Here is a 57671-nt window from a genome sequence, read left to right as displayed (position 1 = left end):
ACAGAGTTCCTTTAAGGCTTGTAAGTACCTTTTTGGCATAACTGTAAAGCCTCCTTCTCCTTGTACCAACTCAAAAATAACTGCTGCTATTTGTGATGGTTGTACAAATTGATAAAAAAAATCATGTAATTTCTGAATTTGAAGGTCTATATATTCATCTTCTGTCAACCCTTTACCATATCTAAAATAGTAGGGATATTCTAATCGATAGATTTCTTGTGCATAAGGACCACAATCCGTTTTATTTTTTGACTTTGCCGTTAGCGACATCGCCATCATTGTACGTCCATGAAACGCTCCTGTGAAGCAAATAATTCCAGAACGTTTTGTAGCCATGCGAGCAATTTTGACAGCATTTTCTACAGATTCTGCTCCAGAATTGGTAAGCATTACTTTAGTTTGCTCACCATGTGGTAAAATTGCTACTAATTTCTCTGCCAAATCCATGTAGGATTCATACATGGAAACATTAAAACAGCCGTGAATAAATTGAGCTGCTTGCTCTTGAATGGCTTTTACCACAGAATCCGGGCAATGTCCTGCATTAAGAACGCCAATACCGCCAGCAAAATCGATTAATTCTCTACCGTTTACATCCCATATTTTTGCCTTTTTAGCTTTTACCGCAGTTGAAGGATTAAAAATACCTAAAGCGTTAGGAATTAATTGTTTTCTTCTTTCTAATAAGGATGCTGTTTTATCAATATAATTTGTTGTTTGTGTCATTTTCATATAATCTAAATGTTATTCAATACCACCTATACACATGTACTTAATTTCTAAATAATCATCGATTCCGTATTTGGAACCCTCACGACCTATGCCACTTTCTTTAATACCCCCAAATGGGGCGACTGCTGTAGATATCATTCCTGTATTAATACCTACCATTCCGTATTCTAGCTGTTCTGCCAATTTTATAACGCGGTTTATATCTTGCCCATAGAAATAAGAAGCTAAACCAAATGGTGTGTCATTTGCCATTTTAACAACTTCTTCATCTGTTTTAAATCTAAATAAAGTGGCAACAGGCCCAAATATTTCTTCATTGGCAATATCCATTCTATAATCTACATCTCCCAAAATCATTGTTTTACAGAAATTTTCATTCTCTAAACCTTCATCACTTTGCCAAATCATTTTAGCACCTTTTTGAAGTGCATTGTCTACCAAACGTGTTACTTTTTGAGTTGCTTTGTTATTAATAAGCGGACCTATAATGGTACTATCATCCATACCATTCCCTATTTTAAGGTGCTTTACTTTTTCAGAAAACTTAATTGCAAATTGCTCATAAATTGCCTCTTGAATATATATTCTGTTGGTACAAACACAGGTTTGACCTGCATTTCTAAATTTTGAAGCAATGGCTCCATCGACGGCATTATCAATATTAGCGTCGTCTAAAACTATAAATGGTGCATTTCCACCCAACTCTAATGATATTTTCTTAACCGTATCAGCACACTGTTTCATCAATAATTTTCCGACAGGAGTTGAACCTGTAAAAGATAATTTCCTAACTAATGAATTTGCGCATAATTCATTGCCAATTTCGACAGGGTTGGATGTTGTTATAATATTAATAACTCCTTTTGGAAATCCTGCAAGCTCAGCTAATTTTGCTAAAGCCAAAGCACTATATGGAGTATCTTCTGCAGGTTTAACAACCACAGTACAGCCTGCAGCCAAGGCTGGAGCTATTTTTCTGGTAATCATAGCCATAGGAAAATTCCAAGGGGTTATTGCAGCAACCACACCAATAGGTTCTTTAGTTACCCAAATACGTTTATCACGTCCGTGACCAGGTATTATATCACCATAAACACGTTTTGCTTCTTCAGCAAACCACTCAATAAAAGATGCTCCATAAACAATTTCACCACGAGCTTCAGAAATTGGTTTACCTTGTTCTAATGTAAGAATGGTCGCTAATTCTTCTTTGTTATCTATGATTAAATCAAACCATGTTTTTAAGATGTTTGAGCGTTCTGAGGCTGTATAAGATTTCCATACTGAAAAGGCATTTTGGGCTGCATTTATAGCAGATTTAGTTTCTGCTTTCCCCATATCAGGAACTGTCCCTATAACAGATTGATCATAGGGGTTAAAAATGGTGTGTGTTGATTGATTTAAAGCATCAACCCACTGCCCATCAATAAATGCTTTTTGTAAAAAAAGCGATATGTTTTTATTCTTTTTCAATCTTTTAAATATTATTTGAATTAATTATTTTTTGTAAGATGTTTTCAACTGCCATATAACCAGTGTGAACTGCTCCATTCATAAATCCTTGATACGCTCTAGAGCAATGTTCGCCTGCAAAAAAAATGTTGCCTTCTGGTTCTGCCTCTACGCCTCCAAAAGAGGTCCATTGCCCTACTTCGTAGGTTGTATAACTTCCATAAGAAAAAGGAAACATACTCCAATTAAACCCAGTCTTTACGCCATTGTGCGCTTTTGAAAAACCTGGAAAAACTTCATCCAGAGTATTCATATAGGTTTCAATATCTTTATTTTTAGCGTTCAAGCCTTTTTTTCCTCCTAATAAAAGGGTGTAACCACCTGCTTCACTATTATAATTTTGACATTGTGAATTGTCCCATCCTGTTTGAAAAACATCGTTCATTACATATCCAGAAAAACCTTGTTCTCGCCAAAGGCGTTTATTCATTCCAATAAATAGTTTCGAACCAGAACCTAATCTAAGTTCGTTAATTGCTTTTCTCTTAACAGGGGAAATTGGAATTTGCAGAGAGACTTCTTTTAGTTTTGTAAACGGAATTGCCATAATAACAAAATCTGCAATAATGGACTCTCCGTTTGAAAAATCTAAAACATATTTTTCATTTTGTAATGAAACCTCTTTTAAATAATATTCCAAATGAATTTGACCCTTTAATAGCTCTGTAAGTTTATCTGTAATAGTTTGTGTTCCTCCTTTTACCTTGAATCTCTCGTCGCTACCATCAAAATGTAAATATGAATCCATAAGAAACGTAAGCATATTTAAGGCGGATTGATTTTCAATATCTACGCTCATCTCACTGGTATATGCAGCATCAAACAAATCATAAAACCAACCTGAAACTCCTAAATTCTTTAAATAATCAGCAATTGACATTTGGTCAAACCTTTTTTCGTCTTCATTTGCAGTGGAAAAATGAATGTTGTCTGAAAGTTTGTTGATATCGTTTAAAATTTGCTCAGAAATAGGTTCGAATGCCTTAATTAAATCTTTTTCTGTACTATTTTTACCATTTATATGTGCAGAACGATTAATCAACTTATTTTCTTCATGATTCATCGTATCATATAATTCTATATCTAAATCTCTACAAAGCGCAAGCATTTCATAATGGCTGCTATCAATAAATTCACCTCCCATATCGGTAGTTAATCCTTGCGCCATAACATTTTTCACAGTAAGTATTCTTCCACTTGTTCGTATAGAGGCTTCATATATTTGTGCATCAATTCCATATTTTTTTAATCTATATGCAGCACTAAGCCCTGCAATACCTCCTCCAATTATTACAATATTTTTGTTCTTTTCTTCATTAATTAAAGAAGAGTAACAAGAAGTTGTTAAGCCAAGTAATGCAGCTGCCTGAGCTGATTTCTTAAAAAAGGTTCTACGCGATAAGCCAATCTCTACGTTTTCTATCTTAGCAATTTCTAAAGATTTTGCAAATGCATTTCCTAACAGACTTAATCCAAAAGTTCTTGTTCTCATAACTAATTAAAAAATTAATATCCCGGATTTTGTTCAATACTTCCCTCAGAAGCTGTTATTTCTCTTAAAGGAATTGGTAGGATAGCCTTATAGGGTTCTATAGCTAAGCGTTCTTCAATTTTACCAGTACGAGCTAAATTAAAATAATAGTGCCCTTCAAAATTAAACTCAGCACGTATTTCATCTAAAATAATGTTAATAAACTCATCATTATTGGTTGGGTTTACAGCAAGCAGGCCACGTTGCATTCTAAAGTTGTTTAAATCTGCGAGTCCATTGGTTAAACCTTTGGCTTCTGCAATTATTAAATGTATTTCTGCAAAACGAAGTATAAATGCTGGATTATCTTTTGTTTTTTCACCTCTGTATTTTTGTGTTCTTCCACTTCCGTCTGAGGTAATACTTTCATCATTATCATCTGTTGAATAATTGAGCATACCAGCTCTTAAATCATCCGGATTATTAGTAAAATAGGCGTTAAGCTCAGAACCAGATAAATATATAGTTTCAGTTCTTAAAGCATCATCTCTGGAATACGTATAAGAATTATAATTACTGTTATTTTGTGAATCGAAAACCAATTCAAAAATGCTTTCTGATGTTTGCCTGTTATTAAAAATAGATGCGTAATCTGCTATAGGTAATAAACCATAAGCACCATCATTAATTACTTCATTTGCATGTGTTATAGCTAATGGATATTTTTTATCATACAGATAAACTCTTGCTAATAAACCATTAATTGTTGCTTTATTTATAAATGCAACATCTCTACTTTCATCATTTATTTTACTTAAAGCAGTATTTAGTTCTGTTTCTATAAACTCATAGTTTTGAGCTACCGATGCTCTGTTTGGAATATCTGTTATAGCCGGAACCGAGTTTATTATTGGTATTCCATATTTGGAAGCATTATCCCAATGTTCACCAAAATACCTTAACAAATCAAAATGTGCCATAGCTCGAATGGTAATGGCTTGAGCTTCTATATGATTTTTTTGAGAAGCGTCGAGATCCGAAATATTTGACAATGCTTCTAGCAGTCTATTTGAATTGGCAATGGTATTATAAATCCCAATCCATATTCCTTCTATTATTGTATTTGAAGGTGTTACATTTTGTTCCCCTATTTCATCTAAATTAGGATCATCAAAACCTCCTGTTGTTGCATTTTTAGACATTCCTTCAGAAAGTAACAAGTATTCGCCTCCATAATAGGCCGTCTGGCGCATCGTACTATAAATACCGATAAGCGCATTATTTGCACTTGATGCATTATTTATGGCATTTGAAGCATCAATATCATTTGGAGAAGTTTCATCCAACACATCACTACAGGATATAAAAAATGTAGTAATGGATATAAATAGTATAATTTTAACTAAGTATTTCATCTGTTTATATTTATTTTTTTAATGATAACAAGACATCCATCGTTATTTTTTCAATTATAAACCTCTGGTTATAAATTCATTGATTTGATTTTTTTGTTTTTGTTATTTATAGAGTTTAAAACCCTATATTTAGCCCTATTAGGAATGTTCTGGCTTGTGGGTAGGCTCCATAATCGACTCCTGCGGTTCTTGCATCGGAACCTCCCGTAGAACTTACTTCCGGATCAAAACCTTTGTATTTTGAAAATAAGTAAAGATTTTGACCTTCTAAATACAATCTCAAATCGTCAACAAATTCAATCTTTTTAAAAGTATACCCTAGGGTTGCGTTTTGAATTCTAATAAAGCTTCCATTTTCTAGAAATTGAGTAGAGCCTTCGTAAAAATTGGCATTGATAAAAGAAGCTCTTGGATATTCGGCTTGATCACCAGGCTGTCTCCATCTATCAAGAACATTTGTTGAATTATTTGCATAAACAGATGATAAACCTCCATCATTACCATAGCCTAAGTTTTCGTAGGTAGGACGTATTAAATTGTAAACCTCGTTTCCATAAGAAAAGCGTACAAAAAGGGAAAAGTCAAAATTCTTCCAGTTTACGGTATTAGTGATTCCTCCAAAGCCTTTAGGTAAAGCACTACCTATTATTTGTGCATCATCACCGTCAATTTCTCCATTTCCATCCAAATCTTGATACATAGGATCACCAGTTTGTGTATCTACACCCAAATACTTTAAACCCCAAAAGGATCCTACAGGTTGCCCAACTTGTAATACATGTGTAGGAGCTAAATCATTATAAGCGTTTAATAGAACATTATCTGTATTTAATTTTTTGATAGTGTTTTTTACATTTGTATAGTTAAAATTTATGTTCCATTTAAAATCTACGGTATTTATAGCGTTATACGAAATATTAAATTCGAATCCTTTATTTTCAATTTCACCACCATTCCTTGTTACAGTAGCAAATCCATTAGTTCCTGGAATAACATCTTCACTTAAAATATCTGTTTTATTCGATTTAAATATCTCAAAACTACCATTCAATTTATTAGAAAATAAGCCAAAATCGATACCTACATTAAGTGTTTTATTGCTTTGCCAAGTAAGATTAGGGTCTGCAATATTTCTAAGATTAATACCCGCTTGTCCGTTATAATTAGATGATCTGTAAAAATTTACATTTTGAAAATCTCCAATTTCCTGATCTCCTGTAAGTCCATAACTAAGTCTAAATTTCAAGTCATTGAACATGCCTTCTTTTGGAAAAAAATCTTCTTGAAAAACTCTCCATGCAAAAGAGGCTGATGGGAAATAACCAAATCGTTTGTCTTTTGCAAATCTTGAAGAACCATCTGCTCTAATTGTACCCGTCAATAGATACCTTCCTTTAAATCCATAATTTAACCTTCCAAAATATGAAAGCAATGAAAAAGAAGTTCCTGTTGATGTAGCTCCAATAATATTAGCTGCTCCCGAAATATTTTCAATACCTCCTGTAGGAAACCCTTGGCCAACTATTCTAGACTGGGTAGAAGATGTTTTTTGCAGCGAAGTACCCAGCAAAATATTTAGATCACTTTCTCCAAATGTTTTTGAGTAGTTAAAAGTGTTCTCGGTCAGTAATGTAGTTCCTGTAAAATTTCCTTCCAGTGCTTCTCCACTAACAGCTTCTGCATCAGCAGTAAGAGGGGATAAGAATTGGTTGTCCTTAAGTTGGTTATAATCTGCCGACAGAGTAGTTTTAAATATTAGCTCTGGAGTGATTTTATAACTTGCAAAAGCACTACCCAAAAAACGGTAGGATTTTGTAAAAGCTCTAATTTCTTTTGCAGATTTAACAGGATTGTCAGATAACCAACTTGCTTGATAATCTTCAAAAGATGCATAACTACCATCTGCATTATAAACAGGCATTAAAGGAGATGCACCTAGCGCATTAGTAATAATACCTGTATATGTATTATCATTAAAACTTCTTCTGTTATTAGAAAAAGAAGTAGATATACTAGACCCTATGTTAAATTTATCATTTACCTTATGATCCAAATTAAGTCTAAAATTATATCTTTTATAAAAACTTTCAATTACAATCCCTTCTTGATTAAAATAGCTGCCGCTTATAAAATATTTTGTTTTTTCACTCCCCCCTTTGGTCGAAAATTCATAATTATTAATCATGGCTGTTCTTAATACTTCATCTAACCAAACGGTATCAGTACCATCTAGATTAAAATTTTCTAAAGAATCTGTAAGTATAGAAGGATCAAAACCAGCACCAAAAATAGAATTGTCTTGATTATATGCATTCAAATCATTTGCTCTGCCTTCTTCAATAAGTTCGACAAATTGGTTTGAGTTTAAAAACTCTATTTTTCGTGCTACTTTTTGAAAGCCCGTATAGGTATTGAAATTAAAAGATGTTTTACCATCTTTACCTCTTTTAGTGGTTATAAGGATAACACCATTAGCAGCTCTAGCTCCATAAATGGATGAGGCAGACGCGTCTTTTAAAATTTCTATGCTTTCAATGTCATTGGGGTTAATATCTGAAACCGAAGAAATATTTTGCCCTTTACCAACAATATTTCTGTCCGTATCAAACGATGTTGACAAAGCCGAATTGCTTTCGCTTACCAACGGGATTCCATCAACCACATACAAAGGATTACTATTACCTCTTACACTTACCAGCAAACCTGCACCAGGTGTACCAGAAGGTGTTGTTACATTAAGCCCAGATACTTTACCTTGAATACTACTGGATAGATTTGCATTAGGTTTGTCCTTAAAATCTTTGTTCTTGATAGAAGAAATAGCCCCTGTTATCTGGCTTTTTTTCTGAGTTCCATAGCCAACCAGAACAACATCATCAAGTTGTTGAGAGTCTTCCTGCATCTCCATATTTATAATGCTATTTGTTCCCACCGTGGCTTCTTTGGTTATGAAACCAATATAGCTGAATACTAAAACATCTTCAGCATTTGCTGTAATTTCATAATTACCATCAAAGTCGGTAACAACTCCATTTGTGGTTTCTTTAATGATAACATTTACTCCTGCAAGTAATTCATTACTTCCAAAGGCTCGGACTGTCCCTTTTACGTTCTGTCCAAAACTCACAAAACTAACCATGCAAAATACGCCTGTTAAAAGAATGAGTTTAAAAATAATTTTTATCATAAATTTAAGTTTACTAAATTAAATTACGTTTTTGAATATTTATTCTATTGCAATATCTATTTGTCAAACGGTTCTAAAAAGGTGTCAAATGTATTTTTTTAAAACACTCAAATAATTAATAATCAATATTTTAATGAATTAAATTTTGGTCATCTTTTAGTCATGACCTTTTTATTTTCTTAAAAACTTACCTAATAGCTTAATAATACACAAAAAATTGAATATTTTAGCATTATATACAATAAATCAAAACAATTATGCATATTTTATCGTATTTACTGTATAATTGAAATATTTTACAAAGTACATCAATAACATTATGTCAGATAATCTTGATTTTGAAATATTAAAGCTTCTTCAGGAAGATGGAAGAATGTCTTTTACAAATATAGCTTCTAAGCTAAAAATAGCTGTAAGTACAGTACGAAACAGGTATGTAGCCTTAATAGGGAATGATACTTTAAAAATTATAGGGAGAGTTAATCCAGAAGCAATTGGCTTTAATGCGTATACAAGTGTATTGATAAGCGTTAAACCAAAAACATTATTGCATGAGGTTAGCGAAAAACTTATTGATATCCCAGAGGTAAGCTTTTTAGCGATAACTTCAGGTGAATTTGACTTAGAATTAAATGTGCAATGTAGAGATATGAATCATTTAATGGAACTGTTAAAAACTAAAATACATACTATTGAAGGCGTTTTTGATACGAAAACTAATATGTATCTTAAAGTACTTAAAATAGCACAACCAAATTTGGATCTAGCCAAAAACCAATAATACTCATTTCATGTGTTTATATTTGTTGTTTTTAATAGGATCGCGATATCCATATAATAATTTTACTTGGTTATCAAGCTTTAATTATGGCTGTTTTCATGGTTTTTATAAGATTTATGATAATAAGCAGAACTTTTGTTATCTTGGTTCATGAGTAAATTAACAATCTGTTATAAAAAAATTATATGGGGTTTTTGCATATTAAAAGAGCTATAGAACATGATGAAAGGATACTTTCTTATCTATCTTTAAGAACCTCCAGGTTAGAATGGCAGTCCTTTACCAGATCTCATTTTAATTATATATCAAATTATATAAACAGTTTTATTACTGAAAAAGTAATTGAAGATCCTCGATTGGTTTTAGAATCTCTTATTATAGGAAAAGATTTTTATTATTCTTTATCTGAAAAATACGAATTTAGAACTATTGAAGATTTTACAGATTTTTTAATAACGCACAAAAATAAATTACCTTTTTCATGGATTAGCGGAAAAACGATACAAAGTTATTGGAATAATGGTGAACCAAAACAATTGAAGCTAAATGTATTACTTGTTTTCTTAAATATTTCTCAAAAAGAATGGGATAATTGGAAATATGGAACACCACAAATCACCGTTGACCAAGTAGGAGTGGAAAACACAGGTCTCCCATCTGAATATAATGTTCTGAAAAACTCATCTTACCACAACATTTTAAGTAAATATTATACAGGTAGTTATCATTTGTATTATGTTAACACAAATAATAATAACAAAATAGTAAAGGCTCCTTTTATTATTAAAGAAGAGGATGGCGCTATTATTGCCGAAACTTGTACAGAGGGGCATAGATACAGGAGTTTCCCTGCCAAAATAATTCAACGAAATATTTATTTTTTATGCAAAAATTTAGATTGGGATGAATTTGAAACCCATTTAATTAATATAGGCTTAGAAACTAAACCAGAAATTTTGTTTGGTGTGTCTATAGCATTAACTGTTAAAGAAGGTTTGCCTGTTGGGATAAAAAATGTTTTTGTAAAACAAAGTGCTGACATCAATATTTTAAAAGAAGTTGAAGAAAAAACAATAGATTTAAATCAAAACGAAAGCGATGAAGAAGAGTCGGTCGTACTAAACTATTTCAAGCAACAGCAAAACTCTATTCATTACGCAAATCATTGCCGTAGTTTTGAAGATTTAAAGAATTTTGTTAATAATAAGGACAACTAATTTCTATCTATGTCCCATTAAAACTAGTTCAATTTTTAGTATTGGCTCTAGTTTATAATAGATAATAGCATTGATAATTTTATCGAAACTCAGTATATCCCATCCCCACCCAGAAGTAAGGATGTCAAAAATTATAAACCTATACCAGGATTTAGTTAATAATCTGTAAACTTTTTTAGGACGAGCCAAAAGTCCTTCCCGAAGGGAAGGATTTTAGGATGAAATAAACATATTTAAATCAATTAAATATATGTTTTCACAACTATCAACGCTATTATAAACCAGAGCCTTAGTATTCTGTACAAATAGAATCTTAATCCAAACTTTGGATTTTGCGTTAGAAAAGAAAAAAAGAAATCTTGCTGATAAAATCTATCTCGATCACAAATCATTTTGTAACTTTAAGTAGAATTAACTTGTACTTATGCCATTCACCTTAGAAGAATTTAAAATTTTATCTGAAAAAACACTTCTTTTCCTCTTTATTTTAAAAAAAGACGGAACAATAATCTCTTGCAATAGCAGATGTAACATACTATTTCCTTTTTGCAAAAATGAAATTAAAGGAAAATACATTACTGATTTTATATTAGACGAAAATGTTGAAGTTTTTAAACGATTAGTTTTCTGTTTATCTAATGAAAATCATATAAAAAGTGAGTCTTTTAGTTTTCCTGTTGCAAAAGAAGGTATAATATCCCTTAAATTTGATTTTACGCTGTATAACAATCTAATTTACGCTACAGGAATAGATACCACAGAAGAGCATAAAGAACATAAATCGCTACTTACTATTTCAAAATTAACCAAGACAGGTGCTTGGCATTTTAATCCTAAAAACAATGAGATTTACTGGTCTAAGGGTTGTTATAAAATAAAAGAATCTGACACTGATACTGCTTTAACCAATAATACTAATTTCTACCCTAAAGAGTCCAGAACAAGAGTAGAAAATTATCTTAAAAAGATTATTGACGAAAAAAAAGCACACGAATGTACCGAGAAAATTATTACTGATAAAGGAAATGAAAAATGGGTAAAAATTATCGGAAAACCAGTTCTATACAAAAATGAAGTAATCCAGGTATATGGTACTATTACAGATATTACAGACCGGCATAACTATATTCAAAAATTAAAATATAGTGAAGAAACCAAACACTTAGCTTTAAAAGGGATACAATCGGGTCTGTTTGATTATCATGTAAAAAAGAATGAGGTATTTTACAGTTCTGATTTTAAAAAAATGCTGGGATTACCCCTGGATCAAGATTTTGTTCCCGAAAAAGAGTTTATCAAGATGATACACCCCGATGACCAAGAAAAAATGCTTAAGAGAAGATTGGATAATTTTAAAGAAAAAGGCAACTATTATTACAATTATTATCGGGTCAAACACCTTAACGATGGTTATAGGCATTATGAAGTATATGGATTCAAAAGAAAAAATTCTAAAGGAGAGGTTACCAGAATGATTGGTAATCTTATAGATGTAAATCAAAAAAAGAAAAATGAAAAAACCATATCCCAAAACAAAAACCGATTACAAGCAATGGTTAATAATGGATTTGCATATATGGTTTTGTTAGATACCAAGGGTAGAATCTTAATGACAGACGAAAAATCTATAGAAATCATAAAACAAGATTTTAATGTGGATCCTACCAAAGTAGCTTGCAGGTTTATAGATGTTACCCCTCTTAATTTTAAAAATTCTTTTGCTCATGAGTTTAATGAGGCATTAAAAGGAAACATTGTAAAAAAAGAAATTGAACGAATTACCCATAAAGGTGATTTACAGTGGCTTGAAGCCAAATACACCCCTATTTTTAATCAAAACAAAAAAACAAACTCGGTTCTGGTTAGTTTTCATGATATTACAGAACAAAAATTAGCAGAAATAGCTATTAAAGAATCCCGCATCAAAGAACAAGAGTTAAACAACCTAAAAACCAATATATTATCCAACTTTAGCCACGAAATAAGAACTCCTTTAAACGGAATAATGACGATAAGTAAACTGTTGCTGGAGGAAGAAAAAACGGAAGACAGAAAAAAACTTATTGAGTATTTAGAAGAAAGCAAAGAAAGACTACTGGACACCATTAACAGTTTATCTAATTTTAGTGAAATAGAAGCGATAAAAAGCAATTTAAACATACAAGAATACGATATTAATTATACAGTAGAAACCTCGTATAGAGAACATAAACACATGGCTCAGGCAAAAGATCTTACTTACGAATTAGAGCTAGACCCAACCTCTCCGCAAGTAAAAATCGACCAAACTTTATTTAAGTCGGCATTAAACAATATAATCCACAATGCCATTAAATACACCAATAAAGGAGGCATAATAATTAAGATAAAAACAAAAAAATCAAAAAATAATGTTTATATTTCGGTTACTGATACTGGAATTGGGGTAGATAAAGACAATTTTAAGAAAATATTTGACCCTTTTGTACAAGAAAGTATTGGTTTAAGCCGAAAATATGAAGGTACCGGTATTGGTCTAAGTTTATCTAAAAGATATATTGAGATACTGGATGGACAGATAAAAATAAAAAGCAAAATAGGTAAAGGCACTAAATTTAATATTATAATTCCGAAATGCCTATGAAAATCCTCTACGTAGAAGATAATAAAATAAATGCAATGGTAATGGATAAAATGCTATCCAAAAATAATTCTGATGTTATCATTGCAGAAAATGGCTCACAAGCTCTTAAAATTGTAAAGCAAGAAAGCCTGGATCTTATTCTTGTGGATATAAATTTAGGGCTTAATCAAATGGATGGCTGTGAGTTACTTCAAAGGTTTCGCAAACTAGATATACTTAAAAATATTCCTGTTTTTGCTGTAACCGCTTATGCCATGCCTGGTGATGAACAACGATTTATAAATGTTGGCTTTGATAATTATTTTTCTAAACCCGTAAATTTTGAACAACTTTTATCGGTAATCTCCAAAATAGGATCCTCTCTAAATAAAAAAGAAACTATTTGATTTTTTTTAGAAAAAAAACACACACTACATTCTTATCTAATTTGATTAAATCTAATACTTAGCTCTTTTTCCAAATCTCTAATGATTTTCACTTCAGATTTTGTCACTAGGGCCAAGGATATTCCTTTTTTTCCCGCTCTTGCTGTTCTTCCGCTTCTATGCGTATAATACTCTATTTGATCCGGCAATTGATAATGTAACACAAAAGCCAAATTAGCCACATCAATACCTCTTGCCGCAACATCTGTAGACACCAATAATTGTAATGTTTTATTTCTAAAAGCTCTCATTACCTTATCCCGATCTTTTTGAGTCATTTCCCCTTCAAGCAAGCCTACTTCAAAGTTTTTAGCTTTTAACTGCTTATAAAGTGTTCTTGCAGCAGCTTTAGTTTTTGTAAAAACAATACCCCTTCCATCTTTCTGTGTCTTTAAAAAATAAATTAAAGTATCTAATTTGTTCGCCTCATCCCCAACAACAAATTGATGTTCAATACCTTTATTAACAGCATCATCTTTATCTACAGTAACCTTTACCGCATTATTACTTACATAAGAGTTTATGATCTCGTTTAAAGAGGCTGGCATTGTTGCAGAAAAAAGCCAGATATTTCTGTCTCCTTTAGTTTTTGCCAAAATAGTGGTTAGATCTTTTTTAAACCCCATACTCAACATTTCGTCAGCCTCATCCATTACTATAGTTTTAATTTTAGAAATATCTATTGCTTTACGGCTCATTAAATCAATTAATCTACCCGGGGTTGCCACAATAATATGTGTAGGTTTCTTAAGTCTTGATAGCTGTATTTCTATTTTCTCTCCACCATACACAGATTCTGTAAAAATTTTATCTGTGTATTTTGTATATTTAAAAAGTTGTTTTGCTATTTGCTGTCCAAGTTCTCTTGTCGGAGCCAAAATCAAAGCCTGCGTATGTTTCTTTGAAGGATCTATCTGAGATAATATAGGAATCCCAAAAGCTGCCGTCTTTCCTGTTCCTGTTTGTGCCTTGCCAATAAAATCAGTTTGACTATTTATCAATACCGGAATTGCTTGTTCCTGTATTTTTGTAGGCACACTAATTCCCATTTCTTTAAGACCTTTATCAAGGTCTTTGGACACTCCCAATTCTAAAAAAGTCATACATCTCTTATTTAAGTTGCAAAAGTAAACGAATATCTATTCATAATTCAACTTAATTAAAAAATAACCTGCAAGATCAATAAATAATTTTAACAAGTAATACTCATAAAGTAATCAAAAAACTGTTTTTTAAGAGATAATCCTTTTTTATGAGAATGAGATTTGTTCATACAAAAACCACCTGAGCAATTAAAATCTGCTCCCTCATCTAATGTTATTACATCCAGCAAACTAACCTCATGGCCATGTTCATGATCAAAATGATCCTTACTTGTATCAATATCAAAAGTGTAAGAAAAAACCTCCTTTCCAAAAAGCATAGCATCTTGTTTTACAAAAGGATTAGAATTTGACGATAATATGTTTTCCTGCTCAAGAATAAATGAATCAATAAAATTACCGGACTGTGAATATCCCATATTAATAACCAATAAAAAAGCCGCAGAAATAGTGTTAAGTAAAAGTTTATTCATATAGTTAAATTAAATGATTACAGGGTAATTTTTATTAGTACTCTTAAGATACTATTCATAAGAAAAAAAAGTGTTTTCACACAAATACATCTCAAAATACATCGGCAAAATACATATATATTCGTTAAAAAACAATTTTTGTTAAAATTTTAACATTTAAAAAGTAAGGGAATACCGTTAAACAAGAAAAAAAGCTAGTAAATACTCTAAAACAAAATAAGATTATCTGAGGGATGATCTGGCAAATTTAATTTTGTTTCTAAATGATTGTTCAATTTATTTATAAAGTGCTTAGAAAGTAAAGGGGATTCTAATTCAATATTTTGGTGTATAAAAAAATGTATCTTGTTTATCCCTTGCTTTTTCCATTCTGCAAGTCTTTTTGTCCAATCCTCTAACCTATCATAATCCGACTCATGGTTTGCCCCTACATACCTTATAAATGCCTCATCATTTGTAAGTCGCATGTGTAAAAGATCTCTTCTGCCAGCAGTATCTGTTATAATATTGGTTATATTATTATTTTCCAGAAGATTATATAACTCATTTGCAACTACAGGATCATTAAACCAATCGGTATGTCTAAATTCTATAGCCAAACGTATCTCTCTTGGCCATTTTTCTATAAATCTTACAACTCTGTCAAAATCTTTGGGACTAAAATTACTATGCATTTGCAAGAATATAGTACCCAGTTTTTCTTTTAGGTGCACTACATGAGACAAGTACGTATCTACATAAGGCTGCACATCTTCATTTAATCTTTTTAAATGCGATATGTTTTGTACAAGCTTAGGAAAAAACTTAAATCCATACGGAGTTTTATCATACCACTTCTTAAATTGATCTTCAGAAAAAATCCTGTAAAACGTTGCATTAAGCTCTATACAATTAAACTGTTTTGAATAATACCCTAATTCGTCCTTGGTTCCCTTTGGGTAAAAACCTTTTAAATCTTGTTTATTCCACTTGGCACACCCTACATATACAGATAATTTTTCTGTAGATGTTTTTTTTAAAACCCTGGTTGTTTCCCTATTGTCCACAGGCAATATAAAATCTATAGAACCAGGGTCTTGTACTCTTCCAAATTTCATATCCAAATAATAAAGGTTAATAAATTAAGAATAAGTGTAACAAAAATAAAGTTAGACTGACTAATTTTATGAAAACATTATAAAAAATTATAAAAATGAACGCTTTAAAATCTATTTTGGTAGCTATTGTATTAGCTATTTCATCATCTTTTTACGCTCAAACTGCTGACGAAATAATTAATAATTACTTCGAGAACACAGGAGGTAAAGAAAATTGGGAAAAATTAGAAGGTATTACAATGAAAGGTGTAATGAAAATGCAAGGTATGGAAATACCTTTTGAACAGGTTATGATGAAAGATGGTCGCCAGGCTACTACTATTGATTTACAAGGCAATAAAATGGTTTGGGCTGCTTATGACGGAGAAACTTCATGGTCCAGAAATCAAATGACAATGGAAGCTGAAAAAAGTGACAATGAAGCTACCGAGAACATGAAAAAACAAATTAAAGACTGGCCTTCTCCCTTTTTAAATTACAAAGAAAAAGGCTATACAGTGGAGTTAGTAGGAAACGAAACTGTAGATGGAACTAATACTTTTAAAGTAAAAGTAACCAAAGACCCTATAACTGTTAATGGAGAATCTCTACCTAATATCTCTCATTACTATTTTGATACAGAAAACTTCGTGCCAATTATTGTTGAAGAAGAAATTCAGGATGGACCAATGAAAGGACAGAAAATAAAAATGTCTATTAGTGACTACCAAGAGGTTGAAGGTTTATACTTCCCTTTTTCGCAAAGTAGTGAATTTCAAAGTATGGACTTTAAAGAATTTGACCTAAATCCGGAAGTTGAAAAAACATTATTTTCCTTCCCTGAAGGAAAATAAATACAAATTATAACGTCCCCAAACTAAAAAATTGGGGATTTTTTTATTCGTATCTGAACTGTAAATTTTGATAGTTCAGGACATACAATACAAATTCATCAAACAAATAACCAATAATTTATGAGCAACAAATTTATAATTGCAGGTTTGACTATACTCTTTTCCATACATCTGCAAGCACAAGAAGTGGTTCTAAAAGGCAAAGAATTATTTGGAAACCTTGAAGCTCGACAAATCGGCCCTGCATTAATGAGCGGTCGAATTATCGATCTGGAAAACCACCCTACCAATAACAAAATTATTTATACCGGTACTGCCGGAGGTGGTGTTTGGAAGTCTTCAAATGGAGGTGCTAGTTTCAATTCTGTTTTTGACGATTATGCACAATCCATTGGTGTAGTTAAAATAGATCCCAATGATCCCGATAATACTGTTTGGGTAGGAACTGGTGAGATATGGACCAGAAATAGCGTCTCTATAGGAGATGGCTTATACAAATCAACAGACGGAGGTGCAAACTGGAAAAAAATGGGATTTGAAAATTCTGAACGAATTAGCAGTATCCAAATAAACCCAAAAAACTCTAATGAAATTTATGTGGGAGTTTTAGGGGCTTTATGGGGAGATAGTGAGGACAGAGGAGTTTATAAAACTACAGATGGTGGTAAAACATGGAATAAGATACTGTATCTTAATAACAAAACAGGAGCCAACGATCTTATAATGGATCCTAAAGACCCAAATGTATTATATGCTGCTATGTGGGAGTTTAGAAGAACCGCATGGGGTTTTAATTCTGGTGGTCCCAATAGCGCCCTGTACAAGTCTGTAGATGCAGGAAAAACATGGAACAAAATTCATAATGGTTTTCCCAAAGGAGATTTAGGAAGGTTTGCTATAGCAGTGGCTCCATCCAACCCAAATATAGTATATGCTGTAGTAGAAAGCAAAGAAGATAAAGGCTTGTACCGCTCTGATGACGCCGGAGCCAACTGGAAACTATTGAATGGAGATTTTGGTCTGGTAGTTAGACCTTTTTATTTTTCCAGAATTGTAGTAGATCCCAAAAATCCGGATATTTTGGTTAAAGGAGGTCTATTTGGATCTATATCCCGAGATGGTGGAAAAACATTTAAAAATCTGGGAAACATGCATGCCGACATTCATGATATTGTTTTTGATATAAACAACTCAGACATTATGTATGTAGGAACAGACGGGGGTATCTATAGAAGTTGGGATGGCGGATCCACTATGGATATGGTAGATAATTTACCTATTTCTCAATTTTATCATATTAGTGTAGATAATCAAGAGCCTTATAATATTTATGGAGGACTACAAGATAATGGCTCTTGGTGGGGCCCTTCTTCTTCTCCCGGAGGGATAGAAGCACGAGATTGGAAACCTGTTGGTCATGGAGATGGTTTTAGAGTACTCAAACACCCTACAAAAAACATCATATATTCTGAAATGCAAGGAGCGCAAAATGTATGGCGATATGATGTAGATAAAAACTATACCAAAAACATACAGCCACTTGCTATAAAAGGTGAAGCAGATTTACGTTTTAATTGGAATGCCCCAATGGCAGTTAGTAATCATCAACCAGATCGATTTTATATGGGAAGCCAATTTCTTCATGTAAGTGACGATATGGGAGATAACTGGAAAAAAATATCTCCGGATCTTACTACTAATGACCCTGCCAAACAAGATAAAGAATCCGGAGGTATTTCTGTAGATAAATCTGGGGCAGAAACACATACTACCATTTTTACTATTGCAGAATCCCCTCTGGATCAAAAAATAATTTGGGTAGGAACAGATGATGGTAATGTACAGGTTACTCAGGATGGAGGAACTACCTGGACGAATACAGTTGCCAATATACAAGGACTGCCAAAAAACACCTGGGTATACCATATTGAAGCAAGTTCCCACAACAAAGCTACTGCGTATGCTGTTTTTGATGGTCATACCTCTGGAGACATGAATACTTATGTATATAAAACTTCAGATTTTGGAAAAACATGGAAATCTCTTGTAACAGATGATATTAAAGGGTTTGCCAGAAATATACAAGAGGATTATGTAAACGAAGATTTATTATATCTTGGTACAGAATTTGGGTTGTTTATTACTATAGATAGCGGTAAAAACTGGTCGCACTTTACTAATAAAATGCCTGCTGCTGCTGTTCATTTTATTGATTTACAAAAAAAAACAAATGATTTGGTATTAGGAACTCATGGTAGAGGAATTATCATAATTGACGACATATCTCCGCTAAGACAAATAAATCAGGAAATGCTTGTTAAAGATGTTCACTTTTTTAACAGTAAACCCTCTGTTATTAAAGAAGAAAGTGGATTTGGAGGAGGAAGCACCGAGCTTCAATTCGTAGGAAGCAACCCTAATTCGTCTGCCAAAATTATTTATTACCTTAAAAAAAGGCATACTTTCGGAAAAATGACTCTTTCTATAAAGGATCAGGAAAATAATGAAATAGCAAGCCTTGTACCTAGCAAATCTAAAGGTATAAATATTGTAGATTGGAATTACAGAAAAAAAGCACCTAAAGTAGCCGCAGGAAAAACTTTTACTTTTGGTGGCTTTACTGCCCCAAGAGTTTCTGCAGGAAACTATAAAATAGTTCTTACAAAAGGTAATAAAGAATATGAAAGTACAATTATAGTACAAAATGATCCTGGTTCTTTAATAACAAAAGAAGACAGAACCCTACATAGTAAAACAACCCAAGAATTGTTTAATACGATGGAAGATCTTGCATACCTTGTCTATAAAATCGATCAAAATATCAATAAGGCTGAAGAAGTATTAAAAAAAGATCCGGCATCTCAAAAAATCACTTCTTCTTTAATTAAAGAATTAAATACCTTAAAAGAAACATTAGTAGTAACTACAGGAGATAATTATGTAGCAGAAGCAGAACCCGAATTACGAGAAAAATTAGCAAAGCTTTATGGTGAAGTAGCTAATCAATTCGAAAAACCTTCTGTTGCTCAAATAGAAAACAAAGAAGTCTTTGAAACAAAATTGAATGATGCGAGTGTAGCATACGAAAAAATAAACAACAAGCACATTTCTAAATTCAATAAATACTTAGAAAAAATAAAGGATACTCCTACAGAGGTTTTAAGCAAAGAAGATTTTATAAACAAATAAAAACAATCTCAAGTTTTACAGAGGTTGCCTTAAAAAAAATAAGGCAACCTCTTTGTATATAAACCAATCTACATATAGATAATACCATTTTAACTTAGTATTAAATTAACGTAGCCAAAAAACAAAAACGTTACATTCATACCATAAAATACATTCTATATTTACAGTAAACATATTGTTTATAAGTCGTTTAAAACTCTAATTACCTTTTTGGTTTTTGAGCACTACAATTAATTATTTTTAGTAAATCTTCATAATTATGGAAAACAGGGAATCAAAATTATTGGCAATTCGACCACAATTATTAAATGTAAGAGTTTCTGAAAACATGTCTGATGACGAACAGTTTCAGAATAAAACGATCCGGCCAATCGTAAAATTACAAGGAAATTTATTAATTGAAGTTTTTAAAAACTATATAAAAAAAAGAAAAAACACCTTTTATGAATTGTCTTTAGAAAAACGTTTTGACTTTATTGAGAATGCTATCCAAAAAGACATGAAATTCAGAAACAGTTTAAAAGGGATTATTATTGGTCAATTTACAGTAGAAGAGTATTTAATCTATATCAAAAATTCTTCTGCATTAAATAAGCGAATGATGAGTATTGTTAAAGAACGTTTGCAAGATAATATACAGTTATTAGAATATAAAGTAGCTTAACCCTTCTTTGTGTTTTAAAAATGACTAGTCCTAAAAAACTGCTACATTTTTTTAGGACTAGTTAATTACCAGATCATTTATGGTACCATTTAATTCTTAAATGAAATTACATTCAAATTCTGGTTTTTATACCAAATTAATTATGAAATGTCATATAAAAAACGAAATTGCTTTTTTGTTTTATAACGCTGTGATTGATTTGCATAGCAGTAGCTATGGAAATCACGAACAAAAAATAAAACAGAAAATAAATGAGTTTGGATGCGACATTTTATAGTTAAACTCGTATCCGTCTTTATTTTTTCAAATATCCTAATACATTCTTTTCAATCCGTTTTTCGATATCAGACACATCTCCTTTTTCAAAGGAAACACCAGTTATATTTTCATACAACTCAATATAGCGTTCAGAAACAGATTGTATATATTCCTCTGTCATATCAGGGATTTGTTGTCCTTCTTTGCCCTGAAAACCATTACTAATAAGCCATTGTCTGACAAATTCTTTAGACAACTGCTTTTGGGATTCTCCATTTTGTTGTCTTTCTTCGTATCCTTTGGCATAAAAATAGCGAGAAGAGTCTGGAGTATGTATCTCGTCTATTAATACAATCTTCCCTTCTTTGGTTTTTCCAAACTCATATTTGGTATCTACCAGTATCAACCCCCGTTTTGCTGCAATCTCTGTTCCTCGCTGAAAAAGTTTACGGGTATAATCTTCCAGAACCAAATAGTCCTCTTCAGAAACTATTCCTTTTAATAAAATATCTTCTCTGGAAATATCTTCATCATGCTCCCCGTTATCTGCTTTTGTAGATGGTGTAATAATTGGTTCAGGAAATTTATCATTTTCTTGCAACCCATCTGGCATAGACACCCCACAAAGCATACGTTTCCCTAATTTATATTCTCTTGCAGCATGCCCCGATAAATATCCTCTGATAACCATTTCAACCTTAAATGGTGTACAAAGATGACCTACTGCTACATTAGGATCTGGTGTGGCAATCAACCAATTTGGAACCAAATCTTCTGTTTCCTTCATCATTTTAGTAGCTATTTGATTAAGTATTTGTCCTTTAAAAGGGATACCTTTTGGCATTACTACATCAAATGCAGATAAACGATCTGTAGCAATCATTACCAAAAGATCATCATTTATATTATATACCTCTCTTACTTTTCCTTTGTATACAGATTTTTGATTAGGAAAATTAAAGTTTGTATCTACTATCGTGTTCATTACTTAATTTATGAGTGTTTTTAGTTTATGAGTTATATAGTATATGAGTAGTATATGTTTTTATTTGCGATTATTTAAACAAATTTTATGCTCTTAATCTCAAAACTTAAAACATTAACAAGCTCAATTACTTATTTCTCAACGAATTTTATCCGTTTCTGTTTTCAATATCTTTATATGCTGCGATTACTTTTTTTACCAATCTATGCCGTATTACATCTTTATCGTCCAGATAAATCATACCTATTCCCTGAATATTTTTTAATACCAGTAATGCTTCTTTTAATCCAGATGTAATCCTTCTTGGCAGATCAATTTGCCCGGGATCCCCAGTAATAACAAATTTTGCATTTTTCCCCATACGGGTCAAAAACATTTTCATCTGTGCATGTGTTGTATTCTGTGCTTCGTCCAAAATCACAAATGCATTATCCAAGGTTCTCCCCCTCATAAATGCCATAGGGGCAATTTGTATAACTCCTTTCTCGATAAGGCTTTCTAATTTTTCATTAGGGATCATATCTCGTAACGCATCATACAAAGGTTGCATATAAGGATCTAATTTTTCTTTAAGATCCCCTGGCAGGAACCCCAGATTTTCTCCGGCTTCTACAGCGGGCCGCGTAAGTATTATACGTCTGACTTGTTTTTCTTTCAAAGCTCTTACGGCTAATGCAACCCCGGTATATGTTTTTCCTGTTCCTGCGGGACCAATAGCAAAAACCATATCATTTTTATTACAAGACTCCACCAGTTTGCGTTGATTGGCAGTTTGAGCCTTGATCAACTTACCTCCTACCCCATGAACCAGTGTTTCGCCACTATTAGCCGAAGTTTCATAATCTTCTTTACTTTCGCTGGTAAGTACTCGCTCAATCACGTTCTCATCTATATGATTATATTTAACAAAATGTTCAATTAGCATATTCATGCGTTTATCAAACTCTTCGAGCATGTCTTCATCACCGTAAACCTGCATCTTACTGCCTCTTGCTACAATCTTTAACTTAGGGAAGTGTTTTTTTAATAGTTGAATATTGCTATTCTGTAGTCCGAAAAACTCTCTCGGATTTATATCTGTAAGTTCAATAATAAGTTCGTTCAAAAGCTATCCGTATTTTAGTATGATTTTTTTTAAGGATTGACTAAGTTTGCTAAAGTTATTTAGGTTTTGTAGGGAAAACAAAATAAAAATGAAAAACATATTGAAAAACAAACTTATCTCTTTTAAAATTAAGAGTATTAAAGAATGTAAACCTATAAGTTTTACTACCGTTTTTGAGTCCAAATAAAAACTTTAAGTAACTTCATAACAAATTTACATATTTTTAAGTGCTTACAACCAAAAGATATTAACAATTCGTATTTATGCCAATAATTACCTTAACTACTGATTTTGGGATCAAAGATCATTTTGTATCTGCGGTCAAAGGGGCCATTTATACAGAATTACCTGATGCAAAAATTGTGGATATATCGCATGAAATATCGCCTTTTCATATAACCGAGGCAGCATATATCATTCAAAATGCATATAAAAGTTTTCCTAAAGGAAGTATTCATATTGTAGGTATTGACAGTGAACTAAACCCGGAAAACAAACACATTGCTGTGCATCTTGACGATCACTATTTTATTTGTGCCAATAACGGATTAATAAGTTTGATAACCTCTGAATTTAATCCAGACAAGGTTGTTGAAATAAATATCCATGACGCTATTGTATCCAATTTTCCGGTATTAGACGTTTTTGTAACGGTTGCTTGTCATATTGCACGGGGAGGCACACTTGAGGTTATTGGAAAAAACACTCAAGAAGTTAAAACCATAAAAGGTATTACCCCTATCGTAAACCTAGGAGACAAACAAATCGTTGGGAGTATTATATATATAGACAATTACGGCAATTTGATTACCAATATTACCCGTAAATTATTTGAAGAAGTAGGAAAAGGACGTAAATTTAAAATCAAGGCTCGTACTGCTATTTTTGAAAATGTATATCATAAATACAGCGATGCTATTAATTTTGATATAGAAAAAAATAAACGGGAAGAAGACGGTAAAAAATTAGCTATTTTTAATTCTTGTGGATATTTAGAATTAGCTATCTATAAAAGTAATCCCAAAACTGTAGGTGGGGCTTCTAACCTGTTTGGCTTATATTATCGGGATACCGTTAGTGTTAGTTTTGAATAGTTTTATACCGTGTAAAAATAAGAAAAATGATTAAACGAATAGTAAAAATGGGATTTGTTCCTGATCAAATTGATGCTTTTTTAGAAAATTTTGAAAACAATAAAGATAAGATCAGAAATTTTGATGGCTGTAGTCATTTAGAATTATGGAGAGATATAAACCATTCAAATCAGTTTTTTACATATAGTTACTGGAAATCTGAAGAACACCTCAATAACTACAGAAACTCTTCGTTATTCAAAAGTGTTTGGAAAAACACCAAAAATAAATTTAATCAGAAACCAGAAGCATGGAGTATATCCGAAGTTTAACTTTTTTATAACATATAGCTTCCTTCATTTTCCTGATAACTGAAACTTCTAATTTAAATCAACTATGTTTGCATTAATCCAAAAAGAAATTAACACCTTTTTCTCCTCTTCCGTAGGGTATCTTGTTATTGCTGTTTTTTTGGTTCTTAACAGTCTGTTTTTATGGATTTTTAAAGGTCAGTTTAATATATTGGATAGTGGTTTTGCAGATCTTTCCCCCTTTTTTCAGATTGCCCCCTGGATATTATTGTTTTTGGTTCCTGCAGTAACCATGAGAAGCTTTTCTGAAGAAAAAAAACAAGGTACGCTCGAGGTATTGTTTACCAAACCAATTAAAACCTGGCAATTGACATTAGGAAAATATACAGGTAGTTTATGTTTAATTAGCATAGCTTTAATTCCCAGCTTACTTTATGTGCTTACAATATACCAACTTGGCAACCCTATCGGGAATATTGATATTGGTAGTATTACCGGATCTTATATTGCCTTATTTTTACTCTCATCCCTGTATACTGCAATAGGCATATTTTGCTCTTCGCTCACCAACAATCAAATTGTTGCTTTTATTAGTGCATTATTTCTATGCTTTATCTTTTACTTTGGTTTTAGCAGCCTTGCCAATTACCATATACTGGCAGCCGTTTCAGGTTTTGTAGAACAACTTGGGGGGCAAATGCATTATGAACGCATTAGTCAGGGTGTTATAGACACCAGAGATGTTATTTATTTTTTAAGTTATATATTGCTTTTCTTATTCTTCGCTATTATTTCGCTCAAAAAAGGAACTATAAAACAAAAAATAAAACCTCTTATCTTTATTTTGGGGGCAACTATCTTTATTTTTTTATCTGGAAATTCATTATATAAACGTTTTGATCTAACACAAGATAGTCGTTATACCCTTTCAAAAGCTACAAAAAATCTAGTCATTGAAGCAAAAGCCCCTGTAGTTATAGACATATTGCTCGAAGGGGATTTTCCTTCAGAATTTAAACGTTTGCAAATAGAAACCAAACAGTTATTAGAAGAGTTTAACGCCTTAAACCCAAACATCCAATATATTTTTACTAATCCATTAAAAGAAGAAGCTTTACGCTCACAAACTATAATGGAATTGCAAAAATTTGGTCTTACACCTATGGAAGTAAGTGTAAAAGAAAACGGAAAAACAGAGATAGAAACTGTAGTTCCCTGGGCTATTTTAAGTTATCAAAATAACAGTGTTAAAATCCCGCTTATAAAAAATACTATTGGAGCAACTTCTGAAGAACGTGTACAAAATTCTATACAACAGCTAGAATATGCTTTTGCAGACGGATTAACTAAACTTTTACATCCTAAAAAGCATAAAATTGCAGTGTTAAAAGGTAACGGACAATTACCCGATATCAAAATTGCAGATTTTATAAAAACCCTACAGAATTACTACTTTGTAGGAGCATTTACTTTGGATTCTGTTGCTAAAAATCCTGAAAAAACATTAGTGGATTTACAAAAGTTTGATATGATAATCAATGCTAAACCTACTGAGGCTTTTTCAGAAAAAGAAAAATATGTTTTAGACCAGTTTATAATGAATGGTGGTAAATCTCTTTGGCTTTTAGAATCTGTAGCGATGGAAATTGATAGCCTTATGAATCCCGAAGGGGCTTCTGTTGCCATAATGCAGGATTTAAGATTAGGAGATGTATTATTTTCTTACGGAGCAAGAGTTAACCCTGTTTTGATTAACGATTTGTACTCTGCCCCACTGGTATTGGCTTCTGGACAAGAAAATGAAACCCAATTTACTCCATACCCCTGGTTTTATGGGTCATTAACCAAAAGCACCAGTAACCATCCTATTGTAAAAAATATAGAATCTGTAAAATTTGAGTTTTCAAACCAAATTGATACCTTAAAAAACAGTATCAAAAAAACAATATTGTTAACCAGTTCTGATAAGTCTAAGACAGAAGGAGTTCCCAAAGAAATACGATTAGATAATATTATAAGAAGAAAACCAGATATAAGCAGCTATATCCAGGGGCCTCAAAATCTGGCTGTATTATTGGAAGGAAATTTTAAGTCTGCCTATAAAAGCCGAATAAAGCCTTTTAAAATAAAAAGTGACAAAGAAAATAGTAGCACTACAAAAATGGTTATTGTTGGAGATGGCGATATTATAAAAAACCAAACCCGAAAAGGACAACCAGTAGAACTGGGGTTTGATCCATCCATGAACCTGAAATACGGAAATAAAGAATTTTTATTAAATGTAGTTAATTATTTGTTAGACGACTCTGGTCTTATCGAAACACGAAGTAAAGAAATTAAAATAGCATTTTTAAATATAGAAAAAACCGTTGCAAACAGATCGATATGGCAAACTATTAATATTTTAGTGCCATTATTAATTTTATTCTGCTTTGGAGTTATATTCTCTTTTGTAAGAAGAAAAAAGTACCAAAAAAAATCTTAAAATTCTATTCTCTATCTTTGATAAATAAATAGCCCTGAATTTAAAACTATAAACCATCGAGTCTGAAACTCTAAATATTGTTCTTAAAACAGAAAATCTTTCTATTGGTTACCGAACCAAAAAGAAAATGAATGTTATTGCAACAGATATTAATCTTAAATTACATCAAGGTGAACTTATAGGGTTAGTAGGTGCTAACGGAATAGGAAAATCCACCTTGTTACGCACCTTATCCAGAGTACAACCTGCCCTGCATGGCAAAATCTTATTATCAGATCAGGATATTCAATCTTTTAAATCAATCGAACTGGCTTCGCAATTAAGTATCGTGCTAACAGAGCAAATTGCTTCAAAAAACCTAACCGTTCAAGAATTAGTAGCACTGGGCAGGCAACCATATACCAATTGGGTGGGAACAATAGCTGAAACAGATATAGAAAAAATACGAAAGGCAATCAAAATTACCCACATCACAGATTTAGTAAACAAAAGATGTTTTGAACTAAGTGACGGGCAAATGCAAAAGGTATTGATTGCCAGAGCAATAGCACAAGACACTCCTTTTATAATGCTGGATGAACCCACCACACATTTGGATATTTATCATAAAGCATATATTTTAAAACTATTAAAACGTCTTGCCTTCGAAACAAAAAAAACAATACTTTTTTCTACGCACGAAATAGATTTTGCAATACAACTATGCGATAAAATGATAGTTATGAATCGTGACGGGTTTGAGTTTGGAAGACCAAAAGAGTTAATACAATGTCGTGCATTCTCTTCTCTTTTCCCAGAAGATTTAATTCTTTTTGATACACAAACCGGTAGTTATAAGGTAAGAGGTTAAATACTTTTACTTTTTTACTATCAAAAAAAGGATATCTTTCTTCCTTTATTAACTCTTTAACGATTAAATGTACCTTTAATGGTTAAACAGTATCTATTCTATGGTATCTAACATACACCATTTAAACTAAAAACTATACTTTTATTCAGAATTTAAAAACCTATACAATTTTGAACAAAATTTTGAAACTTAAATCAATTTTAACCTTATTTATTATCACAGCCATTACATTTAGCTGTAGCTCTGATGATAATACAGACATTCAAGGTCCAAGTACCGAGACTACTTATGAATTAATCGTTAATACAACCAATGCTGGTAATATCGTTGAGCGTGATTTAAAAATCACTACTGCTGAGCTTAACTCAAAAGTTAAAGTAAATGTTACTTTTACTTCTGAGCAATCGATGAGACGATTATATATTGCTAAAAGTGAAAATGGAGGCACCTACGAACCTTTTGCATTTACAAACCAACAAGTAGATAAAAAAAAGGACGGATCTGTTGACCTTGTAGGGGATGACAAAAAAACATTTACTTTTAATATAGACTTTGACACTCCAAAAACTGTAGATGGTACTATAACTTATATTCTTTGGGCCACCACAGGAAGAGGAGATTTTAGAGATGTTAGCAAAAGAAATGCTATTGGTGAATTTGATTTTGGAACCATCACAATTACAGCAGGTAATGGAGCCGTAGGTGATGGATTAAAATCTTACACACAAACCATCCTTAATGCACCATTAGGAGATGGATCTTCTGGCACGTTTATGTCTGTTTTTGATGGAGAGATTTATAAAATTAATGAAGGAGAAGAATTAGCTGCTTTATGGGATTTTGGATATTACTACGGAGATACTAATAAAGCTTCTCTAGCATCTACATCAAATTACCCAAGCCTTTTTAACCATGATAATGATATAAACACCCCTCTTGTTGCAGTATCAACTTTAACCGGTGTTGCCCAGGAAGAGTTAAATAACTTCTACATAGCAAAAACTACAGAGATTGATTTTGATGCTATAACCAAAAGAGCCGATCTTGATGCAATTGTTAAGCCTGACACAGAGGTTGTGACCAAATTAATAGTTGGAGATATCCTAATATTTGTAGATGATTACGGTAATAAAGGAATGATAAAAATTACCGAAATAGTTCCTGGGATTGGAACTAGCGGTAAAATTACATTTGATATAAAAGTACAAACATCACAAATATTTAAACCATAATTTAATGATTATATTATAGTTAATCATTAACTACCAATTAATATAAGAAGCTATCTCTAAAAGGATAGCTTCTTTTTGTTTATGAGTCAATTTAGAATCTTTATCTTTGAATAAACGAAAGAGTACATGTCAGAATACACACCGATCATCATTGCTATACTAACAATGATAATTTCAATTATCGCTGGTTTTTTTATAGGTAAATATGTAATATCATTACAATATAAAAGCGAAAAAAGCACTGCCGATGAAAGAGTCAATCAATTATTAGTACAATTTAATGAACATAAAAACACCTCAGAAAAACAGTTATCTGAAATAACTAAAGAACGGGAAGAGATTCGTAGAGAAAAAGATTTTCTTAGTACAGAACTTACCCGTCGTAATTCTGAATATGAAAACTTACTGATAAAAAATCAAGAGCAAAAAAGTGAAGTCGAAAAACTTCAAGAAAAATTCACTAAAGAATTTGAAAACCTTGCCAATAAAATTCTCGAAGAAAAATCTAATAAATTTACAGAGCAGAATAAAGAAAACATCAAAAATATTCTGAGTCCTTTACAAGAAAAAATCAATACGTTCGAAAATAGAATTGAACAAACCCATAAAGAAAGTATCGATTACCATGCCGCTTTGCGCCAACAAATAATTGGTCTTAAAGATCTTAATGAACAAATGAGCAAAGAGACAACCAATCTAACCAAAGCATTAAAAGGAGATAGTAAAATGCAAGGTAATTGGGGAGAATTAGTACTGGAACGTGTGCTGGAAAAATCCGGGCTAGAAAAAGACCGGGAGTATTTTATGCAGCAAAGTTTTACAAAAGAAGATGGGCAAAGAGTTATGCCCGATGTCGTAATTTATCTGCCAGATAATAAAAAAATGATTATTGATTCTAAAGTAACGCTTACCGCTTATGAACGATATGTAAATGAAGAAGATAATGCTTTACAGGCAGTCCACCTTAAAGAGCATATTACCTCTTTAAAACGCCATGTTGACCAATTGTCCGAGAAAAATTATCAGGACTTATATGATATTGATTCCCCTGATTTTATATTAATGTTTGTGCCTATTGAACCTGCATTTGCAATTGCCATAAACCAGGACAATAAATTATATAATCAAGCATTTGAAAAAAACATAGTAATTGTTACCCCTTCTACCCTACTGGCTACTTTACGTACCATTGATACTATGTGGAACAACGAGAAACAACAACGTAATGCTATCGAGATTGCCCGACAAGCAGGAGCTTTGTACGATAAATTTGAAGGATTGGTTAAAGATCTTATGGGAGTTGGCAAAAAAATAGATGAAGCAAAAAAAGATTATTCGGCTGCAATGAATAAATTAGTAGAAGGTAAAGGAAACTTAATTACCAGCGTAGAAAAACTAAAAAAAATGGGAGCTAAAGCTAAAAAATCTTTACCCGAAGCTATTATTAACAGAGCAACAGACGAAAACGAATAAATCGTACTTTTATAAGAATTAAAAACCTGTAACTATGACATCTAATTTTCCAGAAATATTACTTAGGGTATTGGGGACTCTTTTTTATATCCTGCCAATTTTGCTTTTTATTATCCTTGCTATCTATTATATGGGTAAAACACAATCTTCAAAAGAAGGAACTTTAATTCTTATTGGTAATATATTAATCTTAATTGTTGCTATCCTACATCAATTTTTATATTTATTTATCGATGATCTTGGTATTGATTTATATACCATAATTAATGTTGGTATAAATACTATTTCCTTTATAGGATCTGTTTTATTCTTAATAGGCGTATATATTATGGTTCAAAAAATAATTAAACCCTGAAAAAAAACCTTAAAATTAAGAAACAAAAAATATGAAAAAAATACTTGCAATACTTATTATAGCAATCATATTAATTTTTGCAGGCTGGTATGCTTTTATCTATTATGCATCTTACAGCGAAGGAACAAGGAGTGGAGAGCTTATAAAATTCAGCCACAAAGGAGTCGCTATCAAAACCTGGGAAGGAGAAATAAGTCAAGGCATCTCTGGGGCACAAATATTTAGTTTTTCGGTAGAAGATAATAAAAAGGATATTATCCAAAAATTAGAAGAATTTCAAGGTCGATATGTAAAATTAAAATACAAAGAACGATTTGCTAAAATTTCATGGCTTGGCGACACAAAATACTTTGTTATAGATGTAATAGAAGAAGACTCTCCCCATTTCAGAAATAAATAAAATACTATTTTAGTACCAATACAAAAAAATAAATCACTTGAAACCCATAGTTTTAGCAAAAAGATCAAACTCTTTTTGATGGTCAAAGCCATAATCAATTATTTGTAATTCCTGCATAGGCCAGAATCCAAAAAATCAAAAGATGGATTGCCCATTAAGTGTAAGGGAACAAACATTGCCAAAACATTTATAGAAACTAAAGTAACTGTAATAAAATTGCAGGGTTTTGACCTGTTACTTGAAAATAAACTAATATTGTGAAAAAATATAAAAGCACTAAAGATTCCAGAGTGATCATTTCGCAACTTATGCTTCCTTCTCACTCTAATTTTAGCGGAAAAATACACGGAGGATATATTTTATCTTTAATGGATCAAATAGCATTTGCCTGTGCTTCTAAACATTCTGAAGCATATTGTGTAACCGCAAGTGTGGATAGAGTAGATTTTTTAAAACCAATTGAGGTTGGTGAGCTTGTTACCCTAAAAGCATCTGTTAATTATGTAGGAAACACCTCGATGGTAGTTGGAGTTCGGGTAGAATCTGAAAACATACAAAATGGAAAGATGAAACATTGCAACTCCAGCTATTTTACAATGGTTGCCAAAAATAATAAAGGAGAAAGTATTTCTATACCCGGTTTAATCTTAGAAAATAAAACTGCGATAAGACGCTTTGTAAGAAGTATAACCAGAAAAGAGGATGCTACTCTAAAACGTAATCGTTTTAAAGAATCAGAATTTGAACCAGAACCCCACTTTGAGACCCTAAAAGAATACAATGTAAAAATTAATCTATAATTAATTTTAGCTATTTAATTATATTAGTAATAAATAAATAAAATAATGTTATGAAAAACTCGTATAGAATAATTTTATTGCTTCTCATTACTATACTAAGCATAAGTTGTAGTAGCAGCGATGATAACTCAGAACCTGCTCCTACCAATCCTAATCCTAATAAAATCACAACATATAATGCCGATGTAAAATCAATAATAGACAATCAATGTATAAGTTGCCATACAATACCTCTTGCAGAAGGTGCTCCTTTTGCTATGCGCAATTATGCAGAAACAATTAATGGAGTAAACAGAGACCTTGTACTTAGAGTAAAATCCAATGGGCAAAATGTAATGCCTCCTGCCGGCAGATTACCACAAGCAACTATAGATATTATTTTGGATTGGGAAGCAGATGGTTTTAAAGAAAATTAATATAATAATACCTTAAAATAAAGAAGCTGAATGTATTATTCAGCTTCTTCGTAACTACAACATAATATATCAATACTTAATTTACGGTAGCAATAGGAGCAGTATACCCTCCTTTGCTTACAGATCCATCTGTACCTGTACTGTTACCTCTAAGTAATAATATTCCTGCAACGTGTGGCGACGCCATAGAAGTACCGGAAATTCTATTATATCCCCCGTTTAACCATGTAGACCACACATTAGTACCTGGTGCCCATCGATCCACACTTCTACCATAACAAGAACTATACGCTGGACCATCTGTATTTGTCATATTACCAACATTCCAGGAGTTAGCAGTTTGTAATCGTTGTGGAGAATAATACTGTGTGTTATCATTGTTGTTACCTGCTGCCATTGCACCATAGGTAGTTCTTTCTAAGTTTCTAAAAGCGTTATCTGTTGCAACATCAGTATGACGGTTTTCATATCCTATACTATAGTTCCATGTATCGCCATTGCTTGCATTAGCTGCTACATAATCTACACCTCCAAGAATAGATGCATCACTTCCTCTTCCGTCAGCATCTAAAACCCTAACAGATACTACCGTTGCCCCATAAGCAACTCCTATTACCCCAGAGCCATTATTTTTTGCAGCAACAGTTCCTGCCACATGCGTACCATGACCATTTTGATCTTGCCATGATCCACCAACAAAACTTCTGCTACGGTTAGTATCTATATTCAAATCACTATGAGGAGAAACCCCACTATCAATAATCCAGCAAGTTCTTCCGCTACCATCTGCTCTACCTACCCGGTTGATACCCCAAGGCAAAAAGTCTCCACTAGGCAACCAAGAATCATTGGTCACTGCTTTATTATGTACAGTTGCAGGAAGTTGATCTACAGGCTCTCCCATTTCTATATTCAATTTTCTAATATAGTTAGGCTGTATATATGCCACATCAGGATCATTTTTAAGCATTTCTACTTGCTTTTCAGATAAGCCTTTTACATGAAAACCTTGTATTGCATTACTATACACTTGTTTTACATTATCTTCTTGTATTGCATATTTAGATAATGTTTGTTGTGATTTTGCTTTTATTCCAGCATTTTTTCCTTGTAAAGACTTATTTTCATTATAAACAACAATATATTCTCCAGGTATTGCTTGGTCTGCTCCGATTGTTTGTGCAGTCTCTACTGGTTCTATAGTATTTTCAAAATCTGTAACTTGGTCGTTATCTTTTTCACAGCTATAGAAGAGCATAGAAAAAACAGTAATAATACTTAATATTCTAAGTTGAGTTTTCATTAAAATTTGATTTTTGTGTTAAACGTTTTATTTAAATTGAAATTAAAAAGTTGAGCTCTCATTAAAATTTACATTTCAAATGTAGAAATTAATCCAAATAATCAAATACGGTAAAAACATAACATACAACAACTTACACCATATAAATAAGCTCAAAAAAGAAGAACAAAAGAGATATTAAAGATAAATGCAACATTGTTGCTTTATTAAAAATCAATACGTTATAAAAAAATTATAATCTTGTATGTAAAGAAACATTACGTGTTAAATCATTAGTTTTAAAACATCAAAAAAACATTAAATTTTAACTAACTTTAACTTTATTAAACATTAATTTAACTTAAAATTAAAGCAGAATGTGTTTCAAATCACTTAGAAGCATCAAATATTTCAGAATATCAGAGTATAAATCACCCTTCAAAAAAGATACTTAGTTGAAATATTCAAAGTTTTTTGTGAAAAACTTTGAATATTTTATCATTTCTAAATTCTTTTTTTGCTATAAATCAAAAATATCCAGAAAACAAAAAAGACCGGATTCTTGTTTTTTAATTTAGAATCCAGTTTTTTTTACTTACAATTAATTAATAACCAGGAGTCCTAACTCACGAGGTATGTTTCTGAAAATATTATATTTTGTTTTTGGGGCAAACCCCGGGCATTTACTCAATGAGAAATTAAAAACCAGACCTATTTAAGTACACTTTATGTTTCAAATATAAATCATAAAATTGATCGCCTTCAAAATCTTCTATAAACAAGATGCCCTCTCCTGTCTTTTTGATCTCGGGACCTCGCTTTTGAAAACTTGTTAAATAAAGACACTGGTTTTTTAATCGCTTTTTAATATTTATCGAATTAGCTTTGTATATGATTCATAAAAAACTCTATAGATATCTCTTCCAGCGTATTTGTAGTTGTATCATCCGAAGCTGGCAAACCCGAATTATTAGACAATATGATTAAAGCCTTTTCTTCTAAAGGTTCTATTATAATAAGCGAATAAAAACCACCAGTGGTTCCATTATGAGAAATAATTTCATGACCATTATTAGTAGTAGTGTTCCATGCCCTTCCTATACCATTAGTTTCAGAATGTTTAAAAGTCAGGGTTCTGTTTATCCTGAACACTTCTTCTAACCTGTTATCTCTGTTATAAAAGTGGATATGCGCCCGGGCATATTTTTCCATATCTTTGAGTGAAGAGTATATCCCTCCAGAGCTTTGCCATTGGTTCCATCTCCAGTAAAAACCTTTTCTTCCATCACTAAGATAGGCTCCCATTTTTTTGTCATCAGCATTAGAAATTTCATTTAACTCCATTGCAGAGGCATACATCTCTAAAGGCTGAAAAATATTTTTTTGCATAACATTGGCAAATGAAAGACCCGTTTGCTCTGTAATAATTAATTGTAATATAGCATACCCTAAGTTCGAGTATTCATAAACTGTTCCCGGAGCTCTTGTAAGTATAATTTGATTCCAATATTCTGTTAGCTTTTGTTTATCATAATTGCCCACAGGGTTAGAAAAGTGAGAGTAATTCAAATAATCGGCAGGAAAATTGGGTAATCCCGACGTATGATTAAGCAAATCCTCAACTGTGATTTCACGTTCTTTATAAGAAATCTGAGAAAATGTAGCTGGAAGCAAGGTACTTACAGCAGTATGAACTGTAATCCCTTTTTCTAGAAGTAGTTGAGTTACCATTGCTGCTGTAAAGGTTTTGGAGATAGATCCTATTTCATATAAACTATTCTCGGTTGGAGTAATTTTGGAACCTCTTTTTGTTTCTCCATAATTATAAAAGATAGTTTGATCTCCATTAATTACTGCAACACTAAGCCCAATTTTACTTTCTTGTTTGATATAAGGGGTAAATGCTTCTTTTGCAGCCAAATCTATTTTAAACTTAAATATATTTTCCTCCTCCAAGGTACATGAACTAATGGCTAATGTGATTGTAACTAACGTAAAAAGTATTTTTTTCATCTATTTGTTTTTTGACAAAAAAAAGGAACAAATAGTAAGGGACAAATTGAGATTGACCAACGGCAATCAATTCTTGACAGACGGTTTTACCATTCATCAATCCATATCCTCCTTTGATAAATTATCGTACCAAGAGTTATTGTAAATAGCTATTTTAGCACCCCGCATAAATTGTATGTATGTATAAAACCCTAGAGATTTTAAAACACAGTATAGCATGGCTAATAATACTAGTTATAATTAATTCTTTACCTTGGTTCTGGCAGGGGTTTGAGAGTACTAACGGGACCTTTTTGATCCCTTCTTTGTACGGAACGGCTTTTAATATTTTTGTGGTATATTTCAATGCTTTATATCTCTATAATATAAAAAAGGCCTCCCCTGTTTGGTATTGGTTAATGGTATTTGTTCTTATTATGGTCACCAGTATAATAGAAGGAGGTTTTGACTATTACTATGCAAAGAAAATAGAGTTATTAGATACTATTTTTGAACAAGCAAAAAAGTATCAAAAAGAAGAAGGAGGGTTACTTGGGTCGAAGATAAAAATAGAGCTCTATGTCTATATTTATCAGTATTTCCTTAATAATTTTCTGGTACATTTGGTATTTTGGTTTTTATCTTTTTCATATATCCTTCCGATGCAAAACATGAAAAATGATAGATTAAAAAAAGAATTGGAGAAGGAAAAACTGCGTGCCGAAATAAAAATTTTGAAAGCACAAATCAACCCGCATTCTTTGTTTAATGGTATTAATAGTATTTATTATCTTATTGATAAAGATAAAGAAAAAGCAAAAGATGTACTTGTTCGTTTTTCAGAACTGTTGCGTTATCAGATTTATGAATGCTCTGTAGATAAAATTTCTCTTGCAAAAGAGGTTCTTTTTTTAGAAAACTACTTTGATCTTGAAAAAACACGAAAAAAAGCTGATTTAGAAATAGAGTTTACCTATAATATACATGAGACAGAACATCTAAAGATAGCACCTATTTTATTTATCGCATTTGTAGAAAATGCATTCAAATATGTAAGCAGTTATCCCGAAAAAAAGAAAAATATAATCAAGTGTGAGATTCAGATCCACGATAAAAAACTTCTTTTTACTATAGTCAACTCTGTAGATGAAGATATTAAAAAAGAAATATGCCCTTCAAAAAATGGAGTTGGTATCCGTAATGTAAAAGAAAGATTAGCGCTATTATATCCCGAAAGGCACAGTCTAGATATAACTCATCAATTCAAAACATTTACAGTAACATTAATAATTAATCTAGATGAATAAAATACGTTGCTTAATAATAGACGATGAAGCGTTGGCTAGAGAAGGATTAAAGAATTATGTAGCTCAAATAGAGTTTTTAAAGCTTATAGGGGTTTGTAAAAACGCATTACAGGCTCAAAATATAATAAACGAACAGCCTATTGACTTAGTTTTTTTGGATATAGAAATGCCAAAACTCACAGGAATCACTTTTTTAAGAACCATAAAAAATGCACCTTATGTAATATTTACAACGGCATATTCTCAATATGCTTTAGAAAGTTTTGAATTTGACGTGATTGACTATTTATTAAAACCAATTTCCTTAGAACGGTTTCTACAAGCTGTAAACAAAGCGTTTCGCATTATCAACAAAACAGCCGAAACCTCTGAGGATAGTTACTTTTTTATAAAAGATGGACATACCCTGGTCAAAGTTTTTATTACTGAAATTTTATTTATAGAAGCAGCTCAAAATTATGTAAATATTGTAACTGTATCCAATAAGTATATGGCACTAATCCAGTTAAAATCTATTCTGGAGCTGGTACCAGAAGAACAGTTCGTTCAAATACACCGAAGTTGTGTGGTAGCTATCCCAAAGATAGATGTAATAGATGGTAATCAAATTATAATTCAAGAGCACAAATTGCAAATTAGCAGAAGGTTAAAGAATGATGTGCTCAATAAAATCCTGGATGATAGGATTATTTAAAAAGATCTATTTTGAAGTAATTTGAGATAAAAAAAGAACATTTTATTACGATAAATTCAAATTGTAAATGGTATTTAGTTGAAATATTCATGATAATTTCTCAAAAGCTCTTTGTTTCTTTCAGAGAAACCTTCTTTTAGAGCTATTTTAAAAAAATCACAGTAAAAAAGAGGGTGTCTAACTTTTCAGGCACCCTCTTGATTTTATAACTGATTATTTGTTGTTGTTTTAAAACTTAAAAATCAGCCTATTTTGTTTTTTCAATCTTTGTAACGAATATTAAAACGTTATAACAATAAGATTTTAAACTATTTACTTAAATACATTTTACGCCTCGAATACAAATCATAAAATTGATCGTCTTTAAGATCATCTATAAATAATATACTCTCTCCCGTACTTTTCATTTCGGGCCCTAGTTTTTTATTTACATTAGGAAACTTATTAAATGAAAATACCGGTTGTTTAATCGCATACCCTTCTAAGTAAGGATTAAAATCAAAATCCGTAACTTTTTTATCCCCCAACATAACTTTGGTTGCATAATTTACATAAGGTTCTCCATAGGCTTTTGCTATAAAAGGGACTGTTCTGGACGCTCTTGGATTTGCTTCAATAATATACACCATATCATCTTTGATAGCAAATTGAATATTTATTAAACCAACCGTATTTAATGCCAGAGCTATCTTATGGGTATGATCTTTGATTTGTTGCATTACAAACTCGCCCAAATTAAAGGGGGGTAATGTGGCATTAGAATCTCCCGAGTGAATCCCACAAGGTTCTATATGCTCCATAATACCAATTATATGCACATTTTCCCCATCACATATCGCATCTGCCTCTGCTTCTATAGCACCATCCAGATAGTGATCCAATAATAGTTTATTATTAGGTATTTTACGAAGTAAATCAACAACATGTTCTTCTAATTCTTGTTTATTGATAACAATCTTCATTCCCTGTCCTCCCAATACATAAGATGGTCTTACCAAAATAGGAAAATCCAAACGATCCGCTACTTCCAGTGCTTCCTCTGCTGTTTCGGCTATATCAAATTCTGGATAAGGAATATTATTTTCTTTTAGCAGTTGAGAAAAATGCCCTCTATCCTCTGCCAAATCCAAAGATTTGTAACTTGTCCCGATTATTTTTATTCCATATCGATCCAGTTTTTCTGCAAGTTTTAATGCCGTTTGACCACCAAGCTGAACAATTACCCCTTCAGGTTTTTCATGCCTGATAATGTCATAGATATGCTCCCAAAATACAGGTTCAAAATATAATTTGTCTGCTATATCAAAATCTGTAGAAACTGTTTCCGGATTACAATTAATCATTATTGTTTCGTATCCACACTCTGCAGATGCTAATACCCCATGTACACAACAATAATCAAATTCGATTCCCTGACCAATTCTGTTTGGCCCGGAACCTAAAACAACTATTTTCTTTTTATCACTAACAATACTTTCATTAGAAACATACTTTTTTCCTTCAGGTGTTTCGATTTCTGCTTCAAAAGTAGAGTAAAAATAAGGTGTTTGTGCTTTAAATTCTGCAGCACAAGTATCTACTAGTTTATAAACCCTGTTTATACCAAATTCATCCCTTTTATTGTATACTTCACTTTCATAACATCCTACCATGTGAGCTATCTGTCTGTCGGCAAAACCTTTTTGTTTTGCTTCTAAAATCAATTCTTTGGTGAGGGATTGTATAGTATAGGTAGAAATTTCTTTTTCAAGATTGTACAGCTCCTCATATTGTTTAAGAAACCACATATCAATTTTAGTGATTTCGTGTATTCTTCGTAAAGGAATCCCGATCTGGATAGCATCATAAATCACAAATACCCTGTCCCAGCTGGCGTAGGTTAATTTTTCTATAATCTGGTCATAATTCTTTTCTCCTTTTCCGTCTGCACCAAGTCCATTTCTTTTTATTTCTAAAGATTGTGTCGCTTTGTGCAATGCTTCTTGAAATGATCTGCCAATAGCCATAACTTCTCCCACAGATTTCATTTGAAGCCCCAATGTACGATCTGATCCTTCAAATTTATCAAAATTCCATCTTGGGATTTTTACGATAACATAATCCAAAGTAGGTTCAAATAATGCAGATGTTGATTTAGTAATCTGGTTATCCAGCTCATCCAAATTATACCCTATCGCCAATTTTGCTGCTATTTTAGCAATTGGATATCCTGTTGCTTTGGATGCCAAAGCAGAGGAGCGAGAAACCCTTGGGTTTATTTCGATAGCAATAATATCTTCTTTTTCGTCCGGGCTTACTGCAAATTGCACATTACACCCTCCGGCAAAATCACCAATACTACGCATCATGTGTATTGCCATATCCCGCATTCGCTGAAAAGTTTTATCACTTAAGGTCATTGCAGGTGCTACTGTAATAGAATCTCCGGTATGAATCCCCATAGGGTCCATATTTTCAATAGTACAAATAATAACAACATTATCATTATTATCGCGCAATAGCTCTAGTTCATACTCTTTCCATCCTATAAGAGCTTTATCGATCATTACTTCATGAATTGGAGAAATCTCAAGTCCACGAGTAAGCAACTCATCAAAATCTTCTTCTTTATATACAATAGATGCTCCTGCACCTCCAAGGGTGTAAGAAGCTCTGATCACCAAAGGAAAACCAAAATCCTGAGCAATCTCTTTTCCTTTCAGGTAAGAGTTTGCAGTAGCTTGAGGAGCCATAGGAATGCCTATTTTAAGCATCAGCTCTCTAAATTGCTCTCTGTCTTCAGTAATATTTATAGCATCTATATCTACCCCTATAATATCTACTCCAAAATCTTTCCAGATACCTTTTTCGTCTGCTTCTATACAAAGGTTAAGAGCTGTTTGTCCTCCCATTGTAGGCAAAACTGCATCAATCTGAGGATGTTTTTTTAATATTTCTATTATTGATTTTGTGTTTAACGGCTTAAGGTATACATGATCTGCCATAGAAGGATCTGTCATGATCGTTGCAGGGTTCGAATTAATCAGAATTGTTTCAATCCCATCTTCTCTAAGAGACCGTAATGCTTGTGTTCCAGAATAATCAAACTCACAAGCTTGTCCAATAACTATAGGTCCTGACCCTATTATAAGTATACTCTTTAGTTTTTCTTGTTTAGGCATGTAATAACAATATTGCTTTTTTCTTAAATTTTATGTATTAGATATAAAAAAAGGCGCTACCTATAAAGTAACACCTTTAATATTTTAAAGCACTTTACCATTAATGCTTATGTCTTAATTCTGAAGAAACAGATAGCTTCTTTCTTCCTTTTGCTCTTCTGCGAGCTAATACCTTTCTACCATTTGCAGAAGCCATGCGCTCTCTGAAACCGTGTTTGTTTTTTCTCTTTCTCTTCGATGGTTGAAACGTTCTTTTCATTGCTATCTATCTTTATAAATCTTCTTGAAATATCTAAATTTAATCTTAATGGGTATCTGCCCCAAAAACTGCGTGCAAATATACGAAGAGTTTTTACTTTGACAAATCTAATTATCAAAATATTTTTATTTGTTTTTATTACCTTTGCGCCAAGTTAATAATTAAACTTTTTCAATGTACAATAAAAATATAAAATTAGTAATTGCTGCAATCGTTATTGGTGTGGCTATATGGCAAATAATTGAAGGATATATAGGTAATGGAGTTATGCTTGTTTTATTGGCCGCAATTTTCGTTTTTTTATATTTCAAAAATGAACTTATACTACTTGCTTTCTTGAAATTAAGGAAACAAGATTTTGAAGGTGCCAAAAAATGGCTGGATAAAATAAAAAACCCGGAAAGTGCTTTAACTATAAAACAACAAGGATATCTCAACTATCTTCTGGGTATTATGCTTTCACAAACTAATATAACGCAAGCAGAAAAACATTTAAAAAAAGCTATAAAATTAGGTTTGTCTATGAATCAGGATCTTGCGGTTGCCAAACTTAATCTTGCAGGTATAGCTATGACCAAAAGACGAAAAAGAGAAGCTCAAATATTACTAACAGAAGCAAAAAAACTAGACAAACACAATATGCTGAAAGATCAAATAACTATGATGAAACAGCAAATGAAAAAAATTTAGGCATACTAATTGTGCAATAAGATACGTTTAATGTATATTGTAATGGTATAATATTTTGTGCAATTTGACTATATTATATATGAAATTTGTGTGCAAAAAATATTTTTTTAAAGACTTTATATTACATTAGCTACCGTAATCTATTTATATTATAATGAAGAAATTATTAGTTCTGGGGATTTTGTTTTTTTATTTTAGCAATTCCTTTGCCCAAGAAGAAAGAAAAATACCTTTTTCGGTCGCTATCTCATCCCACATTGTTAAGTATAATCAAAAAATAGATGTGGCCTATCAAGATAAAGATCTGGAACGGGCTGAGTTCTTATTTGATTCTTTGGTTACCAATCACCTTAATGGTACATATATGGATAATTTTAATGTTTATCCATTAAAAGGAGAATCTGTCTCGTTAGAAGAATTTGATAAACCCGTATTTTTAATTACTTCTGCTTCGTGGTGTGTTCCTGGTGTAGGAGAAATTCCGGCTCTTAATGATTTGGTAGACAGGTTTCACGATCAGATAGATTTTGTAGTATTGTTTTGGGATACAAAAGAAAACCTAAAAGAAAAAACAAAAGAGTATACTCAAAACATAAAGTTAGTATACATTGATGAAAAGACAAATCAGGATTCTTATATTATAAACAAATTAAAGCATGCCTTAGGTTTTCCCATGATGTATTTTATGGATAAAAATAAAAAGATTTTGGATATACGAAAAATAGTTGTGCACCACTCTAGTGAAACACTAAGCAATTCGTATAATATCCATTTCAATTCTTTATCCAAAGGCGTCTCTCTTTTAATTGCCGATCTGGATTTGAATTCTGAAACGGATACAACAGAGAGTGTTATAAAACAAAATGAAGAAGATCACCGTAATGAAGAAGAACGAAACATTGATGAAGAATATGAGATATATAAAAAAGAAAGGGATTCGTTAAATAACATTAAAAGAAAGGGTAACTAAAAAACACATCCTTTTCTTATTTACTTACCAAATATCATTTTTATCGCAACTATAAACAAAACACCTCCAAATATTTTTTTTAAAAGAGCCTGATTTATAGATATAGCAAGTTTACTACCCAAATACCCCCCTATAACAAATGTTATAGCTATAATAATAGCATATTTCCAGTTTACATATCCTTCCTGATAGTAATTATAAGCTGCCAATAGAGTTACAGGAACTGCCAAAACAGCCAAACTTGTTCCTTGGGCTTCATGCTGAGAAAAATTTACCCATAAAATCAACAGAGGAATCATTATTACACTCCCTCCTATCCCCATGGTTCCGCTAAAAAAACCTGCTAATAGTCCTATTAAGATTAATGATATAAGTATAGAAGTATTCATAAAATCACTTTAAAAAAGTTGCTAACTTAATCAAAAATCCATTAAAAAACATCCAAAAGCTTTATTGTCCTGTTCCTGATGTATAATATCCTTCTCGGGGGATTTGTATTAAGTACCCTTTGCCTGTAGAGTTGCTTAAATGCGCTTCTCTAAGCCATGGATTATGTAATTTTAATATTTTATAGTTTATAGCATATTGCTTTGCAAACTCATTAAAATCAGAGATCGGTTGATCTACCAGTATATTAAAGGTAGGGATATGCTTATATAAATCTTCATTATTAAAATTAAACCCGTATTGCTTTGGGTTACTCAAAATTTCTTTTACTGCAACTATTCTAAACACATATCTTCCTGTTTCTTCTCCCAACAAGAGATCATAATACGACTTTGCTTCCTGTTTGTCCAGTTGTCTGTTTATACCGGCTACACCTGCATTATAAGCTGCAGCTGCCAGAGTCCATGACCCTAACCGCTCTTTAGCATTTTTTAAATATTCGCAAGCCACTAATGTAGATTTTTCGATATGATATCTTTCATCCACATTTTGATTTACTTCTAATCCATATTCTTTGGCAGTACCTTTTAATATCTGCCAAAAACCGGTTGCATTTGCAGGCGACACTGCCTGGGTCAAACCGCTTTCTATAACTGCAAGATATTTAAAATCTTCAGGGACACCTTGTTCTTTGAGGATAGGCTCTATAATAGGAAAATATTTATTTGCCCTTTTAAAAAGCAATAACCCATTAGATTGCCAATAAGTATTTACCAACAATTCTCTATCCATCCTCTCTCTTATATCCGGATTTTTTATAGGAACCAACTCTCCTGAAAAATTAAGGTTATCTGGCATTGGTATAGCATAAACGTTATAATCGCTTACTAATTTTTCTTCTAAGATTTCTTGAGCCAGAGGTTTTTCAACATTGTCCTGAGTAGCATTTATCAATATTCCAAAAGTGAATACCGCACCTAAAAAGGCTAAAGCTTTTTTAATCATTTTCATAACTTTAAGTAGATTTTGATTTTATTGGGGAATAAAATTTATTGTACAATATAACGCAAAAAGTCATATCAATGCAAGTTATCGTTAAATATTTTGGGTAAATTTTTATTAAACCACCTTGCCCTGTTCACTATCATAACATGAGTTCCCCCTTCAACAGTTATACACTTTTCAATATTTGTTATTGGAAAAACAATATCCTTATCCCCATGAATATGAACAATATTATCTATTGTTTTTTCCTGATCCCAGCATACCATATTTTTTATTGCCCAATCCAGATATCTTTTATCACTTACCGACAAATATTTTTGATACATTGCTGCTCGTTTTTTGGCAAAATCACCAAAAGCAAGCTTTTCCCAATTATTGATTTTAGAAACCACTCCTGTAGGCAATAATTTATAAGCTTTTGTTTTTCGGGCGATTTTTATTCGTTTTGGCAATTCATACTTATTCTTAACACTAGAAATGATAACTATTTTTTTTGCATCCGCATATTTGCTCATCTCCTGCACCATTATCCCCCCAAAAGAAACCCCAACCAGTATACAGTTTTTGTGCTTAATTCCCTTGCACATTCGTTTTGCATAATCCTTTATAGATTCATTTGTGTATGGAATTTTCCAAGGCAAAGTGTGCGTTATATATTCCTCTTTTGGGAGCTTGATAAACTCAAAAATTGAAATATCCGCTGCCATTCCCGGAACAAAATAAACATGGCTAACTTCCTGCGACATAGGTATTTTAACAGTGATTTTTGAGTTTAGAACGCTAATTTGATTATCTTTGTTGTTCAAAATTATACTATTCCTTTCTTAGAAAAAAGGAAATATTGAGTTAATTTTTTGTAAACAAAGGAATATTCAGAACTAACAACTATTAGTTAGGTAAGGTAAAAGTAAGTGCATAAATAATTAGCTATCGGCTACTGTTTTTGGGATCAATATCATACATTCTTGCCTGCATCAAGGTTGTTATAATTAGTAAGGTTAACCCCTTATTTGTTAGAATTAATACCTCAATAATTTAAAAAATATGGAGAACATGAGTGCTATTGAATTAGAGATTACAGACAATGAATTTCTAAGACAATTCGAAACCACAATTGAAGGTCAGAAAGCGAAAATTGAATACGCATTACAAGAAAGAAAAATTTTCCTTACCAAACTTATCATGAGTGAAGAACATCTTGAAAAAGGATATGAACAGGATTTTATTATTGCTGTATTTAACTTAATTGAAGAACGCAATATCAGATTAGTACCTACCTGTCCTGTTATAGCAAAGTTTATGCGCAAAAACAGAAGGAAATATAAAGATTTACTTCCAGTAGGAATAAACATATAGTTATGAATCTACTATACTAAAAACAAAAAGGCTGTCTGAAAAGGCCGCCTTTTTTGTTTTAAAAATCCAGCCGAAAATAAAAACACAGCTAAATTAATACGAAATGGCATAAAAGATTTATAATGTTATTTTATGTTGATTTAGCTATACTATCAAGCTTCTTCAATAAAATTAAACCTAACAATCCCATCATCATCTATAGCCGTTAATTCTACTTTATGCAGGGTATTTATATATATTGGATTCCAGGGCATTTTTACTTTTACATAATTTTCAGTAAAACCATGTATGTACCCTTCTTTATTTTCAGCTTCAAAAAGCACAGTTCTTTCTGTTCCTATTTGGCTCTCATAAAAAGCCCTTCTTTTCTTTACAGATAATCCCCGTAGCATTTTACTTCTTTTTTTACGAACATCTGCTGCAACTATTCCTTCTAATTTTGCTGCAACAGTATTATCCCTTTCAGAATATGTAAAAACATGTAAATAAGATATTTCTAATTCTGACAAAAAATTATAGGTATCCAAAAACAGATCATCTGTCTCTCCGGGAAAACCTACAATAACATCTACTCCTATACATGCATCGGGCATTACCTCTTTAATTTTACTCACTCTGTCTACATAAAGATCCCTAAGATATCTGCGACGCATCAATTTTAAAACAGTATCGCTGCCAGATTGTAAAGGAATATGAAAATGAGGAACAAAAGTTCTGGAATTAGCTACAAAATCTATGGTTTCATTTTTAAGTAAATTAGGTTCGATCGAAGATATTCTTAGTCGTTCTATCCCATCTACTTTATCTAATGCCTGTACAAGGTCAAAAAAAGTATGCTCATGCTTTTTATTTCCAAACTCTCCTTTACCATAATCCCCTATATTGACTCCTGTTAAAACAATTTCTTTGATACCTTTTTCAGAAATTTCTTTTGCATTCTTTACAACATTTTCTAAGGTATCGCTTCTGGAAATTCCTCTTGCCAAAGGAATTGTACAATAGGTACATTTATAATCGCACCCATCCTGTACTTTTAAAAACGCTCTGGTACGATCCCCTATAGAATAGCTGCCTACATAAAAATCGGCTTCTTCTATTTCGCAGGAATGTACTTCTCCAAATTCGTTTTTAGACAAATCATTAATATAATCTGTTATCTTAAATTTTTCTGTAGCCCCCAAAACCAAATCCACCCCATCTACCGAAGCTAATTCTTCTGGTTTTAACTGTGCATAACAACCAACCGCAGCAACAAAGGCTTCAGGATTTATTTTTTGAGCCTGCTTTACTATGGTTTTAAATCTTTTATCTGCATTATCTGTAACAGAACACGTATTAATTACATAAATATCTGCATTTTCAGAAAAATCCACACGATCAAAGCCTTCTTCTGAAAAGTTTCTGGCTATTGTAGATGTTTCTGAAAAATTCAGTTTACAACCCAAAGTATAAAAAGCAACTTTTTTTTTCATAAAAATATAACTCACATTTCCGCAAAGGCAGAAATCTCTTTATATTTACCCTTTTACACTTAGAAAAGCTAAACATCTTTAGGATAAATTTTGAAGGTGCAAATATACCAACAATAATTCATTTACTAAAATTGAAGTCTATTCATTTTTTAATCATAATTCGCTATTTAACAATAGCTTACATTTTTACCATAGTAGTATCTTGTAAAGATTCTTCTAATGAAAACAGAAACCATTTAGTGTTTCGTTATAACCAATACGAAAACATTAGTTCTTTGGACCCTGCTTTTGCAAGGGATGTAGCTAATATCTGGTCAACAAATCAATTATTCAATGGTTTGATACAATTAGACGACTCTTTGCATATTACACCAGACATAGCAAAAAGTTGGGAGATTTCTAAAAATGCACTAGAATACACTTTTGTTCTTCAACAAAATATAAAATTTCATAAACACCCACAATTCAAAACAAAAGACAGTACCAGAAGTGTTACTGCAAAAGATTTTGTGTATAGCTTTGACAGACTGACAGATCCCAAAGTAGCATCCCCGGGAAATTGGGTATTAAAAAACGTACAAAATTATACTGCAGTCAACGACACTGTTTTTAAAATTAAATTAAAAAAGCCTTTTCCTGCTTTTTTAGGATTGCTCGGTATGCGTTATTGCTCTGTGGTTCCAAAAGAAATCGTGGATTTTTATGGCAATCAATTTAGATCCAACCCCATAGGGACGGGACCTTTTAAATTTAAGTTATGGGAAGAAAACGTAAAATTGGTGTTTCGAAAAAACGAATTATATTTTGAAAGAGATAAAAACGGAAAACAACTCCCTTATCTTGAAGCTGTTGCTATTACTTTTTTACCCGATAAGCAAAGTGAATTTTTACAATTTGCTCAGGGCAAACTCGATTTATTAAATAGCCTGGACGCTTCATATAAAGACGAATTATTGACCCCAAGCGGAAAATTAAGGGATGCGTACAAAGATCATATCAACATTAGTAAAGGTTCTTACTTAAATTCTGAATACCTTGGGTTTTATTTAGAATCTGATAAAAAGGAAATCCAATCAGAATTATTACGAAAAGCTATAAATTATGGCTTTGACAGAAAAAAAATGATTACCTATCTTAAAAATGGAATAGGAACTCCTGCCACCAATGGATTTATCCCCAAAGGTATGCCCGGATTCAACAACACACCAGGATACACTTATAATCCAGAAAAAGCAAAAGAACTTATAGATACTTACAAAAATCAAACAGGAGACAACGCTCCAACTATTCGAATTGCAACAGACTCTAATTACCAAAGTATTTGTGAATTCATACAACGAGAACTAGAAAAAGCAGGGCTAAATATTATAGTAGATGTAATGCCCTCGTCTACCATAAGGCAAAAAAAATGGACAGGAAAATTAGAATCTTTTCGGGCTAGCTGGATTGCAGATTATCCTGATGCAGAAAATTTTCTTTCTCCATATTACAGCAAAAACTTTACTCCCAATGGACCGAATTACACACATTTTAAGAATGAAAATTTCGACAAATTGTATGAAGAAAGCTTTTTAATAACCAATACCAAACTAAGGGAAAAACACTATGCAAAAATGGATTCTATTATTATTGCAGAAGCACCTATTGTTCCTTTATATTATGATCAAGTCGTTAGGTTTACTCAAAAAAATATAAAAGGTTTAACAAACAATCCTCAAAATTTTTTGATCTTAAAAAAAGTCTGGAAAGAAAAAAAGTAATCAAAAGCGTTATCACGATTCATACCCTTTTCGCCATTGCTTAGTCTCTTCAAAAACGTGCTCTAATATCTTTTTTTCCTGATCTGTAAATTCAATATTTCTTCGGGACATCACTACTTTGGCCACTTCAAAAGCTTTGTTTGTCAAATAAGTAGTAAAACCTCCACTTCCGCCCCAGCTATAACTAGGTATAAAATTACGAGGAAATCCAGTTCCAAAAATATTAGCACTTACACCAACCACCGTACCTGTATTAAACATTGTATTAATGCCACACTTAGAGTGATCCCCCATCATTAAACCACAAAATTGCAATCCTGTTTTTGCAAAACCTTGAGTTTCATAACTCCAAAGCCGTACCGGAGCATAATTGTTTTTAAGATTAGACGTATTGGTATCTGCTCCAAGATTACACCACTCTCCAAGTACCGAATTTCCCAAATACCCTTCATGGCCTTTATTTGAACACCCAAACAGTACTGAATTATTTATCTCTCCTCCCGCTTTACAATAAGGACCTATAGTTGTTGCTCCATAAATCTTTGCCCCCATCTTTATTACCGCCCCTTCACACAAAGCAAAAGGTCCCCTGATCAGGCTACCTTCCATGATTTCACTATCTTTTCCTATATAAATAGGGCCTTTACTAGCATTAAGCGTTGTATATTCAAGCGTTGCCCCTTCTTCTATAAATATATTTTCTGGTGCTATTACATTATTACTTTCAGGAATAGGCTGGGTTTCTCTGTCTTGTGTTAATAATAGAAAATCATCTTTAATAGCCTGATCATTTTTTGAAAAAATATCCCATGTTTGTTCTACCGTAATTAATTCAGAGTCATAATTTATTATCTCGTATCTGTCAAAATCTACTTCCTGATCCTCTTCTACATAAAAAGCTATTGGTTCTTCATTATAAAATATAGCCTGATTAGCTTCCAGATTTTTAATTCTGGACACCAAATCTTCAGATGGAAGACAAGATGCGTTAATCATTATGTTTTTTTCCATCTCTACCAAAGGATATTTTTCACTAAGATAATCCTCGGTAACCGTAGATGTTGTAGCCCCCAGGTGTTTTTCCCATTTTTCACGAATTGTTAATATCCCAATACGAATATCCGCAACTGGTCTGGTATATGTAAAAGGCAATAAAGCATTACGAGAAGAACCATCAAAAAGAATATAATTCATGACTTTGTTTCAAAAAAAATTAATAAATAATCTAAAAATGAATTGATGCAAAAATAAAGACGTTCATGTTAAAAATAATGCTGTTTGCCGAATTTATTTGTAAAATAATTTTTAAAAAATAGTCAACAAAAAAAGCCTTTCTGTACAGAAAGGCTTTTGTATATATATATTGGTGCTAAATTATTTTTTGAACTTAGCGTATTTGTTTTTAAACTTATCAATTCGTCCTGCAGTATCGATAAGTTTTGACTTACCTGTATAAAAAGGATGTGAAGTTCTGGAAATTTCCAATTTTACTAATGGATACTCTACACCATCCACCTCGAGAGTCTCTTTAGTATTTGCTGTAGATTTAGTTAAAAAAACTTCATCGTTAGACATGTCTTTAAAAGCTACTAATCTATAATTTTCTGGGTGAATATCTTTTCTCATTTTATTAATCTTTTCTTTTTTCGAGGTGCAAATTTAATCATTATCTTTAAACCTACAATAATATTAATTATTTTTTTTGTCAATTTTCTTTAATATTTCATTTTTCAAACCCCAGATGTAACATTTTAGTATATTTGTCTACTTATGTTTTATAAATAACCAAAACAAAAGTATATTATGGAAAACGAAACTTCGGATTTAAAAAAACTGGCAACTACCTATGGTTTTCTTTTAGGTATAACATCTATATTACTAGTTGTTATAGGATATGTGCTAAATATGCAAAAAAACTGGGTTTTCAGTTTAATTGGATTTATTAGTATAATAGCCTTTATTATCTTGCCAGTCAAAAAATTTAAAACCGACAACAATGGTTTTTTAACATTATCTCAAGCTCTAAAAATAGGGTTAGCAGTTGCTGTTATAGGCGGTATTATTTATGCTGTCTATTCATATATCCATTACAGCTATATACAACCTGATTTTATAGATCAAATAATGGAAGAAGCGGCTATCAATATAGAAAAAACTAATCCCGATATGCCCGAAGATCAAAAAGCAGTAGCTCTGGAATGGACCAAAAAAATGTCTACTCCGGGAGTATTGTCTACATTTGCTATAATAGGCAATTTATTTTTAGGGTTTATCGTTTCTTTAATAGGAGGATTAATAATGCAAAAGAAACAAGATTTATATTAATTTATGGATATATCTGTGGTCATACCGCTGCTTAATGAGCAGGAATCACTTAACGAATTATATAATTGGATTGCAAAAGTTATGCAATCCAATTCTTTTTCTTATGAAATCATTTTTATTGACGATGGCAGTACAGATGGCTCTTGGGAGACAATCATAAATTTATCTTCAAAACATGAGGAAGTAAAAGGGATTCGTTTTTTAAGAAATTTTGGCAAATCTCAGGCTTTACATGCTGGTTTTGAAGCCGCACAAGGGGACGTGATTATAACTATGGATGCAGACCTGCAAGATAACCCCGAAGAAATACCAGAATTATATGATCTCATTAGCAAACAAGGATTTGATCTTATTTCTGGATGGAAAAAGAAAAGATATGATTCTGTTATTGCAAAAAACCTACCCTCAAAATTATTTAATGCAGCAGCAAGAAAGACATCTGGTGTAAAATTACATGACTTTAACTGTGGATTAAAAGCATACAAAAACAACGTTGTAAAAAACATTGATGTTCATGGCGAAATGCATCGTTATATACCTGTGTTGGCAAAAAATGCAGGATTTGGCAAGATTGGAGAAAAAGTAGTGCTACATCAAGCCAGAAAATATGGAAAAACAAAATTTGGAATGAACCGCTTTATTAATGGTTTTTTGGATTTGGTAACTATCTGGTTCATGTCTCGGTTTGGCAAAAGGCCAATGCACTTTTTTGGACTAATAGGAACGTTACTTTTTATAGTTGGGTTCTGCTTTTCATTATATCTTGGTATTGATAAACTTTTTATAGAAACCAAAGGCAGATTAATTGCTCAAAGACCTGAATTTTATGTAGCACTAACCGCTATGATTTTAGGAACGCAATTTTTTCTTGCTGGTTTTTTGGGTGAAATTATTTTGACCAACAATAGAAACAAAGAAAGGTATACTGTTTCAGAAAAAATACATCTTTAGATCAAAATACACTATAACCACGCAGAACAAAGGTTAAAAAAACAAAGGAAAACAGACTCAAACAAATATCACAATAAATAATAAGAAATAGACTTATCATAATATTCAAAATATAGTATTTTTGCATCTAAAACCACTAGTATGCAAATTACAGATTCTGTTATAAATGTTAGAGTTGAAGAATGGCTAACTCCAGTTTTTGACACAACCACACAAAAAGAAATCAAGAGTTTAAAAGATAATAATCCAGAAGGGTTAAAAGAAAGCTTTTATAAAGATTTGGAGTTTGGTACTGGAGGTATGCGAGGTATTATGGGAGTGGGAACCAATAGGATAAACAAGTATACATTAGGAAAAAGCACCCAGGGTTTGAGTAATTATTTAATAGAGCAATTCCCTAATGAACAGCCAAAAGCAGTGATAGCATACGATTGCAGAAACAATAGTGATACATTGGCACAAATAGTAGCAGATGTATTTTCTGCTAATGGCATTAAAGTATATCTTTTTTCGAGTCTTCGACCTACCCCCGAGCTATCTTTTGCTGTAAAAGAATTAAATTGTCACTGTGGTATTGTACTTACTGCCAGTCACAATCCTCCCGAGTATAACGGCTATAAAGTATACTGGGAAGATGGAGGACAGTTGGTTCCGCCACAAGACAATGAAATTATAACAAAAATAAACTCCCTAAAATATTCAGATATTTTATTTAACACCAATCCGGATTTAATACAAAAAATAGATCAGGAAATTGATACGGTTTTTATTGAACAAAGTGTAAAAAATGGAAGTTTTGTTACTTCTCAACAATATAAAGACAATACTACAATTGTTTTTACCTCTTTGCACGGCACTTCTATTACTGCAGTGCCCGAAACTTTAAAAAAAGCGGGGTATAATAATGTACATATCGTTAAAGAACAAGCAGAACCTGACGGAAATTTTCCTACGGTAAAATCCCCTAATCCTGAAGAACCCGAAGCACTAACAATGGCCTTGGATCTTGCTTCAAAAGTAAATGCCGATATTGTAATTGGTACAGATCCTGATTGTGATCGATTAGGAATTGCGGTTCGCAATAATCAAGGAGAGCTACAGTTGCTAAACGGAAACCAAACAATGATAGTGATGACTTGGTTTCTTTTAGAAAATTATAAAAATCAAAAAGGATTTAATGGTAACGAATTTATTGCTTCTACTATAGTCTCCTCGCCTATGATGAAAAGCCTGGCTAATGCATACGGAGTAGAATACAGAGAAGTGTTAACAGGTTTTAAATGGATCGCCAAGTTAATTAAAGATTTTCCTGAAAAACATTTTATAGGAGGAGGCGAAGAAAGTTTTGGATATATGGTTGGGGATTTTGTTAGGGACAAGGACGCGGTGACCTCTACCCTTCTTGCTTGCGAAATAGTTGCTTATACAAAAGCTAATGGAAGTTCTTTTTATAATAGCTTACTAGAATTATATAGCAAATATGGATTTTACAAAGAAAATCTGGTTTCTTTGGTAAAAAAAGGAATCGACGGTGCTGCAGAAATCAAGCAAATTATGATCGATCTACGAAACAATCCCCCAAAATTTATAAATGAAGAAAAAGTAGTATTAATTGAAGATTATCAAACCAGTATTGCAAAAAACGTTCAGGACCATACCGCAATTACTATAGATACTCCCAAATCAAATGTTTTGATCTTTTATACAGAAGCAGGAACCAAAATCGCTGCCAGACCCAGCGGAACAGAACCAAAGATAAAATTTTATATCAGTGTGCAGGAATCTTTAACCGAAATTGCTGATTTTGATAATCTGCAACAACAATTAGACAGCAAAATTGAAGCGATCAAAAAAGACTTAAAGTTAATCTAAATAACAGTAAATACTGTTTACCATATTTTTAATGAACTATTTTAAACAAATCCTTCGCTTTGCGAAACCCTACAAATCTTATGGAGTTTTAAATATTGTATGCAATATTTTTTATGCCCTGTTTAGTACCTTATCATTTTTGGCTTTAGTTCCTGTACTAAAAGTTTTATTTAATACCGAAAAAGACACTATATACTATGAGCCTGTTTGGGACGGGATAAAAAACTCAAAAGCATATTTAACAGACAGTCTTAATTGCTTTATCACAGATAATATGGCTACACAAGGCAAAATGCCTGTGCTTACCTATATGATTGTTGGCATTATTGTGGTTTTTATGCTTAAAAATCTTTTTAACTATCTGGCAATGTATTTTATTACATTTTTACGTAATGGAGTATTAAAAGATATTAGAAATGAACTTTATGAAAAATCTGTTAGTTTACCATTATCTTTTTTCTCAGAAAAACGAAAAGGAGATACTATGGCAAGAATATCCACCGATGTTTTAGAAATTCAACATTCTTTTCTTTCTATTTTAGAATTAATTGTACGAGAACCACTTACTATAATATTTACACTTGCTGCAATGCTCTTTTTAAGCGCAAAGCTAACACTGTTTGTATTTATATTCATTCCGGTATCTGGCTTCCTGATCTCTTTAATTGGTAAGAAATTAAAAAAACATTCAGACAAAGTACAACAAGAACAAGGTTTTTTTCTTTCTATAGTCGAAGAAACTTTGGGAGGGTTAAAAGTTATTAAAGGATTTAATGCTGAAAATATATTTGAAGAAAAATTCAAAGAATCTACATCCAGATTTAATCGATTTTCTAATACGCTGCTTAATCGACAAAATTTAGCCTCCCCTACCAGCGAATTTTTAGGAATCTGTGTAATTGCTGTATTATTGTGGTATGGAGGAAAACTTGTATTTATTGATGGAACTTTAGAGGCTGAAATGTTTTTGGCTTATATTGGATTAGCATATAATATCTTAACCCCTGCCAAAGCTATTTCAAAAGCTAATTATGGTGTAAAAAAAGGAAACGCAGCTGCAGAGCGTGTATTAGAGATATTAAATACAATTTCTCCTTTACAAGATAAACCAGATGCTATACATAAAAAAGAATTTAACTCAGATATCACCATAGAAAACATTTCCTTTAAATATGAAGATGAATATGTACTAAAAAACTTTTCTTTAAAAGTACCAAAAGGAAGTTCTGTAGCACTTGTTGGGCAATCCGGAAGCGGTAAATCTACCATTGCTAACTTGGTGACTCGTTTTTATGATGTTAATAAAGGATCTATAAAAATAGACAATACTGATATTAAAGATCTAACCAAACATTCTTTAAGAAACTTAATGGGATTGGTAACTCAGGATTCTATATTATTTAATGATTCTATTAAAAACAATTTGTTAATAGGAAATCCCAATGCATCTGAAGAAGAAATCATAAATGCATTAAAAATTGCAAATGCCTGGGAGTTTGTAAAAGATATGGCCGCAGGAATAGAAACAAATATTGGAGATAGCGGCAATAAGTTGAGCGGTGGGCAAAAGCAACGTTTATCTATAGCCAGAGCTGTTTTAAAGAATCCTCCAATTATGATTTTGGACGAAGCTACTTCTGCTTTAGATTCTGAAAGTGAAAGACTAGTACAATCTGCATTAGAAAACATGATGAAAAACAGAACCAGTATTGTGATTGCACATAGACTGTCTACCATACAAAACTCTGATTTAATCGTTGTAATGCAAAAAGGAGAAATTGTAGAGCAAGGCACGCATGATGAGCTTCTTGTTAAAAATGGTGTTTATCAAAAGTTGGTAACCATGCAATCATTTGAGTAACTAAATCGTTTAAAGAAAAGTTAAACCAAAAAAAAGAGTGCATAATGCACTCTTTTTCCTTCACACAAATCATCTTAATTTAGGGGCTTAATCTAAAATTAAAACTCACTTTTATTAAAATCTTTCATTTTGGGGGAAATGAAAGTACTTAATCATTAATTATATCCTAAATATATATTAAAAAATCGAGAAAACCAAAAAAAATGATTTTTATCCGAAAAAATAATCTTTTCATCCCTTTCTGTATTTTTATTTAATTTTAAATTGTAGCTTATTACCTACAAAAAATATATTAACATATAACCTTTGCTATTAAAAAGATAGTCTGTAATAACCATTTATCATACCACCTCTGATTAATACCAGTTCTGAAATAAAATCAATGTAAAGAAAAATCCAATTGTTCTGATTCAAATAAAAAAGAAAGCTTAAAGATGGTATCGTTTTATATATGTTCTATTTTGAAATGTGAGAAAAAAGAAATGACATAGATTTTTTATAGAGTTATATACCATTTACATCTTGAACTTATCGCAACAAAGTTCTTTTTTCTGTATGACTTCAAAATAAAAATTAATCATAGCCTGCATAACTCTGTACAAGTGCTACGCTAAAAGCTTTTCTTCTTTACATAAGCAAAAAATAGCTGATTCTATTTCACAATAAGTTCTGACAAATCTCCTAACATATATTCATGGATTTTTTTATGCCTCATGTAATGTATTAGTTTATACTTATGTACAAAAAAGCAAGACATAAACCAGCCTTGATATTCTTGTTTCTTGTTATATGATTTTTAATTATCCTCCAAAAGATCCGAATATTTGATAAAAAACAAATACTCTCAGAGGAATTTACTTAGAAATAAAAAGTGTTATAGACCACACTACATTGGTAATTAGAGCACACAAAAACAAAACAGATTTTTTATTACAATCAGAATCAAAAGTGCAAATTTACAAAGAGGGCTAAACTTTTATATAAGAGATCAATGAATTAAAAAATATTTATACAAACCCAATCAACAACCCAAAAAAAGTTAACGAGGTATGTTTTCTAAAAAATATTTTAGTTTCGGGGCAAGTATAAAAAATCAAATCCCTTAATTATAAGGATTAATACCATTTTTATAATAAAAACACTTACCCAAGAACAGTTAATTACCCGGAAACAAAAAAGAGTGCTTTCGCACTCTTTCTCTTCACACAAATCATCTTAATTTAGGGGCTTAATCTAAAATTAAAACTCACTTTTATAAAAAACTTTCATCTTGGGGGAAATGAAAGACTTAATCATCATTACACTGTAAATATATAACTTATTTTTAATTAAACAAATAAAAATAAGTATTTTATCTATTTAAAATGCATTTCAGCTTTTATTACACAAAAAAAGTAGTCCTATACTTACATTTTGAAATCATCAAATAAAAAAGAGTGCTTTCGCACTCTTTCTCTTCACACAAATCATCTTAAATTTAGGGGCTTATTCTAAAAATTAAAACTCACTTTTATAAAAAACTTTCATCTTGGGGAGAATGAAAGAACTCAATCATTATTACATTGTAAAGATACGATTATTTTTTAATCCACCAAATAAAAAATACATTTTATCTAAAAATAAAGCATTTAATCTATTAAATTATGTTAAAAAATATTAATTGTAATCTAATTCTTACATTGTAAATACCTCACTATTTTAACAATTAATAGCCCGAAGAGCAAACCCAAAAGGTATGCTTCACAAAATATATTCTGCTTTTGAAGTAAGCATAAGGAGAACTAGGGACTCAATAGAGGAGTAAAACAAAAAAGAGTGCTTTCGCACTCTTTCTCTTCACACAAATCATCTTAAATTTAGGG

Annotated in this window: 47 protein-coding genes (1 of these 47 running past the window's edge); 27 read left to right on the top strand and 20 right to left on the bottom strand. The window is 31.9% G+C overall.

Going from position 1 to position 57671, the window contains the following annotated elements; all coding sequences use genetic code 11:
- The 5 genes from ACZIYX_RS02895 to ACZIYX_RS02875 form a co-directional block, all read right to left on the bottom strand.
- Window positions 1-732: the 5' portion of an aspartate aminotransferase family protein gene (locus ACZIYX_RS02895; protein ID WP_462680693.1), read on the bottom strand. The gene continues 597 nt to the left of window position 1, outside the view; 732 of the gene's 1329 nt are visible here — the first part of the coding sequence; the start codon lies at window positions 730-732; the stop codon falls past the left edge of the window.
- 12 nt (window positions 733-744) lie between these two features.
- Entirely contained in the window at window positions 745-2205 is a 1461-nt protein-coding gene (locus ACZIYX_RS02890; RefSeq protein ID WP_462680692.1) for an NAD-dependent succinate-semialdehyde dehydrogenase, read from the bottom strand.
- Between the two features lie 4 nt (window positions 2206-2209).
- Window positions 2210-3736, bottom strand: a complete 1527-nt coding sequence (locus ACZIYX_RS02885) for a flavin monoamine oxidase family protein (RefSeq protein WP_462680691.1) — start codon at window positions 3734-3736, stop codon at window positions 2210-2212.
- Window positions 3737-3750: 14 nt separating this feature from the next.
- Window positions 3751-5130 (bottom strand): RagB/SusD family nutrient uptake outer membrane protein, encoded by a 1380-nt coding sequence (locus tag ACZIYX_RS02880; protein ID WP_462680690.1) that lies wholly within the window; start codon window positions 5128-5130, stop codon window positions 3751-3753.
- A 115-nt stretch (window positions 5131-5245) separates the two neighbouring features.
- Complete coding sequence (locus ACZIYX_RS02875; protein WP_462680689.1) at window positions 5246-8317, bottom strand: SusC/RagA family TonB-linked outer membrane protein; 3072 nt, start codon at window positions 8315-8317, stop codon at window positions 5246-5248.
- A gap of 319 nt (window positions 8318-8636) precedes the next feature.
- Between ACZIYX_RS02875 and ACZIYX_RS02870 the strand changes: the two genes are divergently transcribed.
- The 4 genes from ACZIYX_RS02870 (at window position 8637) to ACZIYX_RS02855 (ending at window position 13324) form a co-directional block, all read left to right on the top strand.
- Entirely contained in the window at window positions 8637-9098 is a 462-nt protein-coding gene (locus tag ACZIYX_RS02870) for an Lrp/AsnC family transcriptional regulator (RefSeq protein WP_462680688.1), read from the top strand.
- 185 nt (window positions 9099-9283) lie between these two features.
- Window positions 9284-10315, top strand: coding sequence for a hypothetical protein (locus ACZIYX_RS02865; RefSeq protein ID WP_462680687.1), 1032 nt, complete (start codon window positions 9284-9286; stop codon window positions 10313-10315).
- Between the two features lie 424 nt (window positions 10316-10739).
- Window positions 10740-12938, top strand: a complete 2199-nt coding sequence (locus tag ACZIYX_RS02860; protein ID WP_462680686.1) for an ATP-binding protein — start codon at window positions 10740-10742, stop codon at window positions 12936-12938.
- On the top strand, window positions 12935-13324 hold the full coding sequence (locus ACZIYX_RS02855; RefSeq protein WP_462680685.1) for a response regulator: 390 nt from the start codon (window positions 12935-12937) through the stop codon (window positions 13322-13324). Before ACZIYX_RS02860 ends, ACZIYX_RS02855 begins: the two co-directional genes overlap by 4 nt.
- Window positions 13325-13356: 32 nt before the next feature.
- Here the strand turns inward: ACZIYX_RS02855 and ACZIYX_RS02850 are convergent, their stop codons facing one another.
- From ACZIYX_RS02850 to ACZIYX_RS02840, 3 genes are all read right to left on the bottom strand, one after another.
- A complete protein-coding gene (locus ACZIYX_RS02850; RefSeq protein WP_462680684.1) occupies window positions 13357-14466 on the bottom strand; it encodes a DEAD/DEAH box helicase in 1110 nt (369 codons plus the stop codon).
- An 89-nt stretch (window positions 14467-14555) separates the two neighbouring features.
- A complete protein-coding gene (locus ACZIYX_RS02845) occupies window positions 14556-14939 on the bottom strand; it encodes a hypothetical protein (RefSeq protein ID WP_462680683.1) in 384 nt (127 codons plus the stop codon).
- Window positions 14940-15145: 206 nt separating this feature from the next.
- Window positions 15146-16036, bottom strand: a complete 891-nt coding sequence (locus tag ACZIYX_RS02840) for a DUF72 domain-containing protein (RefSeq protein ID WP_462680682.1) — start codon at window positions 16034-16036, stop codon at window positions 15146-15148.
- A gap of 95 nt (window positions 16037-16131) precedes the next feature.
- On the opposite strand from ACZIYX_RS02840, the gene ACZIYX_RS02835 reads away from it, so the two are divergent.
- From ACZIYX_RS02835 to ACZIYX_RS02825, 3 genes are all read left to right on the top strand, one after another.
- On the top strand, window positions 16132-16869 hold the full coding sequence (locus ACZIYX_RS02835; protein ID WP_462680681.1) for a LolA-like protein: 738 nt from the start codon (window positions 16132-16134) through the stop codon (window positions 16867-16869).
- 120 nt (window positions 16870-16989) lie between these two features.
- The gene (locus ACZIYX_RS02830; RefSeq protein WP_462680680.1) at window positions 16990-20058 is read left to right on the top strand and encodes a WD40/YVTN/BNR-like repeat-containing protein; all 3069 of its coding nucleotides are present in this window, start codon (window positions 16990-16992) and stop codon (window positions 20056-20058) included.
- 259 nt (window positions 20059-20317) lie between these two features.
- The gene (locus ACZIYX_RS02825) at window positions 20318-20722 is read left to right on the top strand and encodes a glyoxalase (protein WP_462680679.1); all 405 of its coding nucleotides are present in this window, start codon (window positions 20318-20320) and stop codon (window positions 20720-20722) included.
- 295 nt (window positions 20723-21017) lie between these two features.
- Here the strand turns inward: ACZIYX_RS02825 and ACZIYX_RS02820 are convergent, their stop codons facing one another.
- Together ACZIYX_RS02820 and ACZIYX_RS02815 are read right to left on the bottom strand one after the other, a co-directional pair.
- Window positions 21018-21965, bottom strand: a complete 948-nt coding sequence (locus tag ACZIYX_RS02820) for a phosphoribosylaminoimidazolesuccinocarboxamide synthase (protein ID WP_462680678.1) — start codon at window positions 21963-21965, stop codon at window positions 21018-21020.
- 148 nt (window positions 21966-22113) lie between these two features.
- The gene (locus tag ACZIYX_RS02815; RefSeq protein WP_462680677.1) at window positions 22114-23070 is read right to left on the bottom strand and encodes a PhoH family protein; all 957 of its coding nucleotides are present in this window, start codon (window positions 23068-23070) and stop codon (window positions 22114-22116) included.
- A 263-nt stretch (window positions 23071-23333) separates the two neighbouring features.
- Between ACZIYX_RS02815 and ACZIYX_RS02810 the strand changes: the two genes are divergently transcribed.
- The 10 genes from ACZIYX_RS02810 to ACZIYX_RS02765 all read left to right on the top strand — a co-directional run bounded on the left by ACZIYX_RS02810 (window position 23334) and on the right by ACZIYX_RS02765 (window position 32465).
- Window positions 23334-24164 carry an SAM hydrolase/SAM-dependent halogenase family protein gene (locus tag ACZIYX_RS02810; protein ID WP_462680676.1) on the top strand — a complete coding sequence of 277 codons (831 nt, stop codon included), beginning with the start codon at window positions 23334-23336 and terminating at the stop codon, window positions 24162-24164.
- Window positions 24165-24190: 26 nt separating this feature from the next.
- Window positions 24191-24475: a putative quinol monooxygenase gene (locus ACZIYX_RS02805; RefSeq protein ID WP_462680675.1), complete on the top strand. Its 285-nt coding sequence runs from the start codon at window positions 24191-24193 to the stop codon at window positions 24473-24475.
- A gap of 64 nt (window positions 24476-24539) precedes the next feature.
- Window positions 24540-26939 (top strand): gliding motility-associated ABC transporter substrate-binding protein GldG, encoded by a 2400-nt coding sequence (gldG, locus tag ACZIYX_RS02800; protein WP_462680674.1) that lies wholly within the window; start codon window positions 24540-24542, stop codon window positions 26937-26939.
- Window positions 26940-27066: 127 nt separating this feature from the next.
- Window positions 27067-27789: an ABC transporter ATP-binding protein gene (locus ACZIYX_RS02795; RefSeq protein ID WP_462680673.1), complete on the top strand. Its 723-nt coding sequence runs from the start codon at window positions 27067-27069 to the stop codon at window positions 27787-27789.
- A gap of 182 nt (window positions 27790-27971) precedes the next feature.
- Complete coding sequence (locus ACZIYX_RS02790) at window positions 27972-29021, top strand: hypothetical protein (RefSeq protein ID WP_462680672.1); 1050 nt, start codon at window positions 27972-27974, stop codon at window positions 29019-29021.
- A gap of 126 nt (window positions 29022-29147) precedes the next feature.
- On the top strand, window positions 29148-30494 hold the full coding sequence (locus ACZIYX_RS02785) for a DNA recombination protein RmuC (protein ID WP_462680671.1): 1347 nt from the start codon (window positions 29148-29150) through the stop codon (window positions 30492-30494).
- A gap of 34 nt (window positions 30495-30528) precedes the next feature.
- Entirely contained in the window at window positions 30529-30849 is a 321-nt protein-coding gene (locus ACZIYX_RS02780; protein WP_462680670.1) for a hypothetical protein, read from the top strand.
- A 31-nt stretch (window positions 30850-30880) separates the two neighbouring features.
- The gene (locus ACZIYX_RS02775) at window positions 30881-31249 is read left to right on the top strand and encodes a 6-phosphogluconate dehydrogenase (protein ID WP_462680669.1); all 369 of its coding nucleotides are present in this window, start codon (window positions 30881-30883) and stop codon (window positions 31247-31249) included.
- 254 nt (window positions 31250-31503) lie between these two features.
- Window positions 31504-32049 (top strand): acyl-CoA thioesterase, encoded by a 546-nt coding sequence (locus tag ACZIYX_RS02770; RefSeq protein WP_462680757.1) that lies wholly within the window; start codon window positions 31504-31506, stop codon window positions 32047-32049.
- 50 nt (window positions 32050-32099) lie between these two features.
- Entirely contained in the window at window positions 32100-32465 is a 366-nt protein-coding gene (locus ACZIYX_RS02765; protein WP_462680668.1) for a c-type cytochrome, read from the top strand.
- A gap of 76 nt (window positions 32466-32541) precedes the next feature.
- Here ACZIYX_RS02765 and ACZIYX_RS02760 read toward each other — a convergent pair whose 3' ends face one another.
- Together ACZIYX_RS02760 and ACZIYX_RS02755 are read right to left on the bottom strand one after the other, a co-directional pair.
- On the bottom strand, window positions 32542-33768 hold the full coding sequence (locus ACZIYX_RS02760; RefSeq protein WP_462680667.1) for a S8 family serine peptidase: 1227 nt from the start codon (window positions 33766-33768) through the stop codon (window positions 32542-32544).
- 858 nt (window positions 33769-34626) lie between these two features.
- Window positions 34627-35760, bottom strand: a complete 1134-nt coding sequence (locus tag ACZIYX_RS02755; protein WP_462680666.1) for a serine hydrolase domain-containing protein — start codon at window positions 35758-35760, stop codon at window positions 34627-34629.
- A 179-nt stretch (window positions 35761-35939) separates the two neighbouring features.
- Between ACZIYX_RS02755 and ACZIYX_RS02750 the strand changes: the two genes are divergently transcribed.
- Together ACZIYX_RS02750 and ACZIYX_RS02745 are read left to right on the top strand one after the other, a co-directional pair.
- On the top strand, window positions 35940-37046 hold the full coding sequence (locus ACZIYX_RS02750; protein ID WP_462680665.1) for a sensor histidine kinase: 1107 nt from the start codon (window positions 35940-35942) through the stop codon (window positions 37044-37046).
- Complete coding sequence (locus tag ACZIYX_RS02745) at window positions 37039-37740, top strand: LytR/AlgR family response regulator transcription factor (protein WP_462680664.1); 702 nt, start codon at window positions 37039-37041, stop codon at window positions 37738-37740. Before ACZIYX_RS02750 ends, ACZIYX_RS02745 begins: the two co-directional genes overlap by 8 nt.
- Before the next feature lie 308 nt (window positions 37741-38048).
- Here ACZIYX_RS02745 and carB read toward each other — a convergent pair whose 3' ends face one another.
- The gene (carB, locus tag ACZIYX_RS02740; protein ID WP_462680663.1) at window positions 38049-40901 is read right to left on the bottom strand and encodes a carbamoyl-phosphate synthase large subunit; all 2853 of its coding nucleotides are present in this window, start codon (window positions 40899-40901) and stop codon (window positions 38049-38051) included.
- Between the two features lie 100 nt (window positions 40902-41001).
- On the bottom strand, window positions 41002-41160 hold the full coding sequence (gene rpmH / locus ACZIYX_RS02735; RefSeq protein ID WP_081414554.1) for a 50S ribosomal protein L34: 159 nt from the start codon (window positions 41158-41160) through the stop codon (window positions 41002-41004).
- A 174-nt stretch (window positions 41161-41334) separates the two neighbouring features.
- Here rpmH and ACZIYX_RS02730 point away from each other — a divergent pair, with 174 nt between their 5' ends.
- Both ACZIYX_RS02730 and ACZIYX_RS02725 read left to right on the top strand, forming a co-directional pair.
- Window positions 41335-41850, top strand: a complete 516-nt coding sequence (locus ACZIYX_RS02730) for a DUF2892 domain-containing protein (protein ID WP_462680662.1) — start codon at window positions 41335-41337, stop codon at window positions 41848-41850.
- A 154-nt stretch (window positions 41851-42004) separates the two neighbouring features.
- On the top strand, window positions 42005-42820 hold the full coding sequence (locus ACZIYX_RS02725) for a TlpA family protein disulfide reductase (RefSeq protein ID WP_462680661.1): 816 nt from the start codon (window positions 42005-42007) through the stop codon (window positions 42818-42820).
- Between the two features lie 20 nt (window positions 42821-42840).
- Here the strand turns inward: ACZIYX_RS02725 and ACZIYX_RS02720 are convergent, their stop codons facing one another.
- From ACZIYX_RS02720 to ACZIYX_RS02710, 3 genes are all read right to left on the bottom strand, one after another.
- Entirely contained in the window at window positions 42841-43209 is a 369-nt protein-coding gene (locus tag ACZIYX_RS02720) for a sulfite exporter TauE/SafE family protein (RefSeq protein WP_462680660.1), read from the bottom strand.
- Between the two features lie 61 nt (window positions 43210-43270).
- Window positions 43271-44218, bottom strand: a complete 948-nt coding sequence (locus ACZIYX_RS02715) for a lytic transglycosylase domain-containing protein (RefSeq protein ID WP_462680659.1) — start codon at window positions 44216-44218, stop codon at window positions 43271-43273.
- A gap of 68 nt (window positions 44219-44286) precedes the next feature.
- Window positions 44287-44958: an alpha/beta hydrolase family protein gene (locus ACZIYX_RS02710; protein ID WP_462680658.1), complete on the bottom strand. Its 672-nt coding sequence runs from the start codon at window positions 44956-44958 to the stop codon at window positions 44287-44289.
- Window positions 44959-45265: 307 nt separating this feature from the next.
- Here ACZIYX_RS02710 and ACZIYX_RS02705 point away from each other — a divergent pair, with 307 nt between their 5' ends.
- The gene (locus tag ACZIYX_RS02705) at window positions 45266-45568 is read left to right on the top strand and encodes a GNAT family N-acetyltransferase (RefSeq protein WP_462680756.1); all 303 of its coding nucleotides are present in this window, start codon (window positions 45266-45268) and stop codon (window positions 45566-45568) included.
- A gap of 152 nt (window positions 45569-45720) precedes the next feature.
- Here the strand turns inward: ACZIYX_RS02705 and mtaB are convergent, their stop codons facing one another.
- Window positions 45721-47040, bottom strand: coding sequence for a tRNA (N(6)-L-threonylcarbamoyladenosine(37)-C(2))-methylthiotransferase MtaB (gene mtaB / locus ACZIYX_RS02700; RefSeq protein ID WP_462680657.1), 1320 nt, complete (start codon window positions 47038-47040; stop codon window positions 45721-45723).
- Between the two features lie 131 nt (window positions 47041-47171).
- Between mtaB and ACZIYX_RS02695 the strand changes: the two genes are divergently transcribed.
- Window positions 47172-48800: an ABC transporter substrate-binding protein gene (locus tag ACZIYX_RS02695; RefSeq protein ID WP_462680656.1), complete on the top strand. Its 1629-nt coding sequence runs from the start codon at window positions 47172-47174 to the stop codon at window positions 48798-48800.
- A gap of 12 nt (window positions 48801-48812) precedes the next feature.
- Here ACZIYX_RS02695 and ACZIYX_RS02690 read toward each other — a convergent pair whose 3' ends face one another.
- Together ACZIYX_RS02690 and ACZIYX_RS02685 are read right to left on the bottom strand one after the other, a co-directional pair.
- Entirely contained in the window at window positions 48813-49994 is a 1182-nt protein-coding gene (locus ACZIYX_RS02690; protein ID WP_462680655.1) for a GlmU family protein, read from the bottom strand.
- Between the two features lie 180 nt (window positions 49995-50174).
- Window positions 50175-50426: a type B 50S ribosomal protein L31 gene (locus ACZIYX_RS02685; RefSeq protein ID WP_025741669.1), complete on the bottom strand. Its 252-nt coding sequence runs from the start codon at window positions 50424-50426 to the stop codon at window positions 50175-50177.
- A gap of 177 nt (window positions 50427-50603) precedes the next feature.
- Between ACZIYX_RS02685 and ACZIYX_RS02680 the strand changes: the two genes are divergently transcribed.
- The 4 genes from ACZIYX_RS02680 to ACZIYX_RS02665 all read left to right on the top strand — a co-directional run bounded on the left by ACZIYX_RS02680 (window position 50604) and on the right by ACZIYX_RS02665 (window position 55809).
- A complete protein-coding gene (locus ACZIYX_RS02680; RefSeq protein ID WP_462680654.1) occupies window positions 50604-51125 on the top strand; it encodes a DUF4199 domain-containing protein in 522 nt (173 codons plus the stop codon).
- 3 nt (window positions 51126-51128) lie between these two features.
- Entirely contained in the window at window positions 51129-52076 is a 948-nt protein-coding gene (locus ACZIYX_RS02675) for a glycosyltransferase family 2 protein (protein ID WP_462680653.1), read from the top strand.
- A gap of 141 nt (window positions 52077-52217) precedes the next feature.
- On the top strand, window positions 52218-53948 hold the full coding sequence (locus ACZIYX_RS02670; RefSeq protein WP_462680652.1) for a phospho-sugar mutase: 1731 nt from the start codon (window positions 52218-52220) through the stop codon (window positions 53946-53948).
- 31 nt (window positions 53949-53979) lie between these two features.
- The gene (locus tag ACZIYX_RS02665) at window positions 53980-55809 is read left to right on the top strand and encodes an ABC transporter ATP-binding protein (protein WP_462680651.1); all 1830 of its coding nucleotides are present in this window, start codon (window positions 53980-53982) and stop codon (window positions 55807-55809) included.
- Window positions 55810-57671: the final 1862 nt, after the last annotated feature.

This window comes from Aquimarina sp. (genome assembly GCF_977115655.1).
Note: the sequence above shows the minus strand (reverse complement) of the source record. Positions and strands in the feature narration are given on the sequence as shown.

Bases quoted from the DNA above. Each gene is read 5' to 3' on its own strand.
- ACZIYX_RS02750 (WP_462680665.1), top strand. From the start codon at position 35,940: ATGTATAAAACCCTAGAGATTTTAAAACACAGTATAGCATGGCTAATA.
- ACZIYX_RS02880 (WP_462680690.1), bottom strand. From the start codon at position 5,130: ATGAAATACTTAGTTAAAATTATACTATTTATATCCATTACTACATTT.
- ACZIYX_RS02825 (WP_462680679.1), top strand. From the start codon at position 20,318: ATGGAAAACAGGGAATCAAAATTATTGGCAATTCGACCACAATTATTA.
- ACZIYX_RS02745 (WP_462680664.1), top strand. From the start codon at position 37,039: ATGAATAAAATACGTTGCTTAATAATAGACGATGAAGCGTTGGCTAGA.
- ACZIYX_RS02875 (WP_462680689.1), bottom strand. From the start codon at position 8,317: ATGATAAAAATTATTTTTAAACTCATTCTTTTAACAGGCGTATTTTGC.
- gldG (WP_462680674.1), top strand. From the start codon at position 24,540: ATGTTTGCATTAATCCAAAAAGAAATTAACACCTTTTTCTCCTCTTCC.
- ACZIYX_RS02715 (WP_462680659.1), bottom strand. From the start codon at position 44,218: ATGAAAATGATTAAAAAAGCTTTAGCCTTTTTAGGTGCGGTATTCACT.
- ACZIYX_RS02685 (WP_025741669.1), bottom strand. From the start codon at position 50,426: ATGAGAAAAGATATTCACCCAGAAAATTATAGATTAGTAGCTTTTAAA.
- ACZIYX_RS02670 (WP_462680652.1), top strand. From the start codon at position 52,218: ATGCAAATTACAGATTCTGTTATAAATGTTAGAGTTGAAGAATGGCTA.
- ACZIYX_RS02675 (WP_462680653.1), top strand. From the start codon at position 51,129: ATGGATATATCTGTGGTCATACCGCTGCTTAATGAGCAGGAATCACTT.
- ACZIYX_RS02705 (WP_462680756.1), top strand. From the start codon at position 45,266: ATGAGTGCTATTGAATTAGAGATTACAGACAATGAATTTCTAAGACAA.
- ACZIYX_RS02840 (WP_462680682.1), bottom strand. From the start codon at position 16,036: ATGAAATTTGGAAGAGTACAAGACCCTGGTTCTATAGATTTTATATTG.
- ACZIYX_RS02765 (WP_462680668.1), top strand. From the start codon at position 32,100: ATGAAAAACTCGTATAGAATAATTTTATTGCTTCTCATTACTATACTA.
- ACZIYX_RS02885 (WP_462680691.1), bottom strand. From the start codon at position 3,736: ATGAGAACAAGAACTTTTGGATTAAGTCTGTTAGGAAATGCATTTGCA.
- ACZIYX_RS02725 (WP_462680661.1), top strand. From the start codon at position 42,005: ATGAAGAAATTATTAGTTCTGGGGATTTTGTTTTTTTATTTTAGCAAT.
- ACZIYX_RS02810 (WP_462680676.1), top strand. From the start codon at position 23,334: ATGCCAATAATTACCTTAACTACTGATTTTGGGATCAAAGATCATTTT.
- carB (WP_462680663.1), bottom strand. From the start codon at position 40,901: ATGCCTAAACAAGAAAAACTAAAGAGTATACTTATAATAGGGTCAGGA.
- mtaB (WP_462680657.1), bottom strand. From the start codon at position 47,040: ATGAAAAAAAAAGTTGCTTTTTATACTTTGGGTTGTAAACTGAATTTT.
- ACZIYX_RS02785 (WP_462680671.1), top strand. From the start codon at position 29,148: ATGTCAGAATACACACCGATCATCATTGCTATACTAACAATGATAATT.
- ACZIYX_RS02780 (WP_462680670.1), top strand. From the start codon at position 30,529: ATGACATCTAATTTTCCAGAAATATTACTTAGGGTATTGGGGACTCTT.
- ACZIYX_RS02730 (WP_462680662.1), top strand. From the start codon at position 41,335: ATGTACAATAAAAATATAAAATTAGTAATTGCTGCAATCGTTATTGGT.
- ACZIYX_RS02855 (WP_462680685.1), top strand. From the start codon at position 12,935: ATGAAAATCCTCTACGTAGAAGATAATAAAATAAATGCAATGGTAATG.
- ACZIYX_RS02835 (WP_462680681.1), top strand. From the start codon at position 16,132: ATGAACGCTTTAAAATCTATTTTGGTAGCTATTGTATTAGCTATTTCA.
- ACZIYX_RS02690 (WP_462680655.1), bottom strand. From the start codon at position 49,994: ATGAATTATATTCTTTTTGATGGTTCTTCTCGTAATGCTTTATTGCCT.
- ACZIYX_RS02755 (WP_462680666.1), bottom strand. From the start codon at position 35,760: ATGAAAAAAATACTTTTTACGTTAGTTACAATCACATTAGCCATTAGT.
- ACZIYX_RS02710 (WP_462680658.1), bottom strand. From the start codon at position 44,958: ATGTCGCAGGAAGTTAGCCATGTTTATTTTGTTCCGGGAATGGCAGCG.
- ACZIYX_RS02845 (WP_462680683.1), bottom strand. From the start codon at position 14,939: ATGAATAAACTTTTACTTAACACTATTTCTGCGGCTTTTTTATTGGTT.
- ACZIYX_RS02870 (WP_462680688.1), top strand. From the start codon at position 8,637: ATGTCAGATAATCTTGATTTTGAAATATTAAAGCTTCTTCAGGAAGAT.
- ACZIYX_RS02805 (WP_462680675.1), top strand. From the start codon at position 24,191: ATGATTAAACGAATAGTAAAAATGGGATTTGTTCCTGATCAAATTGAT.
- ACZIYX_RS02665 (WP_462680651.1), top strand. From the start codon at position 53,980: ATGAACTATTTTAAACAAATCCTTCGCTTTGCGAAACCCTACAAATCT.
- ACZIYX_RS02850 (WP_462680684.1), bottom strand. From the start codon at position 14,466: ATGACTTTTTTAGAATTGGGAGTGTCCAAAGACCTTGATAAAGGTCTT.
- rpmH (WP_081414554.1), bottom strand. From the start codon at position 41,160: ATGAAAAGAACGTTTCAACCATCGAAGAGAAAGAGAAAAAACAAACAC.
- ACZIYX_RS02720 (WP_462680660.1), bottom strand. From the start codon at position 43,209: ATGAATACTTCTATACTTATATCATTAATCTTAATAGGACTATTAGCA.
- ACZIYX_RS02760 (WP_462680667.1), bottom strand. From the start codon at position 33,768: ATGAAAACTCAACTTAGAATATTAAGTATTATTACTGTTTTTTCTATG.
- ACZIYX_RS02865 (WP_462680687.1), top strand. From the start codon at position 9,284: ATGGGGTTTTTGCATATTAAAAGAGCTATAGAACATGATGAAAGGATA.
- ACZIYX_RS02795 (WP_462680673.1), top strand. From the start codon at position 27,067: ATGAATGTTATTGCAACAGATATTAATCTTAAATTACATCAAGGTGAA.
- ACZIYX_RS02775 (WP_462680669.1), top strand. From the start codon at position 30,881: ATGAAAAAAATACTTGCAATACTTATTATAGCAATCATATTAATTTTT.
- ACZIYX_RS02860 (WP_462680686.1), top strand. From the start codon at position 10,740: ATGCCATTCACCTTAGAAGAATTTAAAATTTTATCTGAAAAAACACTT.
- ACZIYX_RS02680 (WP_462680654.1), top strand. From the start codon at position 50,604: ATGGAAAACGAAACTTCGGATTTAAAAAAACTGGCAACTACCTATGGT.
- ACZIYX_RS02820 (WP_462680678.1), bottom strand. From the start codon at position 21,965: ATGAACACGATAGTAGATACAAACTTTAATTTTCCTAATCAAAAATCT.
- ACZIYX_RS02830 (WP_462680680.1), top strand. From the start codon at position 16,990: ATGAGCAACAAATTTATAATTGCAGGTTTGACTATACTCTTTTCCATA.